At 48.6% G+C, this 57,671-nt stretch carries 45 protein-coding genes, 3 pseudogenes and 1 riboswitch (2 of these 49 cut by a window edge); of the genes and pseudogenes, 29 read left to right on the top strand and 19 right to left on the bottom strand.

Annotated elements, in window-relative coordinates; all coding sequences use genetic code 11:
- Positions 1-89, top strand: a pseudogene (locus tag KP806_RS01600) (recombinase family protein); its annotated part reaches 158 nt to the left of the window's first position; the annotation flags it as partial.
- Positions 90-636: 547 nt separating this feature from the next.
- Here KP806_RS01600 and KP806_RS01605 read toward each other — a convergent pair.
- Positions 637-1,902 (bottom strand): IS110 family RNA-guided transposase, encoded by a 1,266-nt coding sequence (locus KP806_RS01605; protein ID WP_224721804.1) that lies wholly within the window; start codon positions 1,900-1,902, stop codon positions 637-639.
- Positions 1,903-2,276: 374 nt separating this feature from the next.
- Between KP806_RS01605 and KP806_RS01610 the strand changes: the two genes are divergently transcribed.
- The 3 genes from KP806_RS01610 (at position 2,277) to KP806_RS01620 (ending at position 3,438) form a co-directional block, all read left to right on the top strand.
- Entirely contained in the window at positions 2,277-2,570 is a 294-nt protein-coding gene (locus tag KP806_RS01610) for a hypothetical protein (RefSeq protein WP_224721805.1), read from the top strand.
- Positions 2,571-2,776: 206 nt separating this feature from the next.
- Positions 2,777-3,163 (top strand): DUF4304 domain-containing protein, encoded by a 387-nt coding sequence (locus tag KP806_RS01615; RefSeq protein WP_224721806.1) that lies wholly within the window; start codon positions 2,777-2,779, stop codon positions 3,161-3,163.
- 95 nt (positions 3,164-3,258) lie between these two features.
- Complete coding sequence (locus tag KP806_RS01620; protein ID WP_224721807.1) at positions 3,259-3,438, top strand: hypothetical protein; 180 nt, start codon at positions 3,259-3,261, stop codon at positions 3,436-3,438.
- Between the two features lie 331 nt (positions 3,439-3,769).
- Here KP806_RS01620 and KP806_RS01625 read toward each other — a convergent pair whose 3' ends face one another.
- Positions 3,770-4,702, bottom strand: a complete 933-nt coding sequence (locus tag KP806_RS01625) for a LysR family transcriptional regulator (RefSeq protein WP_224721808.1) — start codon at positions 4,700-4,702, stop codon at positions 3,770-3,772.
- 158 nt (positions 4,703-4,860) lie between these two features.
- Between KP806_RS01625 and KP806_RS01630 the strand changes: the two genes are divergently transcribed.
- The 3 genes from KP806_RS01630 (at position 4,861) to KP806_RS01640 (ending at position 9,054) form a co-directional block, all read left to right on the top strand.
- The gene (locus KP806_RS01630) at positions 4,861-6,237 is read left to right on the top strand and encodes an MFS transporter (protein ID WP_224721809.1); all 1,377 of its coding nucleotides are present in this window, start codon (positions 4,861-4,863) and stop codon (positions 6,235-6,237) included.
- Between the two features lie 37 nt (positions 6,238-6,274).
- Positions 6,275-7,189 carry an NADP-dependent oxidoreductase gene (locus KP806_RS01635; protein ID WP_224721810.1) on the top strand — a complete coding sequence of 305 codons (915 nt, stop codon included), beginning with the start codon at positions 6,275-6,277 and terminating at the stop codon, positions 7,187-7,189.
- A 215-nt stretch (positions 7,190-7,404) separates the two neighbouring features.
- Positions 7,405-9,054: a GMC oxidoreductase gene (locus tag KP806_RS01640; RefSeq protein WP_224721811.1), complete on the top strand. Its 1,650-nt coding sequence runs from the start codon at positions 7,405-7,407 to the stop codon at positions 9,052-9,054.
- A 204-nt stretch (positions 9,055-9,258) separates the two neighbouring features.
- On the opposite strand, the gene KP806_RS01645 is transcribed toward KP806_RS01640, so the two are convergent.
- Positions 9,259-10,698 (bottom strand): MFS transporter, encoded by a 1,440-nt coding sequence (locus KP806_RS01645; protein ID WP_224721812.1) that lies wholly within the window; start codon positions 10,696-10,698, stop codon positions 9,259-9,261.
- A 187-nt stretch (positions 10,699-10,885) separates the two neighbouring features.
- Here KP806_RS01645 and KP806_RS01650 point away from each other — a divergent pair, with 187 nt between their 5' ends.
- From KP806_RS01650 to KP806_RS27940, 3 genes and pseudogenes are all read left to right on the top strand, one after another.
- Positions 10,886-11,797: an AraC family transcriptional regulator gene (locus KP806_RS01650; RefSeq protein ID WP_224721813.1), complete on the top strand. Its 912-nt coding sequence runs from the start codon at positions 10,886-10,888 to the stop codon at positions 11,795-11,797.
- 564 nt (positions 11,798-12,361) lie between these two features.
- Positions 12,362-13,051 (top strand): annotated as a pseudogene (locus KP806_RS01655) (sialidase family protein); the annotation flags it as partial.
- Positions 13,052-13,330: 279 nt separating this feature from the next.
- Positions 13,331-14,791: a family 43 glycosylhydrolase gene (locus KP806_RS27940; RefSeq protein WP_397376354.1), complete on the top strand. Its 1,461-nt coding sequence runs from the start codon at positions 13,331-13,333 to the stop codon at positions 14,789-14,791.
- 110 nt (positions 14,792-14,901) lie between these two features.
- Here the strand turns inward: KP806_RS27940 and KP806_RS01665 are convergent.
- From KP806_RS01665 to KP806_RS01710, 11 genes and pseudogenes are all read right to left on the bottom strand, one after another.
- Positions 14,902-17,119 (bottom strand): annotated as a pseudogene (locus tag KP806_RS01665) (heavy metal translocating P-type ATPase).
- Positions 17,120-17,134: 15 nt separating this feature from the next.
- Positions 17,135-17,476 carry an ArsR/SmtB family transcription factor gene (locus KP806_RS01670; RefSeq protein WP_224721814.1) on the bottom strand — a complete coding sequence of 114 codons (342 nt, stop codon included), beginning with the start codon at positions 17,474-17,476 and terminating at the stop codon, positions 17,135-17,137.
- 738 nt (positions 17,477-18,214) lie between these two features.
- Entirely contained in the window at positions 18,215-18,688 is a 474-nt protein-coding gene (locus KP806_RS01675; protein ID WP_224721815.1) for an ArsI/CadI family heavy metal resistance metalloenzyme, read from the bottom strand.
- Positions 18,689-18,690: 2 nt separating this feature from the next.
- Positions 18,691-19,113 (bottom strand): arsenate reductase (thioredoxin), encoded by a 423-nt coding sequence (arsC, locus tag KP806_RS01680; protein ID WP_224721816.1) that lies wholly within the window; start codon positions 19,111-19,113, stop codon positions 18,691-18,693.
- Between the two features lie 13 nt (positions 19,114-19,126).
- Positions 19,127-19,765 carry an MIP/aquaporin family protein gene (locus tag KP806_RS01685; RefSeq protein WP_224721817.1) on the bottom strand — a complete coding sequence of 213 codons (639 nt, stop codon included), beginning with the start codon at positions 19,763-19,765 and terminating at the stop codon, positions 19,127-19,129.
- On the bottom strand, positions 19,743-20,084 hold the full coding sequence (locus KP806_RS01690; protein WP_224721818.1) for an ArsR/SmtB family transcription factor: 342 nt from the start codon (positions 20,082-20,084) through the stop codon (positions 19,743-19,745). Before KP806_RS01690 ends, KP806_RS01685 begins: the two co-directional genes overlap by 23 nt.
- A gap of 223 nt (positions 20,085-20,307) precedes the next feature.
- Positions 20,308-20,433 (bottom strand): hypothetical protein, encoded by a 126-nt coding sequence (locus tag KP806_RS27525; protein WP_263575524.1) that lies wholly within the window; start codon positions 20,431-20,433, stop codon positions 20,308-20,310.
- A gap of 17 nt (positions 20,434-20,450) precedes the next feature.
- Positions 20,451-21,116, bottom strand: a complete 666-nt coding sequence (locus KP806_RS01695) for a potassium channel family protein (protein ID WP_224721819.1) — start codon at positions 21,114-21,116, stop codon at positions 20,451-20,453.
- 12 nt (positions 21,117-21,128) lie between these two features.
- Positions 21,129-22,493: a TrkH family potassium uptake protein gene (locus KP806_RS01700; RefSeq protein WP_224721820.1), complete on the bottom strand. Its 1,365-nt coding sequence runs from the start codon at positions 22,491-22,493 to the stop codon at positions 21,129-21,131.
- 164 nt (positions 22,494-22,657) lie between these two features.
- A complete protein-coding gene (locus KP806_RS01705) occupies positions 22,658-23,359 on the bottom strand; it encodes a response regulator (protein ID WP_224722406.1) in 702 nt (233 codons plus the stop codon).
- Positions 23,360-23,376: 17 nt separating this feature from the next.
- A complete protein-coding gene (locus tag KP806_RS01710) occupies positions 23,377-24,912 on the bottom strand; it encodes an ATP-binding protein (protein WP_224721821.1) in 1,536 nt (511 codons plus the stop codon).
- 401 nt (positions 24,913-25,313) lie between these two features.
- Positions 25,314-25,475, top strand: a riboswitch (cyclic di-AMP (ydaO/yuaA leader).
- Positions 25,476-25,589: 114 nt separating this feature from the next.
- On the opposite strand from KP806_RS01710, the gene KP806_RS01715 reads away from it, so the two are divergent.
- The 7 genes from KP806_RS01715 (at position 25,590) to KP806_RS01745 (ending at position 34,902) form a co-directional block, all read left to right on the top strand.
- Positions 25,590-25,994, top strand: a complete 405-nt coding sequence (locus tag KP806_RS01715; RefSeq protein WP_224721822.1) for a hypothetical protein — start codon at positions 25,590-25,592, stop codon at positions 25,992-25,994.
- Between the two features lie 126 nt (positions 25,995-26,120).
- Entirely contained in the window at positions 26,121-26,198 is a 78-nt protein-coding gene (gene kdpF / locus KP806_RS27945; RefSeq protein WP_224722407.1) for a K(+)-transporting ATPase subunit F, read from the top strand.
- 41 nt (positions 26,199-26,239) lie between these two features.
- Entirely contained in the window at positions 26,240-27,919 is a 1,680-nt protein-coding gene (kdpA, locus tag KP806_RS01725) for a potassium-transporting ATPase subunit KdpA (RefSeq protein ID WP_224721823.1), read from the top strand.
- Positions 27,920-27,941: 22 nt separating this feature from the next.
- Positions 27,942-29,975 (top strand): potassium-transporting ATPase subunit KdpB, encoded by a 2,034-nt coding sequence (gene kdpB / locus KP806_RS01730; protein WP_224721824.1) that lies wholly within the window; start codon positions 27,942-27,944, stop codon positions 29,973-29,975.
- A 58-nt stretch (positions 29,976-30,033) separates the two neighbouring features.
- A complete protein-coding gene (gene kdpC / locus KP806_RS01735; protein WP_397376355.1) occupies positions 30,034-30,639 on the top strand; it encodes a potassium-transporting ATPase subunit KdpC in 606 nt (201 codons plus the stop codon).
- A 79-nt stretch (positions 30,640-30,718) separates the two neighbouring features.
- Entirely contained in the window at positions 30,719-33,058 is a 2,340-nt protein-coding gene (locus KP806_RS01740; RefSeq protein WP_224721826.1) for a universal stress protein, read from the top strand.
- A 182-nt stretch (positions 33,059-33,240) separates the two neighbouring features.
- The gene (locus KP806_RS01745) at positions 33,241-34,902 is read left to right on the top strand and encodes a pectate lyase family protein (protein WP_224721827.1); all 1,662 of its coding nucleotides are present in this window, start codon (positions 33,241-33,243) and stop codon (positions 34,900-34,902) included.
- Positions 34,903-35,037: 135 nt separating this feature from the next.
- Here KP806_RS01745 and KP806_RS01750 read toward each other — a convergent pair whose 3' ends face one another.
- Both KP806_RS01750 and KP806_RS01755 read right to left on the bottom strand, forming a co-directional pair.
- The gene (locus KP806_RS01750) at positions 35,038-36,117 is read right to left on the bottom strand and encodes an LLM class flavin-dependent oxidoreductase (protein WP_224721828.1); all 1,080 of its coding nucleotides are present in this window, start codon (positions 36,115-36,117) and stop codon (positions 35,038-35,040) included.
- A 27-nt stretch (positions 36,118-36,144) separates the two neighbouring features.
- On the bottom strand, positions 36,145-36,519 hold the full coding sequence (locus KP806_RS01755; protein ID WP_224721829.1) for a DoxX family protein: 375 nt from the start codon (positions 36,517-36,519) through the stop codon (positions 36,145-36,147).
- A 127-nt stretch (positions 36,520-36,646) separates the two neighbouring features.
- Between KP806_RS01755 and KP806_RS01760 the strand changes: the two genes are divergently transcribed.
- Positions 36,647-37,006, top strand: a complete 360-nt coding sequence (locus KP806_RS01760; protein ID WP_224721830.1) for a winged helix-turn-helix transcriptional regulator — start codon at positions 36,647-36,649, stop codon at positions 37,004-37,006.
- Positions 37,007-37,059: 53 nt separating this feature from the next.
- Here KP806_RS01760 and KP806_RS01765 read toward each other — a convergent pair whose 3' ends face one another.
- Positions 37,060-37,686 carry an FMN-dependent NADH-azoreductase gene (locus KP806_RS01765; protein WP_224721831.1) on the bottom strand — a complete coding sequence of 209 codons (627 nt, stop codon included), beginning with the start codon at positions 37,684-37,686 and terminating at the stop codon, positions 37,060-37,062.
- 252 nt (positions 37,687-37,938) lie between these two features.
- Here KP806_RS01765 and KP806_RS01770 point away from each other — a divergent pair, with 252 nt between their 5' ends.
- The 9 genes from KP806_RS01770 (at position 37,939) to KP806_RS01810 (ending at position 52,003) form a co-directional block, all read left to right on the top strand.
- The gene (locus KP806_RS01770; protein WP_224721832.1) at positions 37,939-39,351 is read left to right on the top strand and encodes a spore germination protein; all 1,413 of its coding nucleotides are present in this window, start codon (positions 37,939-37,941) and stop codon (positions 39,349-39,351) included.
- Between the two features lie 23 nt (positions 39,352-39,374).
- On the top strand, positions 39,375-40,490 hold the full coding sequence (locus KP806_RS01775; protein ID WP_224721833.1) for a Ger(x)C family spore germination protein: 1,116 nt from the start codon (positions 39,375-39,377) through the stop codon (positions 40,488-40,490).
- A gap of 10 nt (positions 40,491-40,500) precedes the next feature.
- Positions 40,501-41,595, top strand: a complete 1,095-nt coding sequence (locus KP806_RS01780; protein WP_263575525.1) for a GerAB/ArcD/ProY family transporter — start codon at positions 40,501-40,503, stop codon at positions 41,593-41,595.
- On the top strand, positions 41,592-41,792 hold the full coding sequence (locus KP806_RS01785; RefSeq protein ID WP_224721834.1) for a hypothetical protein: 201 nt from the start codon (positions 41,592-41,594) through the stop codon (positions 41,790-41,792). Before KP806_RS01780 ends, KP806_RS01785 begins: the two co-directional genes overlap by 4 nt.
- A gap of 364 nt (positions 41,793-42,156) precedes the next feature.
- Positions 42,157-43,095: an ABC transporter permease gene (locus tag KP806_RS01790; RefSeq protein ID WP_224722409.1), complete on the top strand. Its 939-nt coding sequence runs from the start codon at positions 42,157-42,159 to the stop codon at positions 43,093-43,095.
- Positions 43,096-43,111: 16 nt separating this feature from the next.
- Positions 43,112-44,020: a carbohydrate ABC transporter permease gene (locus KP806_RS01795; protein WP_224721835.1), complete on the top strand. Its 909-nt coding sequence runs from the start codon at positions 43,112-43,114 to the stop codon at positions 44,018-44,020.
- Between the two features lie 135 nt (positions 44,021-44,155).
- A complete protein-coding gene (locus KP806_RS01800; RefSeq protein ID WP_224721836.1) occupies positions 44,156-45,829 on the top strand; it encodes an extracellular solute-binding protein in 1,674 nt (557 codons plus the stop codon).
- A 61-nt stretch (positions 45,830-45,890) separates the two neighbouring features.
- Complete coding sequence (locus KP806_RS01805; RefSeq protein WP_224721837.1) at positions 45,891-47,585, top strand: right-handed parallel beta-helix repeat-containing protein; 1,695 nt, start codon at positions 45,891-45,893, stop codon at positions 47,583-47,585.
- Between the two features lie 227 nt (positions 47,586-47,812).
- Complete coding sequence (locus KP806_RS01810; protein ID WP_224722410.1) at positions 47,813-52,003, top strand: X2-like carbohydrate binding domain-containing protein; 4,191 nt, start codon at positions 47,813-47,815, stop codon at positions 52,001-52,003.
- A 115-nt stretch (positions 52,004-52,118) separates the two neighbouring features.
- Here KP806_RS01810 and KP806_RS01815 read toward each other — a convergent pair whose 3' ends face one another.
- Together KP806_RS01815 and KP806_RS01820 are read right to left on the bottom strand one after the other, a co-directional pair.
- Positions 52,119-54,155 carry an alpha-amylase family protein gene (locus KP806_RS01815; protein WP_224721838.1) on the bottom strand — a complete coding sequence of 679 codons (2,037 nt, stop codon included), beginning with the start codon at positions 54,153-54,155 and terminating at the stop codon, positions 52,119-52,121.
- Positions 54,156-54,295: 140 nt separating this feature from the next.
- Complete coding sequence (locus tag KP806_RS01820; protein WP_224721839.1) at positions 54,296-55,150, bottom strand: AraC family transcriptional regulator; 855 nt, start codon at positions 55,148-55,150, stop codon at positions 54,296-54,298.
- A 194-nt stretch (positions 55,151-55,344) separates the two neighbouring features.
- Here KP806_RS01820 and KP806_RS01825 point away from each other — a divergent pair, with 194 nt between their 5' ends.
- Both KP806_RS01825 and KP806_RS01830 read left to right on the top strand, forming a co-directional pair.
- Positions 55,345-56,898 carry an extracellular solute-binding protein gene (locus KP806_RS01825; RefSeq protein WP_224721840.1) on the top strand — a complete coding sequence of 518 codons (1,554 nt, stop codon included), beginning with the start codon at positions 55,345-55,347 and terminating at the stop codon, positions 56,896-56,898.
- Between the two features lie 23 nt (positions 56,899-56,921).
- Positions 56,922-57,671, top strand: partial view of a DUF1565 domain-containing protein gene (locus tag KP806_RS01830; protein WP_224721841.1) — the 5' portion only. It continues 423 nt past the right edge of the window; only the first 750 of its 1,173 coding nucleotides appear in the window; it begins with the start codon at positions 56,922-56,924; its stop codon lies off the right edge, out of view.

The raw sequence follows: 57,671 nt of genomic DNA on the forward strand, positions 1-57,671 counted from the left end.
CGGAAAGGCGATTTGATTTATTTGGATGCGCTGGGTCGGCTTGGGCGTGATTACGATGGAAGATTGCCGAATGGAAGTATTTCACGAGGGCGGGTACGTTATAATGAAGGACTATACAGACGATGAAGGAGCTGCCTCGGCAGCTCCTTTGTATTTCACAAATAAAGGGAATAGATAGTAAGTGATTGTCCGTGATGGTGATACCGTCAAGGCAGGCGAAGATGTTGCAAATGTAGGGAACAACGGATGCTGGTCAGCGGGTTAAACTCCTTCGAAATGATTCAGTTTCCTCACTCAGACTCATGAATTCGCAGGATTTCATCCTGTAGTTAAGTTGAAGAGAAGGATAATGGGGAGCCGGTGGCTTTGAGATGGGGAACTGGGCATGCGGAAATAAAGGTGAATAGGAATCACCCATATTGTTCCATGATACGCACGTCTCCACTTCGCCCTAGAGATTCTCACTCCCATGTCTCAACGGGTCGTAGCTCTTTCATTCCTTCGTCACATCTTAACTAAGGGGTGGAGGTCGGTCTTTCTAACGGAACGGGTCCGAGCCCTTTTGTTTAACATATCCCGATACTCCGTGCTTCTTGTCATCCTGCGAATACTTGAGCTGGTGAGGATCGTTTAGTTTTATGCTGCTTGTGGGAATACCTTGGTAGGTTCGTAAACAATGCTGCTTCTAGCCAACGCGATAAGCATTCGTGCTACTTTACCGATTAATTTCATGATGGATTTCATCTTCTTCATCTTCTTTTCCTCAACATTGTAGCGATGTACCGCTCGAACTTCCGGATTTGTCATGACGGCACTCATCGTCATGAGATAGAGAAAATGACGTAAACGTGGCCGGCCTCGCTTACTAAGTACCATCTTTTCTCTCCATTTCCCTGAGCTAGCCTCAGCAAGATTTAATCCAGCATGACGAAGCAAGGCATTGCCATGTGCATAGCCACTTAGATCGCCAGCTTCGCCGAGTATACCGGCTAGATTTGTTACGTAAACGCCTCGTATTTCAAGGAGTTTTTGTGCATAGGGAATGCGTTCAAGTATGATTCGAACCTCATGCTCAATTTGTTCAAGCTGACGCTGAGCGAGGTCATATTCTTCAATTAATTGCCCAAGATGGAGCTTGTAAGCATGAAGTGCTTGAGTAGTACCTACACTGGTTTTTGCAAGTGAAATGAGCTGTTCAGCACGTTTAACACCAGCATGACGCTTTACATACTGCTTCCAACCGGCAAGAATTTGTTCCGTATCTAGTCGGCTGATCTCTTTCGGTAGAGGAAAGAGCCTGAGTGTTGCGATTGCACTGGTGCAAGTAAGTATTTTAAAGACCTGGCGAAGTTCGGGGAATACAATATCTACCCACCGATGAATCTGATTAACCGCAGCGTTGAGGCGTTTGGTAACGGTCTCTCGATTTGCCATTAAAATACGCAGTTCCTCGTAGTCTTCGGGATGGAAACGAACAGGAGAGTAGTACCCGTTTTTGACCATGTCTGCAATGACTAGTGCATCCTTATGATCACTCTTAGACGGTGTGTTATCCCTATTTTCCTTGTTCTTTTTGACGAGATGAGGATTCACTAGAACGGGCTCAATGCCTTGATCGAGGAGCCATCGTGCTAGACTAAACCAGTAGTGGCCAGTGGGCTCCATGCCAACGATGATGCTGCTAAGTCTGTAGGATTTGAGTAGATCTTGGATCCAACGTTCGAACAGATTGAACCCTTCACGATGGTTACCAAACTCGAATGGCGTTCCCAAAGCAATCCCACGAAAGCTGACAGCGCGGGCCACATGGACTTCTTGAGCGATATCTACACCAATGACCAAGTGATGAACGGTAATGTTTTCAATGAGCCGATTTTGCTTGTCCTGTGCCTTAAACTTCATAGTAGAGTGACCTCCTGATGGGCTTTTTGAGGCTTTTGACCTCGTGCGTAACCCCATCTTACAGAGGCGCTCGTTTTTGTTCAAACTCCAAATTATTCGTTTTACAGGAATTCTAACGGCGAACGTTAGTTCCACCAACCAGGACGAGGCTGCCGACAAAATCAGTGGCCTCGTTAACCGGCAGGATTGCGTAGTGTTCTGGTCGAATTGTTATCGAAGGTAAGCCTTTAAGATTCTAATTAGCGAGGGGTAGAATAAAAGGAAATCCAAAATAGCGATTTTGTTTTCCGCAGCTATCAACATGTACTGAAAGATTGGGTGAGTGGTTCTTGTTTCAACCAACCACAAAAGCATCCGCAGATAAGAGATAGGGGATGGATTCAACCATGCGTTACTATCATTGGCTGATCGGGATTGTGCTGGCAGCAGCCGTTCCGATGCTTATATATCGGGTCATGATCGGCCCTGTCTTTTTTGACGTCGTGAAAAGCAACTTGTTGCCGGCTCCAACGGATTTTCAGTATCATGATTCTTATTTCGTCGTCATCGACTTCCGTCTCTTTATAGTGCTTGCACTGCTGACCTTCCTGATCTATATCGTAGGGGCCAGCCTAATCAGGCGACACAGACAGAGGAAGGGGGAGGGCAGCGCTCGGGAGACCGTCTAGCCATTGCCGTCCATTCCGCAACAAAAAGCCAGAGGGGACAGTACTCCATCTGGTTTTTCTTTTCTGGTTGAATTAAACTGCCGTTTAGTTTATGAAAATCAGCCGAACTTGAAAGGCCGGCTACTGCAAATTAGCAAACGTATCAGATAGCTAATCCTCCTGCAGGCAAGCTTGTTATAAAACCTTTTTTTAAAGGAGTTTTTAAATTGAGCGCTTTAACTAAAGAAGAATTAATTGAGCGATTAAAGCAAGTTTTTGAAGAAAAAGGATTTAAAAAAAGCAAGACGACATGGAGAAAACTGACTGATGACCTTATATTGGTTTTAAATGTTCAGGGTTCTCAATGGAATGAGGATAATTTTTACATTAACGTAGGTGTGTACATTAAGGCTTTGGAATTAGAGCAAAATCCGACTGGAAATGTATGTCATCTTAGAGATCGTATTGAGCAGAACCAGACATTTGAGTCGCTGGTTAAAGAGGTACTTGATTGGTTTGAAAAACATGGGGAAATCAAAAAGTTAAGGTTACTAAATCAACAGAACAGTTTGCCGCTAATGACGATGGTCGTGGCAAAAAAAACACCTAAATGAACCGGACTGATGGGCAACTTCTTAACTGGCGGTTTACGTAATAAAGTGACATAGGAGTTGTTTATTTCTTTATACTTTTAAGGGAGGTGTACTTAGTGAACTACTCATTAAGAACAATGCTTGTCGGGTTAGCTTTAATATTAGTAGGTATTTATATTCAAAATGGTGGTCCAGGTGATTTGAACGGAACTGACCCTTTTTTTGTTACTATTGGATTAATTCTTATGGTTGTAGGTTTCTTCAAAAAAATCATCAAACAAACATTCGATAAATAAAACAATCATTAGACATCACCATTATCTCCGTCCTACGGAACGTTAGTCAAACGACGCTATTGTACTTTTATTAGAAAACCGGATTTCCTTGTAAAGCAAAGGGTCCGTTTTTTTTATGTGATGAATTACTTTTTTTGTGAAGACCTCGCTAAGATGAGTTTCATAAAGTATGGTTTTTGGCACACAAATTCCCCCAAACCAAACGATCAATAACTTCAGTAAATACTGAGGAGTTCAAAGAAGGACTCTATACAAAGAAGCCGATTGAAGAATAGATAGACGATGAGACCGCATGGAGCTGGGCTCCATGCGGTCTTTTTTTCTACTTTGATTATCGTATTTCCAATCGAAGATCATTCGTCGTATTTTTCTTTGTCGGCGGCGAATGATGAATGCCGTCTTCATGAAAATAGTCTTCGATAAAGGCAAGAAACTTGCGTGCTGCCAGGGATAAATAGCGGTTCTCCGACCAGTAAATTCGATAGCTGCGATGGCATGCAGGGGACTCGATGCGCAGCAGCGTAAGGCCGGCCTGTTCGCCGCTCTTGCAGCCGAACAGAGCTACGCCCAGACCGGCGCGAACGAGGCTGACGATAGCGGCGGGTTCGTCTACTTGACAGACGAACTTCGGTGATATGCCGGCTTTCCGGAAAAAGGCTTCGTTCATCTTCTGCATGATGAACCCTTCCTTGTAACCGATAAACGGATCGTCGCCTACTTCGCTGAGATGAATCGAGCCGCGATTGGCGAAGCGGTGGTTGCGAGGGACAGCGAGATATACATCTTCCTTGAGGACGGTCTCGGAAGCCAATCCCGCTTGTTCAATAGGCATGGCCGTAAAACCGACATCGATGCTTCCGGCCTCCAGCATTCGGGCCATTTCCTCCGTCGCCGCTTGCGTAATTTGAATATTGACGTCCGGATAAAGCGCAAGAAAAGCGCTGAGCGGCTCCGATAACCGCTCCAGCGTCGTCATCGCGAGTCGAATACTGCCATACTGAAGGCCTCCCAGGTCAGACACTTCCCGTCGTCCCTCTTCGAGGAGCTCAAGCGCCGCATCCACCTTTTCCAGAAAGGTTCTGCCGAGCGTATTCAACTTGATTTGCTTGCCGATACGGTCGAATAGCGGAACGCCCAAGTCCTCTTCCAGCCGAGCAATCGTCTTGCTAAGAGCGGGCTGCGCGATTCGAAGCTCTTGAGCGGCTTTCGTCATATGCTCCATTCGGGCCACCTTCTGAAAATACCGCAATTGCAATAATTCCATGGCTTATCCTCCTCTTATATACTTTATGGAATAAGTTATATGTTCAAAGATGTATTTTTATTTATTGATTATCGGTTATAAAATAGCATTGCGCAAGCATGAATATGTCATGTTTTTCCGGAAAAATAAGCTTGTGCAAGGGAAAGAGGGCTGGAGAAGTGGACATACCGGTTAAGAAGCGGCAAGGGGAAACAATCATATACATTCTCGCGTTTACGCTGGTCATCTCTGTCATGAGCGCAACGATGTTCAACATTGTATTACCCGATATCGCCGAACAGTTTCAGCTATCCATCGTTCAAGTCAGTTGGGTGACATCAGGTTATTTGCTGGTCTATGCGATCGGGACCGTTATCTACGGAAAGCTGGCGGATACGTTTAAGCTGAAAAACGTATTGTCGTTTGGTCTTGCTTTGTTGGCGCTTGGCTCCATGTTCGGTTTGTTCGCTGGGGCCTACTGGATGGTTCTGCTCGGTAGGGTTTTACAAGCTGCGGGAGCGGCAGTCATTCCGGCCGTGGCAAGCATCATTCCTATACGTTATTATCCGGAAGAACATCGCGGTCGGGCTCTTGGCATAGCAATGACCGGGATGTCGATTGGCAGCGCGCTTGGTCCTGTCGTTGCCGCCCTTGTCGTCAGCTCCCTTCATTGGCGATGGCTGTTTTTCATGCCGGTTCTGACATTAATCGCGTTGCCGTATTATCGAAGGTTTCTGGAGGATGAGGGAGGGAAATCCGATCGCCTCGATTGGCTCGGAGGCGGGCTGTTCGTAGGAGCGGCCGCATTGCTGTTGCTTGCGATTACGTATGAAGCTTGGATAGCGGTAATGGGCTGTTTCGTTTTGTTTGTCATGTTCGTTCTGCGAATCCGCTGCGCAGCTGAGCCTTTTGTTCCCGTGGGCTTGATTCGCAATAAAGGGTATTCGATAGGGTTAACGTTAGCCTTTTTAGCAACGGGCATCGGGTATTCGCTTTATTTTTTAACTCCGCAGCTATTGAACCAGGTCCATCATTTGGACTCCGGTATGACGGGTTACGTTATGGTGCCGGCCGCCGTGACGGCTGCGATTTTGGGAAGGAGGGGCGGGAGGCTGGCAGATGTGAAAGGAATACCGTTTCTTTTTGTCTCCGCTTCCGCCCTGCTGCTGCTCTGCTTTGCCTTTATGTCTTCATTCGCGGAGCAATCACCGGCAATGATCGCTGGTTTGCTGATTTTCGGCGTCGTGGGGCAGTCGTTCCTCTACATGGCTTTGTCTAACCAAGTATCCCGAACGCTGCCGAAGGAGCAAGTTGGCGTTGGAATGGGATTGCTGGCCATGTCGAATTTTTTGGCTGGCGCCGTCTCCGCAAGCTTATACGGGAAAATCGTAGATCAAGGATCCGGTATACGATGGAATCCGTTGATTTCCGACCCGAGCGCATTCGTTTACAGCAATCTCTATCTCGTGCTTGGGATTATGCATGTTTTCATTTTATTGTTTTATTGGTCTAAGTTCGGCAGAGCGGTACGGGATCGTATAACGGTCAAAAGTTGACCGTTATCTAATATTTCATTTCAAGGAGGAGATAGGGATGAGAGCAGCAGCGTTTAATCGTTACGGCGGGCCGGAAGTCATGAGGGTGTTGACGTTTCCGGATCCGCAGGCCGGCCCCGGAAAAGTGAGGGTTCGCGTCAAAACGGCCGGCGTGCAGCATTACGATTGCAGCGTGCGCGGCGGTTGGACACCGCATGGGGTGACGGTTCAATTGCCGCAAATTCCGGGAAACGAGTTCGCGGGCATCGTGGATCAGGTAGGGGATGGCGTGACTGGATTTGCGGTGGGCACCGAGGTGCTCGGTTTCGCAACGTTAAATTGTTATGCCGAATACGTCGTTGTCGGATCGGATCAGATCGTTAAGAAACCCGCGGATATGTCTTGGGAAGTGGCGGGCGGATTGACGGGGAACGGGCAAGGCGCTTATATCGCACTTCGGGCCATCGGTGTCGAACAGGGAGATACGATTCTGATCCATGGCGCTGCCGGTTCGCTCGGCGCTTATGCCGTGCAGCTTGCGAAGCTGTGGGGAGCCAAGACGGTTATCGGAACGGCAAGCGAGAACAATCACGAGTATATTCGTTCACTAGGAGCCATTCCGGTCACATACGGAGATGGACTTGTCGATAGAGTGCGCGCGCTCGCTCCGGATGGCGTCGACGCGGCATTCGATACGGCCGGTGCCGAGGGCGTCCGGGCATCGGTCCAATTGGTAGAGGATAGAAGGAGAATCTGTACGTTCGTCGCTTACGACCTCATTGACGAGCTTGGCATCCCGGCTGTCCGCGGCGTTCGATCTGCTGCCAGGCTCGCCGAGCTTGCCGAGCTTCATGCCAGCGGGAAGCTGCGAACGACGATACGCCAGACGTTTCCGCTCGAACAGGCAGAAGCGGCGCACCGGTTGATCGAGACCAGGCACGGTCGAGGTAAAATCGTTCTTACTTTAGATTAACTACATGGATGGTCTTGAAGGTGAAGGTTCTGGAAATTTATTTATTGCGCACTTGTGTCCCGTTGTAAAAAGGTGCAGTTCACGGTGACCTGCTCTTTTTATTATGCTCTTCCCTCCATAGGCTCAGAATCGCTGATGATCATTTAGGGTCATGGTGTAAATTGGAATTGAATATAATGAGTACCAATTTACTTAGAAAAAGGTTGTGAGCATTCTTGAGAATTCGCATTGCCGCAAGTGGAGATACGCTCCGTTTAATTGCTCGATCCGACAACGTGGATGTTTCCGCACTGATTGCCTTGAATCCGCATATTTCCGACCCGGACGCAAACGTGGGCGGAGCGCAAGTACAACTGCCTTCTTCGCATCAAATCGCACGGAGCTTCAGTACAAGAGGCCATGCCTCGCGTTCTTACGAAAGGAATGACGTACCGGAGTGGATTCCCCTTACTCCGCTCGAAAGGATGACGGAGAACGAATACGATGTCGTGATCATCGGCAGCGGTGCCGGGGGAGCGGCTGTCACCTGGCGGTTATGCGAGCGTTGGCGCGATAAGGGCAAACGCGTCGCCGTCGTGGAAAAAGGAGGACTCCTCCTGCCTACGCAAGTCCGCAATCTCCCGACGATGCATCATTCACGTCTGATGGATTATTTTCATTACGTGTCAGAACCCGTATCCGGTTCCGCTACGGAGTTCTCCGGGGCTAGACAACTCTTCGCCTTGGGTGGAAAGACGCTGTTTTGGGATACGGTCAGCTCGCGGTTGGATTTGCCCCTGCTTCCGGAGTGGCCCGTACCAAGGCATGAGATGGACACGTATTACGAGATCGCCGAACGGATCATGAAGGTGACGAAAGAATATACGGAAGGCGCAGCCTTATCGGATAACTTGCTTAGCCGGCTGCATCACGGAGGGTTTCCCGAGGCGACGAGATTACCTCTTGCCATCGCGCTTAATCCGACCAGGCTCGGCGCCATTCACTCTGACGTTTGTTTCAGTTCGATCTCTTTGCTTGCGAAAGCTTTGCATACCTGTCCTTTTGATTTGACCGTTCGTACCTGCGCCATGCAAGTGTTGACCGACAGCGGGAAAGTTCGCGGCGTAAAGGTGATGTCTTCGGATAAGCGTCCCTATTTACTGAAAGCGAAAAATGTCGTGATGTCTGCAAGTACGTTCGAGACGCCTCGTCTGCTGCTTCATTCAGGAATCCAAAACCGTGCGCTCGGCCGGTATCTTACCAATCAACCTTTTATGCTTGCCACAGGAAGATTGGACCGAAGTGAGTTTCCCGAGCGTATCGGGACACTGGCCGTATACCTCCGTCCCACGAAAGATAGGCCTTACCAAGTGCGTCTGACGGGACCAGGAGACTTTTGGCATTCGGGCCATGCTGAGCCGCCGCTCAGGGATGAATTGGACTTCAATCTCCTTTTATTCGGAAAGACAGAACCGTGTTATGACAATCGGATTGTGCTGCATCCGGACATAACGGATGAATTCGGGATGCCCGAATTGAAGGTTCATTTTTCATATCATGAAGCCGACCATGCCGTCATTCATCAGATGGCACAAGGCGCGAAGCAGATTGCCGCTGCCTGTGGAATGCGTCTGGTGGAACAGGAAGACGGTCAAATGGTCAGCCTGATGCCGCCAGGGGTGTTGCATCATGATTCCGGAACATGCCGCATGGGCGTCGATCCATCTACTTCGGTCACCGACCTGTATGGGCAAGTTCATGGGATTTCCGGATTGTACGTGGCGGATAAAAGCGTCTTGCCTTACATCGGGGCCGGTAATCCGACACTCACGACCGTTGCCCTTGCCATTCGATCAGCAGATCATCTGATTCGCACCTCGGAATGAGCCGCGCATCAGGATAGAATTACACTGACAGCTGCACAAGTTGACGAAGGGTAAAAACATCTTTCCAGTAGCAAGGTACTGCTCAAAATGCTGTATTTGTCCATCATGAACATTGTACGGAATAATCGGATGACAAAAATTTCAAATGAAACAAAGTTCCCCTTCATTTAGTTGAGGGGAACTTTGTTTTATCTGTCATGTAAATTAGTTTAATGGATTCATTCGTGAGCTTTCCTTTTTGAAGAATGCCCGTTTTCGAGCAGCTTGGCGTACCGGAAGAAAGCAAAGCAGCGTCACAGCAAGGGCTGCTGCAATAAATACGACCGATCCCAAAATGGTGTCCGATACAGCATGAGCAAATTGCACCGTTGAAGGTTGATCCGTTCGGATAGAACCATCAAATATGGTGATGAGGATAGCTAACCCTAATGATGAACCGCTTTGATGAGCGACATTAATGAGACCCGAGGCTGCGCCGGCATCGTGAGAATCCACACCTGTGAGACCGAAAGCGGTGAGCGGTTGGAAAACCATTCCGGAACCAATGCCCATAATAGTTAAAAGGATGAACATTTGCGGAAAAAACGGAGCTTGCAAGGTGACGATTGTGCTCAACGAGAATGTACCAACGATTGCGAGCAGCAAACCGGCTATCAGGACTTTTACATTTCCAAAACGGTACACCAACCGATGCATCAGGAACATCAACCCGAACTGGGCGCCTGTAAATGGCAGGAAGGCTAAACCAGCTTCAAATGAGCTGAAACCGAGGACATTTTGCAAATATTGAGGGATAAAGAAAAAAAGTGAAAAATTTCCGCCCACCATCAGGAACCTTCCAAGATAAGCACCGGACCGTTGTCGGCTCGCAAACAAACGGAGCGGGATGATCGGCTCGGCCGCTTGTGTTTCTATTAGAACGAATGCCGATAACAAAACAATCCCGGCTGCAAGCGGAATCCATGTTTCAGGTTTCCCCCAGCCGTGTTCCGCAGCTTGAACAAAACCATATACGAGCGAAGTCATGCCGATTACGGATGTCATCGCACCCCAAAGATCAAAACGTCCGATCCTTGTACCTGTTTTCTGTATGAACTTCTGTACCAAATAGAGCAAAGCAATCCCAATCGGTACATTGATAAACATCCCGACGCGCCATGAAATAAAATCGGTGAAAAATCCGCCTAGGATAAGACCGATACTGCCGCCTGCAGCCGAAACCGCACTGTACATCGCAATCGCTCTTGAACGTTCCTTCGCTTCTACAAAGCACGCCGACAGCAAGGCCAGCGCAGCAGGGGTTGCCAATGCAGCCGCAAAGCCTTGGAATGCACGGGAAACAAGCAATAATTCGGCTGTCGGTGCCAAGCCGGCCAGCAAAGAAGTTAGCGAAAATAATCCAATGCCAATACCAAGCATTTTTCTGCGTCCCAAAAGATCCCCTGCACGGGCGCCAAGCAGCAAGAAACCGCCAAACGCCAAAATATAACTGTTGTGAACCCAGGTCAAGCTGGTTGTCGACATATGAAGCGAACGGCCGATTTGTGGCATTGCCGTTACCATAATCGAGGCGTCAAGCACAACAAGAAGCTGGCAGGCGATAATAATGGTTAAAATGATCCATTTTGGCTGTTGCATAATCATGTTCCTTTCCTTATCCCAAGATAGGGTTTCTGAAAAATATTATGAATGGTATCGGATAAAGGAAGTAGACCGTTCCTGCTTGAAAATTGCCTAAAGCTGCAAGATGATGTTTTTTTTATTTTGTTCCTTTGCTTGGCAATCTTTTTGTATGCCTTTATAATTTAGATAAGAATGGGGGATGGAATCAATGAAAACGGTGGATCAGCTCATTGCCATGACGAATCGGATGACCCAATCGGATGGACGGACGCCCACCAGAATTCCGTTTCTAAAGATTGTCAGACACAGTCGCGATACACCGCGAAGTCCAGGTGTTCTGACTCCTTCCTTTTGCCTGATCCTTCAAGGAGCTAAGAAGCTGTACCTGGGTCAAGATATTTTTCATTACTCGGCGGGTGATTATTTGGCATCGCTGATCGATATGCCGGCTTTTGCTCAAGTCATAGGAGCTACGGAGGATTCACCGTATATTGGGCTGAGTATCGAGTTTACGACGCAAGAAATCGCTTCTGTAGTTATGGAGGCAGAAATCGTCACGGAGCCGAAAGAGAAAGATCCGGGTGCCGGAGCCTTTATCGGAAAATCGGATGACGAGCTGCTGGATATATTTTTCCGTCTGCTGAAGCTTATCGATAAGCCTGGAGATATTCGGTTTCTGTCCGATTTGATCAAAAGGGAAATGATTTTTAACTTACTGTCAGGTGATTTTGGGCATTTATTTTTCCAAAAGGCGCTTTTTGATCAAAGAGCGGAAGGAGTCGGCAAGGCGATTCAATGGATCAAAGAAAATTATGAACGTTCTTTTACCGTAGAGGAGCTTGCAAAATCCTGCAACATGAGTACCTCCGGTCTGCACCATAAATTCAAAGCGATCACAACGATGGGGCCTTTGCAGTATCAGAAGCAGTTTCGCCTTCAGGAAGCCAGGCGCCTGATGTTGAGCGGTCCCATGGGGGCAACGACGGCCGCATTGACAGTAGGCTATGAAAGTCCGTCGCAATTCAATCGGGAGTACCGAAGGCTTTTTGGTTTGCCTCCTTTGCAAGACATTAAAGCGATGCGTAAATCTTCTTCCGCTTGGGGATTTGAGGATAGTTAAGGATGTTGAATGATGGAACCCAGGCATATAATGGAGGGACTAGTTTTACAACTTGGGGGTGATCATTCTGCAGGAACTTGTTGGCAGCTGCGTGAAATGTAAAAAGCAAATTTTTTGCAATGATGGATTTATTAATGGAGTAGTGTTAGAAGATAAAAATGTAATATGTTTCGAATGCTTCGATAATGAACAAAATCAATCGATAAATGATAATGATTCAAGCAGATTTAAAATATGATCCATATTAATACTCTAAACCCAACCATAGTAAAAATTTAATGGCTGGGTTTTCTATAGTTTCGGTATCGTCATCGTTTGTTTTGGTTACACTACACTCCGTAAAAAGCGTAAAAAATGCTTTAATAAGGGGTGAGTTCCATGTTGAACCATATTTTGAAATCGGCGAAAAAAATTTTTCCAATATTCATTTTCTTAATGATGGCTGCTATTTTGTTGGTTTCTCAACCTGCATCCGGGAAAGCGCCAACTGTCGGAAACGGCGTGCTTGTCTATTCGCCGGATCCATCGCAAACCTTTGATCAAGCGGGAACAACGTATGCGCGTATGATTACTTTAAAGCATAACGGTCCCCATAATGGAACCTTGCTAGTCACTTTTGATCAATTGGTTGAAGTAAACGGACGACAAGTTTACCCGATTTATAGAAGCACGGATAATGGTGCCACATGGACTTTGGCAGCAAATATCGGAGATGATCGCTTCCATACGACGAGGACGTCACAGCCTGCACTTTTTGAGGTTCCGCAGCAGGTCGGCAATCTTGCACCGGGTACGATACTATTGGCAGGCAACATTTTCCCTGAGGACAAGTCCAGTTCAAGAATCGTTATTTATAAGAGCACCGATCGCGGCTCTACGTGGACGTTTTTAAGCACAGTCGATACCGGCGGACTTGTATTATACGATCCGACTCCTGTTTCAACCACTTCAACGATATGGGAGCCGTTTATGGGGCTGGATCGTTCAGGAAACCTTGTTGTGTATTACTCCGACGAACGGCAGAAATCCAAGAACATCTTGCAGGCGCTGGTCCTTCGCAAATCAACCGATGGCGGACAAACGTGGGGGCCTGTGGTCAATGTGGTAGCTATACCAAATAAAAATGACCGTCCCGGCATGATAACCGTCATTAAACTGCCGAATGGCAAATATATGGCCACCTACGAAATCGTGAACCGCCCGGACCAAACCTTTAAATCCGCGCCGGTATACTTTAAATTTTCAGATGATGGGGTGACCTGGAATGCGTCGGATGTGGGAACCCCCATCCAATTGAGCGACGGAAGAGGGATCGGATCATCGCCTTATGCCAAGTGGGTTCCTGTCGGCGGACCTAATGGTGCTATTATCGTTGCAGCAAAATGGGGGCTTGATCCATCGGGTCATGTTAGCGGCGGACAAAACTTTTTTATTAACTACAATTTGGGGCAAGGAAACTGGGAAAGGCTGCCTATGGCCGTTACTTATGACGCGATCGATTATGCCGGTTATTTTCCGGGGTACAGCCAAAGCATGGATACAAGTGTCGATGGATTAACCCTTTACCAAGCCACGAATGTTGAAAATCTTACAACACGGCGAAACGATATTCGTGTCGGCTCCATTCCTCTTCATGCAAATCGGTATGAAGCGGAAAAGGCAGCATTGAATCACGTTCAGGCGGGGACGGTTGTAGACGGGTCTAACGGACAAGAGGTACAGTTTATAAATTACCCGGACAGCACTGTCAAATTCACTAAAATAAAAGCGCCGTCCAGCGGAACGTATACCGTAAATGTCAGATATTCAAACGGTACGGAACAAAAAAGTACCCATAAAGTCCATATTAATAACGGACAGGGATTCACGCTTGATTATCCTCCAACGGCAAATTGGGATCGGTATTTATGGGTATCGTTTACAACCGATCTGAATAAGGGAGATAACACGATACAATTTTCTTATGATACAGGCAATGCCGATCTTGACGTCATAGAGGTATATAAAACGGATAAAGGGGCCGTTCGCAAAACGTTAGCCGGAACGGCTTTGGAATATAAAAATCCGATCATTAAGCAGCGCGCTGACCCATGGGTGTACAAGCATGAGGACGGGTACTATTATTTTAGCGGGTCGGTTCCCGAGTACGACCGGATCGAATTACGTCGTGCGAAGACGATTCAGGGACTCGGCGAAGCGCAGCCCGTCACCGTTTGGACGAAACGGGAAAGCGGTCCAATGAGCAAGCATATATGGGCGCCGGAGCTCCATTTTATCGACGGAAAATGGTACATCTACTTTGCGGCAGCGAGAACGGATGCTCCATTCGATCACCGTATTTACGTGCTGGAAAACACTTCTGCAAATCCATTGGAAGGAGTTTGGGTAGAAAAGGGGCCTATCCGGACGAAGTGGGAAACGTTCTCGATCGACGCGACTACTTTCGAGCATCGCGGAAAACGGTATTTGGTGTGGGCACAGAAAGATCCGGATATCTATGGCAACTCTAACCTGTATATTGCCGAGATGGAAAATCCTTGGACAATAAAAGGACAGCAAGTTATGCTTTCGAAGCCGGAATTGCCTTGGGAAATTATCGGGTTTTGGGTGAATGAAGGGCCGGCTGTACTGAAGAGGAATGGCAAAATTTTCATGACCTATTCCGCCAGCGCTACGGATGCGAACTATGCGGTGGGTATGCTCACGGCTGACGAGTCGAGCAATTTGTTGGACCCAGCTTCCTGGAGCAAATCCAAAACGCCTGTCTTCCAAAGCAATCCAAAAACGAGTCAATACGGACCTGGACACAACAGTTTTACGGTTTCCGAAGACGGCAAACGGGATGTGCTTGTCTACCATGCCCGCAATTACAAAGAAATTGCAGGTGATCCCTTGTATGATCCGAACCGGCATACGCGCGCCCAAGTCTTCACATGGAACAAGGACGGTACACCGAATTTCGGGGTCCCCGTAGCGGATGCAAAGGAAGAATAACACGGTATATAAAAATGCGAGACAAAACGATTTGAGCCGTTCTGTCTCGCATTTTCATTAGAGCATCATGCGTTTTCATGTTTTTAGAAGTAAAAAAAGAAGCTTTAGACTCATCTGAATCTAAGCAACCTCATGCTGTTCAATATGACGATCAAGGCTGCTCCCGTATCACTAATCACCGCAATCCATAATGTCAGCAGTTCCGGAAAGATAAGAATTAAGGCAGCTGCCTTAATCATGAGCGAAAACCAGATATTCTGTTTAATGATTCGAATGGCCTTACGACTTAACTTTACCGTATGGGGGAGTTTCTCTAAATGATCAGCCATTAAAACAATATCCGCAGTCTCCATGGCAGTATCTGTCCCGGCGCCACCCATAGCTACCCCTAGATTGGCCGCTGCAAGAGCAGGCGCATCATTAATGCCATCGCCGACCATTGCAACAAAGTGACCTTCATCTTGCAGCTGTTTTATCAAGTTTACCTTGTTTTCAGGCAACAACTCAGCGAAATATCGATGAACCCCCGTTTGAGCCGCCACCTTTTTTGCTGTGCCTTCGTTATCACCTGTAAGCATAATAACTTGACTTATTCCGACTCTATGGAGATCGCGAACCGCTTGAACAGAAGTCTCCCGAACGCTATCCGCAACAGCAATTACGCCATGGATTTTTTCCTGCGTGCCAACAATCACAAGGGAGTGACCTTCGTGTTGGAGAATATCGATCTGTGATTCAATTCCCCCCATCGGGTTGTTTAATTCTTGAAACAGTTTGAGATTTCCGGCAAAGTATTCTTGCCCATCAATCATAGCCCCGACGCCTTTACCGACAAAGTTTCTAAATTTCTCGCCCTGGTAGGCATTGAACCCTTTACCTTTCGCATAATCAACAATGGCTTTCGCAATCGGATGTGTAGAATACTCCTCTAAGGTATGCGCGATGGATAATAATTCGCCTTCAGTCTTTCCCGTCGTTATGATTTGAGAAACTCGTGGTTTGCCTTCAGTTAAAGTACCTGTCTTATCGAAGGCAATCGCTGTTATCCTTCCTGCGACCTCAAGGAAGGCTCCACCTTTAATCAGAACGCCATTCCTGGCTGCATGACCGATTGCGGACACGATTGCCACAGGCGTGGAAATAACGAGAGCGCAAGGACAAGCTACAACGAGCAGTTCCAGTCCTTTATAAAACCATTCCCCCCAAGTACCTGGAAGAAAGAGCGGTGGGAATAAGCATAACAAATAGGGCTGATATAAAAACGATTGGCGTATAAATTCGGGCAAACTTGTCTACAAAAGCTTCCGTTGGCGCTTTTTGTTCTTGAGCTTCTTCAACGAGGTGAATGATTTTGGAAATCGTCGTATCTTCAACGAGCTTTGTTACCTTGATCTCTAAAGATCCATGTTCATTGATCGTTCCTGCATACACCGGATCACCGGGATGCTTATCTGCTGGAATGGATTCGCCTGTTATCGGAGCCTGATTAACACTGGATTCGCCGCTGATCACTTCTCCATCTAGGGGGATTTTATCTCCCGGTTTAATGACAATGATTTCTCCAACCGAAATTTCTTCGACGGGCTTTCGAATGAGGTGTTGACCGCTTTTAACAAATGCTTCAGGAGGGGCTAAATCAATCAGGCTTCGAATGGAGTCGCGTGTTTTTTCGATAGACCGATCCTGAAGGATGTTGCCTAACGCAAATAGCCAAACCACGGTTGCACCCTCGAACCATTCTCCAATCGCGGCAGCACCAAGAACAGCCGCTGTCATCAACACATTCATATCAAGCGAACGACTTTTCACCGCATAAAAGGCGCTTTTTGCCGGCTTGTAACCACCAAGGACAATGGCTGCTGCATAGAGAACATTAATCAGGATTTCAGAAACGCCCGAATACGACCCGATAAAACCGATCAGCAAGAAGACTCCTGATAAAACAACACGATTTTTCCCGGAATTGTCTTGTTTCACTTCACCAGATCGGTTTCGCGAAACAAGAGAGGCTTTGTATCCTGCCTTAGATACTTCTTTTATGATATCTTCAACCGTATTGTCGTGTTCGATCGTCATTTTCCCTGACGAAAAATTGACACTTACAGATTTCACCTCAGGGTGAGATTTCAGGTGATTTTCAACCGTTAACGCACAAGAGCTGCAATCCATTCCTGCGATGCTGTAGGTCCGGGCCTTTCCTTTCTGCTGTATCTTAAGACTTTTCTTGAATTTGATTTCTTTAGGACTACCAGAGGTTGGGGAGGGGGAGGGGGAGGAACAACTTTGATCGGTACAGCAGGAACTGCTTTTTTCTTTATCTTCGCTCATAACGGGGTACCTCCCTTATGGTTTCTGGCAGCAATCCAACTCATCGTTTCTCTCACAGGCAGCGACTTCTTCTTCCACCTGGACAAAAACGGCTTCCATGATGTCCAGTAACTGAGCAATTTCTGCGTTTCTCAAGCTGTAATATATGTATTTTCCTTCTTGTCGGCTAACGATGATTCCACAACCTTTTAGACAAGCCAAGTGCTGCGAAATATTGGACTGATTTCCTTTAAGGTCATCTACAATTTGTGATACGGTCTTTTCTCTATATTTGATGGATTCGAGTATTTGAAGTCTTGTCTTATCACTAAAGCCACGAATGAACTTTGCTTTAACATCAAGGCTAAATTTCCCCACTACTTCACGTCCTTACCATCATATTAGTAACTACTAATATGAATTATATTAGCATTCACTAATATGATTGTCAAATTCGATTCATCAGCGGAGGTTCTACGGCGGCTAAAGAAAAGCCTACCTGAGTCTCCATATTTTGTAGGGACTCAGATAGGCATGAACATTTTAACCGCCATGCTGCATCGCAAATAAGCGACACTCCTTGGCACAATTTAAACAGATCCGGCCGCACATTTGAGATTCCTGATCCGGATGCCTCAAACATTCATGGCCGCAGACTTCACAAACATACGCACAATATTCGCAAATGGACTTCATTAGAAGGCTGTTGCTTGAGATGAATTTTGCACATACCTCACAAATGGCAGCGCAATCGGATAATAATTTAATTTGGGACCGCCTTGTATGTGCATCAGATCTGCTGAGAAGCTTGTCGCTGGTCATAAAACATATAGTTGCGCAATGATGAAGTATTTGCAGTAGTCTTCCTGTGGGCATTAACATATGGGGTTGCATATTCGTACTCCTTCGAATTAATTTAACGTTATACAGTATTCATCGTATGAATGACCTGCCCCATAGTGGCCTATTTTGGGCGGTTGTGTTATTTACCACAGGTACGATGAGGAGCCCAATCCATCCATGACTAACCCCAATATAAAAAACAGCGGCAGCCTTGGACGAATAATATCATCCTTGACTCCCGCTGTTTTCTTGACCATCATTTTCCGTCAGCGTTTAACATTTTCCCTTTTTAAAGGAACCGAATTCAATAGTTACCGGACCAGAGGGCGGGGCGCAGCAGAGCGACACGTCACGCGGTTCTCCAGCACTTTCAAATTCTGAATCCTCTTTTGTGTGAAAGATTTCCCATGCATTGCCGTCCGGGTCATGAACCCAAACCTTATCCTGTACCGCGTAGCAGCAGGTCGTGTTCATTTCGTCGATCAGAAGGAGCCCCGATTCCCGAAGGCGATCACCAATTGCCAGAACCTCTTTGGTATCATGGACTTGAAATCCCAGATGGTTAAGTACGCCGTTCTTTTCAAAGGGACGGACATTTAAGGAAAAATGGAGTGCCGGATTATCCAGCTCAAATTTCGCATAGTTTTCTTTTACCTTTGTTGGCTCAGTGCCAAAGAAAGCTTTGTAAAAGTCGAGAGATTTCTGAAGATCGCTGCAGTTTACCGCTACGTGCATTCGCTTAATCATGCTCATTCACCATCTTTCACAAATTTTTCAATGCGATTTTTAATGGATTCCCGCACTTCTCGAAACTTTGCCATGATTTCTTCTTCCGTACCGGTCGCTTTCGCCGGATCTTCGAAGCCCCAATGCCATCTTTGCGCTTTATCGTTGTGTACTACTGGGCAATGATCATTCGCGTGACCGCAAAGGGTAATAATGTAGTCTGCTTGCTTCAGGATTTCGGGGTCAATTACGTCGGAAGTATTCCGCGAAATGTCAACACCAGCTTCATCCATCACTTGAACAGCCCGAGGATTTAGCCCATGCGCTTCAAGACCGGCGCTTTTGACTTCGTAGTGTTTGCTCCCCAGCGCTTTCAAAAATCCGTCTGCGATTTGGCTTCTGCAGGAATTACCCGTACAAAGAAAATAAACTAACTTCTTCTCCAATTTATTCAGCTCCTTATTCATGCAGTGTTTTATAAACCAATGAAGCAGCGATTGCCCCAAGGACAGTAGCCACTACGTATAACCACAAATGCTGCACAGCTCCTGACACTAGTGCAGGACCCAGTGAACGTGCGGGATTCATTGATGCTCCAGAGATCGGCCCCGCGAACATCGCCATCAGTCCGACAGTAGCGCCAATCGATATGCCGGCAAAGCTTTTCACTGCTTTACCATGTACAGCCGACCCCAAAATGACAGTCATCAGGACAAACGTCAAAATAAACTCCAAAACAAACGATTGGCTTTCTGACGAAAGGGGGAGGGTAGCGCCTAAACTCGCGACATTGCCAAACAAAAGAAAAAGCGTATAGGCAGCAGCGATCGCCGCTATAAACTGAGTAACGATATAGGACAAACTATCTCGTAGCGAAATATCTCCCCGTACGAAGAATCCAATCGTTACCGCAGGATTAAAATGGGCGCCTGATATATGACCAAACGTATAGATAAGCGCCGTGACAACAAGCCCGAAGGTCAGGGCAACTCCTACATGTGTGATACTTTTAGTGATCTCCTCAATCACCATGGCCCCAGGACCGGCAAAAACTAAAAAATACGTACCGATAAACTCAGCAATTAGTTTCTTTTTCATTTGTCACTCCGCAGCAGCTATTACCAGAACGAGCTGGTTTGAAAATACAGCACAGCTCCTCTGAAAGGATATGGCTAACCTGTTCTTGATCAATTTCGTAATAACTCCATGTGCCATGCGTCTCCTTCGTAATAAACCCGGCATCAAGCAAGATCTTCAGGTGATAAGACAGCTTGGATTGAGACATTCCAAAAATTTCAGTGAGATCGCAAACGCAAGTGTTTCCGCGCTGAGTAAGTTCATACATGATTTGAAGCCGTTTTTCATCGGCAAGCGCTTTAAATTTGGATTCATAGTCTTTGAATGAAACTTCGTTCATTGAGGTCATCACCTTCTTTTGTTAATCAACTTTTTTTGATTTATTAGCTGGATTGAATGTATCATCATTCTTCTCTTAAGTCAATTGCTTAATCAAAAAAAATTGATTATTTCGTTAAGTTTCTGCTTGAAAAAATTTTTCCTAATGAACTATGCAAAAAAACGGAGCCACGTAGGATTATGGCCCGTTTTCTAATTAACCTGACCTAAAATCATACCCGAAACTAAAAAACGGCAACGTCCGGTAACTTTACCGCTTTGGCAATTTTTCCGGAGATTACACCTACTGCAAATATCAGAATGAGGAGGAACAGTACATGATGAATCATGATTGATGTCTCGTTGACCATGAAACTCATTCCTCCTGTCAGTTGTTAATGACACTTTCGAACTTATCAATTTGTTCATTCGTGCCGATTACAACCATAATATTTCCTTCTTCAATAACGGAATCGGCTGTTGGAGCAATGACGATGTCGTGCTTGTTATTGATCGCTACAATGCTGCAGCCATGTCTTGCTCTTGTGTCTAAATCCTTCAAAGAACGCCCTGCTATTTTTTTTGTTGCAGACAGCTCTGCAATCGTGTAATCCTTGGATAGCTCAATATAGTCCAGTAAATTTGGTGATACAATCTGGTTCGCTACTCGTGCACCCATTTCACGTTCAGGGAAGATAATACGGTCCACGCCCATTTTATGAAGAACCTTGCCATGGAGTTCGGATAGTGCCTTGGCCACCACTTTTGGTACACCAAGATCTTTAAGCAGAATAGTGGTCATAATACTTGCCTCGATGTCATCTCCAATTGCAACAATTACACAGTCAAAGTTCCTAATGCCTATTGCTTTCAAAACTTCTTCGTCAGTCGTATCGCCGATAATAGAATGAGTCAAACGTTCCCCAGCTTCTTCGATAATTTTCTCATTCCGGTCAATGCCCAATACCTCGTATCCAAGATTGATAAGCTCGTTGGCGACACTGCTTCCGAACCGTCCCAGGCCAATAACAGCATATTGTTGTTTTTTCCTCATAGTTTAGTCTCCTTACCCGATAGTGATTTTGCCTACAGGATATTTGTACAATTCCTTCTCTTTATTAGGGTTTAGCGCATACGCCAAGGTTACGGGCCCTAATCTGCCAATGAACATCATACAAGCAATGATGATTTTACCTAATACCGATAGTTCCGGCGTAAGACCCAAACTGAGACCTACCGTGCCAAAAGCTGAGGTCACCTCGAACAGTATTTTTAAAAATTGAGCATCTTCCGTAGTGGTAAGAATCATCGTCACAAACACGACAAGGAACATAGCTATGATTGTGAGCGTAATGGCTTTAAATATCCTGTCCTGCGCTAGCCGGTACCGGTATATAGAGATATTGTCTCTGCCGCGAATCATCGTAATCATTGCGCCTATCAGGATCGCAAAAGTTGTTGTTTTTATTCCGCCCCCTGTTGAACCGGGAGATGCTCCGATAAACATAAGTATGATGATAAAAAATTGTGTCGCTTGACGAAGTGCAGCGAGATCCAAAGAATTCGGACCAGCGGTACGCGGTGCAACCGACTGAAAATAAGACGACAAAAGCTTAGATCCCCAGTCAAGCGGCTGTAATGTATTGGGGTTGCTGAATTCAAATATAAAAATAACGATCGTGCCAATAATAAGCAGGGCTGCGGACATGCTTAGAACAACTTTTGAATGCAGCGACAGCTTATTGCTTTTACGTTTTCTGTACTCAAGAACATCTGCAATAACGATAAAGCCGATCCCTCCGAGAATAATTAAGCTCGTTACAACAAAAGTCACCAGAGGGTCGGAGACGTAGCTTGTAAAACTGCTAAAGGGCCCGGTGATGGGGCCAAAAAGGTCAAATCCTGCATTGTTAAACATCGATATGGCATGCCAGATACCATAATACAAAGCTTGCCCGAAGGGCATATCATACGCAAACCGAATCGTTAGCAGCAAGGCTCCTGCACCTTCGATAACTAATGCATATAGCAGTACTTTGCGAATAAGCCGTACAATGCCTTCCATGCTTGTCTGATTTAGTGATTCTTGCAAAATCAGCCGTTCTTTAAGGGAGATTTTCCTCCTGGAAAGCAGTGCGATAAGAGTACCCATCGTCATAAACCCAAGACCGCCTATTTGTATTAAGGTAATGATGACGATTTCCCCGAACTTGGTCCAATGCGTACCCGAATCGACGGTTACGAGACCGGTGACGCAGGTTGCAGATGTGGCGGTGAACAAAGCATCTATAAATGAAGTGGGTGAACCGTCTTCTGAAGAAATCGGTAACGTTAACAGAAAGGCACCTAAAAAGATAATACAAGCAAATCCAAGTGCCAGTACCTGTGGAGGAGATATGTGGCGCAGCGGGAAGGTTTTTGACTTTACCATAATCAATAACATCTCCTTATTTGCGAAGCACTCTTACGTGACTGTAAAATAGAGGATCGAGTGAAGAAAGCTGGTTTTATTATGTCATTTCAATTTCATTTAATACCCATATGTGTTGTTCATGAAAATCACTTTAGCTAATCCGAGTTGAAGCTTCCTGGTCTTTAATCCGGAGAAAGAAGACGATATCCAACTCCAGGCTCAGTAACGATCCATTGGGGTTGAGTTGAGTCCTCCTCCAGCTTTTTACGCAGGTGGCCAATATACACCCGAACGTAGTGGCTGTCGGATGGATTGTGATGGTCACCCCACACTTGCTGGAGCAACTGTCGTTGGGTGACGACTTTCCCGGCGTTGATCGCTAAAATTCTAAGAAGGTCGTATTCGGTTGGTGTCAGCTTTATTCTTTCTCCATTCAATTCCACAATGCGCTGCGCAAGATCGATAACCAATTCGCCGATCCGGAGAATGGGGTCGTTTATGGATTGGGTGGCATGCCTCAGAGCAACACGAATTCGGGCAACCAGTTCTCCCATGGCAAATGGTTTCGTAACATAATCGTCGGCTCCGCTATCAAGTGCTGTAATCTTGTCTTCCTCTTGATCTTTAGCCGTCAGCACAATGATGGGCACGCTCGACCAGCTTCGCATCCGTTGCAGAACTTCCATTCCGGTTATATCCGGCAATCCAAGATCGAGGATAATCAAATCCGGACAAATCAAGGAGGCTTGCTGCAGGCCTTCTTCTCCCGTGGAGGCTTCGTGAATGGCGTATTGATGAGCCTGCAAGGTCACCTTCAGAAGCCTGCGAATTTGCTGCTCGTCATCGACAATTAATATACAGCTTTTTTGCTCATTCATTCTCATCACCCTCCATTTTTCTTTCATAAAATATTATTACTTGCTTCGTTTTGCTTATGTAGAGGAAGCGTAATTGTAATGATGGTTCCCCGAGGAGCATTTCGTTTTCCCGAAATGGTGCCGTTGTGAAGTTCCACAATCCCCTTGCAAATCGCCAGTCCCAATCCCGTACCTGTCACATGCTTGGTGGCCTGTGCGCGGTAAAATTTTTCGAAAATCCGCTCGTACTCATCGTTGTTGAGCCCGATTCCTTGATCGGCAACGGCGATAACAAGGTTAGATTCTTCTACATAAACCTCGATATTGATTTCAGTATAGTCAGGACTGTATTTGATCCCGTTGCTGATCACATTGACCAATACTTGCTCCAGCAGAACCTCATCACCCAGTACCATTGGAGCGTTATCAGGCAAATGCACTCGCAGCTTTCGATTCTGTTGAAAGTCTTTCACTTGAGCCAAGGCCACCCCAATGAGATCTTCCGCATCGCACCAATTTTTCCGCAAACGCGGCATCCCGCTTTCCAGTTTTGCCATACTTAGCAGATTCATCACTAACCGATTCATCCGAAGCGCGCCATCTCGAATCGTCATGAGCAATTCTTTCCGATCCTCCGTAGTAAAAAGATGATCGTTTTCGATGAGTCCGGTTGCCGAGCCGATTATAGCGGCTAATGGGGTACGCAGCTCATGTGAAACAGAATCTAAAATAGCGGCGCGAAGCCGTTCCGATTCAGCTGTCAAATGAGCAATTTTAGCTTCTTCTGCAAGCTTCACACGATCGATGGCGCTGGCTGCCAAGCCGCCGATGGCTTCCAGCATCCGCTGTTGTTCAGTTGTGACCTCACTTTTCCATTCTTCCAAATGCAGTGCCAGAACACCGTGTACATGGCCTTCCGTCCGCAAAGGCAAGTACCAGCCCGAAGCCTCTCTCAAGGTACGACTACCGTAGCCGACTGCTTCGCCATGATCAAACGCTAACTTTGCCATTACCTTTTCTGCTTCTCCCTGTCCCCAATCGCTTTGAGTATCGGAATGGTGGGATAACACCAAACGGTTTGCGTCATCCGGCAAGTAAATGGCGATTTCCGAACCGATCATTTTCGAGACTTGACTCGAGATGTTCTCCAATAAGGAATGAATTTCAGTCATATCGCTCATCTGTCGGCTAAGCTCATAAAGCGCGGCTGTATGCGCTTCTCTTTGTTTCGAGTAGTGCAGTTGTCGTTTCAGTCTAGCGGCCAAACTGGCCGTTAGCGCGGCTACAGCCAGGTAGACGCCGAACGAAATCAGATAGCGCAAATCAGCTACGGAAAAACTTAAAACAGGAGAAACAAAGAAAAAATCAAACGAAAGTACCCCCAGAGCAGCGGCGTAGAGAGCGGGACGCAATTCCCACAAGACGGCACTCAAAAGCACTGGAAATAAAAAAAGAAGCGCTACATTAACCAGATCCAAAGCAAGTCCGAATGGATACAATACCCCCGTCATGGCAGCTATGAGCAAGGTTACGCTCGCGTATGGAATCCATCTCCGGTTTAAAGGTTTCAGCTTATGCATGTATACTCCTTCCTGTTATCCCGGTTGACGTTCCTTCTATAGTCTAATCTAATGTAAAAAAGAAATAAAAGGAATCAAACAGGGTGTAAAAATCACATAAAAGGCGTGAATAGTCTTATAATCAAGAGATTTTGCAAGAAAAGTGCAGGTTTATCCTTCATAACAATTAAATCCAGACCTACAGATCAATATTTACACGGTTATTCGGCTAGCGGCATTTTACAGAGATCTGAGCAAGGAGTAATATTCATTCCATGAATTGAAATGCTGTTCGATTCAAACCATGGCCTGGTGAAACAGCAGAGGAGTCATTGGCAGACCGCCGATCGTGTGAGAGCGATTCGTGCGGAACTGTCAAAGACAAATTTAACACGTGGCGTCTCTCACCGCCCGAATAATGACTTAAAACAACGCTGAATCCTTTAACGAAAAGGAACGGGGGAACCAAAGGAAGTCGGAATCGGCTTCATGGGGTGAATCGACCGGCATCAAGATGCCGGTCGTAGGGCGACTCTCGCGCCCGAATCCGTCAGCTAACCTCGTAAGCGTACGAAGAGGCAACACTTGTCGCTAGCCGATCAGGACGACTACGTCATGATGGAGAAGCTGCGGAAGAGGGTCCTCTTTTCCAAGGCTTCTTTATTGTTGCCTTCTTTCTGAAAACGGAGGAGGAGCGTATGGAACAACGTCGTATTTTGGTGGCTGCATCCACTGAAGCGGGGAGAAAATTCATTCGGCTGCTGCTTTACAGACAAGTGCCGGTAGCGGCCATGACCAATAACAAGCGGGAAGAAAAGCTATTGAAGGATATCGGAGTAAACGAGATTTTACGTGTCAGTACCATCCATAACAAAGCTGGAGAGATACCCAAGTTTCCGATCGGCCGCGTATTCATTTTTGAGATCAGTTTGCCGCTCACTTGCGCATACTTGCAGCTTGTGTCCCGGTGGCCTTGCAAGGCGGTGACAGTTGTTACTACGATGTGGCACCCAAAGGTTATTTATAAAAAACTAGGTGCTGCCAATGTCGTTCACACGCAAACCGGGGAAGTAGGATTTCTGCTCGGCAGCCAAATAGATTAACCATTGGAGGAGTGCTGTGATGCTGGATATTTGGATGGTGCTTACACTTGTCGCAGCTTTTGCACTGGTGACCGGATTTGTCGTCTGGTGCGGGAGAACGGTAGAGGATACGGGAGGCGAACGGGAATGACGATCATATTGATTTTTACGGGTGCATTGCTGATCTACCTGATTTATGCCTTGCTTCATCCGGAAAAATTTTAACGGATTTTGGTTAAGGCCGCTCATGCCGAGGAGGAACGGAAATGGACATCTTGCAAATCGTAATCGTGATTGGCGTATTGATGCTGATCGCCAAACCGCTTGGGGATTATTTGTATCACGTCTTCTCGAATGAACCCAATCTCACGGATCGAGTATTCCGGTGGGTCGAGAAGCCGATTTTCGCGCTTATCGGGGTGAAGCAGCGTACAGGCATGAGCTGGAAACGGTACGCGTTCAGCTTTATCGCTATCAACATCGTGCTCGTGGCAATCAGCTACGCGGTGCTGCGGCTTCAAAGCGGCTTGCCGCTGAATCCGAGCGACATCGGCAATATGGAGCCGACGCTGGTGATGAACACCATTATCAGTTTCATAACGAATACGAATCTGCAGCACTATAGCGGTGAAACGGGATTGACATACTTCTCGCAGATGGCCGTCATCATGATGATGATGTTTGCGTCGGCGGCTACAGGTTTTTCGGTCGCAGTTGCGTTCGTTCGAGGTATTACGAGCAAGGGCAAGTCGTTGGGCAACTTCTTTGAAGATTTTGTCAAGGCGCATACGCGTATTTTCCTGCCGCTCTCGACGATCATCACATTGGTACTGGTTGCGCTGCAAGTGCCGCAGACGCTTGACCTTACGCTAACCATCACCACATTGCAAGGTTCGACGCAGCAAATTGCGATCGGTCCCGTTGCTTCACTGGAATCGATCAAGCATCTAGGCACGAATGGCGGCGGCTTCTTCGGCGTCAACTCGGCGCATCCGTTCGAGAATCCGAATCCGCTGACTAATGTAATCGAGATTTTGTCCATGTGGGCGTTGCCAGCGTCGCTGCCGTTCATGTATGGCAGATTCGCAAAAAGCCGCAAGCAAGGCTGGGTTATTTTTTCGGCGATGATGATCTTGTTCCTGGTGTTCTTGACCGTTGCGTATACCGCGGAGAAGAACGGCAATCCGGCACTTAACGACCTTGGCATCGATGCTTCGCAAGGCAGCATGGAAGGGAAAGAAGTACGCTTTGGCATGGCCCAGTCTGTGCTATTTACCGCTGTGACGACGGCGGCGACGACCGGAACGGTCAACAACATGCACGATACGCTAACTCCGCTTGGCGGTTTGGTGCCGCTCGCGGAGATGATGCTGAACGTCGTTTTCGGCGGGAAGGGTGTCGGGCTGATGAATATGCTGATGTACGCGATACTCGCCGTGTTCATCTGCGGACTGATGGTCGGCCGAACCCCGGAGTTTCTTGGCCGAAAGATCGAGCCGCGAGAAATGAAGCTGATTGCGGTTGCGATTTTGGCCCATCCGTTCATTATTCTTGCCCCTACGGCGGCAGCCTTTTTGATTGATCTGGGCAAGGGATCGATCTCGAATTCCGGATTTCATGGTATAACGCAAGTGCTCTACGAATATACGTCGTCGGCGGCAAACAACGGATCCGGCTTTGAGGGGCTCGCGGACAATACGCCGTTTTGGAATATTTCAACCGGGCTTGTGATGTTTTTCGGACGGTATATTTCGATGATTGCTATGCTGGCCGTCGTCGGGTCGCTGGTGCGCAAGCAATGGGTACCGGAAACGATTGGCACTTTCCGTACGGATAATGCGCTGTTCACGTTCCTGCTGATCGGAACCGTCATTTTGATCGGCGCGCTGACGTTCCTTCCGGTAGTTGTGCTGGGTCCGATCGCAGAACATTTGACGATCCGCTAATAAAAAGAGAGGAAATGCTGCCATGAACGAAAAACGAAACAAAAGCCTGTTCTCCGGTCCGATTGTCGCTCAAGCCCTGAAGGCGAGCGTTATCAAGCTGAACCCGGCGGTGATGATCAAAAATCCAGTCATGTTCGTCGTTGAGGTCGGCGCGGCCATCGTACTGCTGATGACGGTATTTCCCGGATTTTTCGACGCGGAGGACCGCATCGGCTTTAATCTTACGGTATTTCTAATTCTTCTATTCACGGTGCTGTTCGCCAATTTCGCCGAAGCGCTGGCGGAAGGCAGAGGCAAGGCGCAGGCAGATACGTTAAAGCGAACCAAAAAAGAAATTACGGCCAATAAGGTGGTTGGCAGCGGAATCAAAACCGTACTTTCTACCGAATTGCGTAAAGGCGATATTGTTGTCGTCTCGCAAGGCGAGATGATTCCAGGCGACGGAGAGGTGATAGAAGGTCTGGCCTCTGTAGACGAATCGGCCATTACCGGCGAGTCGGCGCCGGTAATCAAGGAAGCGGGCGGCGATTTCAATTCCGTGACGGGCGGCACGCGCGTCATCAGCGATAGCATTAAAGTGCGAATTACAAGCGACCCCGGCGAAACGTTTATCGATCGGATGATCGCGCTGGTTGAGGGAGCAAAGCGGCAAAAGACGCCGAACGAAATCGCATTGAACACACTGCTGATTAGTCTGACCATTATTTTCCTGATTGTCGTCGTAACGCTGCGGCCGATTGCCGCATATGCCGGCATTGACTTGGAAATCCCTGTACTCATCGCCCTGCTGGTATGTTTGATCCCGACAACGATCGGGGGACTGCTGTCGGCCATCGGCATCGCAGGTATGGATCGGGTTACGCAGTTCAATGTGCTTGCGATGTCCGGCAAGGCGGTCGAGGCGTCGGGCGATATTAATACGATGATTTTGGACAAAACCGGAACCATTACCTTCGGGAACCGGATGGCCAGCGACATTGTGCCGGTCGGAGAGGCAAGTCCGGACGAGACGGCTGCCTGGGCAGCGATCTCATCCGTTCAAGATGAGACACCGGAAGGCCGCTCGGTGCTCGAGTGGATGAAGCAAAACGGAAAGACTTATGATAAGGCGCTCGGTGAAGGCGGCAGCTTCGTCGAATTCAAAGCGGAAACACGAATGAGCGGCATCGATTTGAAGGATGCGCGCCAAGTGCGTAAAGGGGCGGTCGATGCCATCCGGAAATGGCTGTCTGCGCAAGGCGGGGCCATCCCGCAGGATTTGGACCGGCATGCCAGCCGCATTGCCTCAGAAGGCGGTACTCCTCTGGCTGTGGCGGTTGATAACCGAATATTCGGCGTCATTTATTTGAAGGATACGGTGAAGCCCGGCATGCGGGAGAGGTTCGACCAGCTGCGTGAGATGGGGATCAAAACGATCATGTGCACCGGCGACAATCCATTGACGGCAGCGACGATCGCCAGAGAAGCGGGAGTTGACGATTTCATCGCCGAAAGCAAGCCAGAGGATAAAATTGCCGTCATCCGCCGGGAGCAAGCGGAGGGCAAGCTGGTGGCCATGACCGGAGACGGTACGAATGATGCCCCGGCGCTGGCGCAAGCCGATGTCGGATTGGCGATGAACAGCGGTACAACGGCGGCAAAGGAAGTAGCCAATATGGTTGATCTCGATTCCGATCCTTCGAAAATTATCGAAGTGGTTGCGATCGGCAAGCAGCTGCTCATGACACGCGGCGCCTTGACCACCTTCAGTATCGCCAATGACATTGCGAAATATTTTGCGATCATTCCGGCGATGTTCATGCTCGCTATCCCCGAGATGGAAGCCTTGAACATTATGAAGCTCGGCTCACCGTTGTCGGCGGTTCTGTCGGCGCTCATCTTTAACGCTATCATCATCCCGCTGCTGATTCCGCTGGCGATGAAAGGTGTTGCATATCGACCTATGAATGCCTCGCGCCTCCTTAGCCGCAACCTGGTCGTCTATGGTTTGGGAGGGGTGGTAGCCCCGTTCATCGGCATCAAATTCATTGATTTGCTTGTTCATGTATGGATCTGAAGTTTGCGATTCGCATAGCCCATATCCAAGCTGAAAGAAGGAATTAGCTATGAGTATAATGGTTCATGAGGGACAGGAGGGGCGCTCCGGCGGAGCGTTATTCTGGATAGCCTTGCGTGCAGGTGTGGTATTCATTATTCTTTGCGGCATCGTATATCCGCTCGTCAGTACGGGTCTTGCGCAGCTTTTGTTTCCCCATCAGGCAAACGGAAGTTTGTTAAGGGATAAGGATGGCACCTTAATCGGCTCCGAATTAATCGGGCAATCATTCACCGATCCGAGTTATTTTCATGGGCGTGTGTCGAGCATCGGTTACAAGGCGGAAGCGTCCGGCTCCAACAACTACGCGCCTTCCAATCCCGATATGATTGCGCGCACGCAGGCGTCCATCGTCCAGTGGCAGCAGGAAAATCCGGATGTGCTTATCGAAAAGCTGCCGATCGCGCTCATAACCAACTCAGGCTCAGGATTGGATCCTCATATCACACCGCAATCGGCGCTGGTGCAGATATCGCGAATTAGTAAGCTTACGGGGCTTTCGGAAGCCGAGTTAGCGTCGCTCGTAAATGAGTATACGGAGAATCGCGATTTGGGGGTATTTGGCGAGAAGCGAGTTAACGTACTGAAGCTGAATCTGGCTTTGAAAGAGAAGCTGGGGATATAACGATTTACCTGGCCCTGTCCGTGCAAATGTTGGCGGACGGGGCGATTTGCGTTTCCGTTTTGGGGAGGTGGTATGGATCATGAACAGTTTTCGGCGAAAGACACCGGAGGAAGTGTTATATTCCATTTCCCGGCTGAAACGCGGCAAGCTTAACATTCTTATCGGCGCCGTTAGCGGGTCTGGAAAGACGTATCATATGCTTCGTGAAGGACAGGCGTTAAAGAAGCAGGGGATTGATGTCGTCATCTGCGCAGTGTCCACCCGGCAAAGACCGGAGACAATCGAGCAGATTGGGGACTTGGAACGTGTGCCGAGTATACACTGGTTTGAAAACAGTGTGGAGAAGAAGGACTTGAATCTGGATGGTTTGATTGATCGTAATCCCGAGGTGGTGCTCGTCGACGGCTTGGCGCATCGAAATCGAGAAGGCTCACGCTTTCCGACGAGATGGGACGATATCCAATTTCTGCTCGGTCAAGGCATTAGCGTGATTACTACCGTCAATGTATATGAGCTTGAAGGTGTCACGGAACTGGCAAAAACGTTCGCAGGCGTAAATACGAAGGAGACGGTCCCGTCGAATGCGCTGGAGCTGGCCGATGAGGTCCGGCTGATCGATGTTTCACCTGAAACAATTCTGCAGCGGTATGCCGATGGTCATTTAAGGGGTTGCTTGAATCCGGTCGTGTTCAAACGGGGCAATCTGGCGGTTTTGCGCGAATTGGCGCTGAGGCTAGTGGCCGAAGGGGTTAATGAGTCGCTCGACAAGCATCGGGAGGAAGCCGGGCTCTTGGGTCCTTCGGGGGCGAGCGAACGCATTCTCGTATCGGCACAGTACCACTGGAACGCATCCATCTATATCCGCCGCGGGCAACAGATTGCCAAACGACTGGGCGGTGATTTACTCGTCGTTGCGTTCGTTAATCGGAGGATGCCGCTGACGAAGGAAGCCAAAGCGTTCAAGCGATCGATCATTCAGCTTGTGGATAAAATTGGCGGAGTATTCCAGGAACAGCCTTTTATATCTCGCCGTACTTTGTCAGGCAAGCTGGTCCGATACGCACTGGGATATAACGTCACACGCATCGTGATGGGGCATTCCAAGCAATCGCGCTGGCAGGAAATATGGCAAGGCTCTATTGTAAACGATATTTTGGGAAAAACGAAAAACATCGATATTTTTCTTGTCGCTGACCGAGCTGAGCATGAAGGGGAACGCATTTTGCCGGCCAAAATCGTCGCACCCGTTGCAAGCGACTTGTACCGCAGGCTCACTTCCCCGGAAGTGGAACAAAAAATCGGTAAAATTCGCAGGGGCAAATTCAAGGTGTATATTGGAGCGGCACCCGGTGTGGGAAAGACATACACGATGCTGCGGGAAGGCAATCACCTGTTAAAGAAGGGGATCGATGTCGTCGTCGGGCTGCTGGAAACACATGGCCGGCGTGAAACAGCGGATCAAGTCGGGCAACTGTCGATTATTGAGCGACGAGCAATTGTTTACCGGGGTACCGAGCTGAAGGAGATGGATACGGAGGCAATTATCCGGAGAAATCCGGAGGTCGTTCTCATCGATGAGCTGGCCCATACGAATATGCCTGGCAGCAGGTTTAAAAAAAGATATGAAGACGTTTTGGAAATTCTCGATGCGGGCATATCCGTCATTTCTACCGTCAACGTGCAGCACTTGGAAAGCCTCAACGATGCTGTCGAACAGATCACCGGCATTCGGGTTCGGGAGACGGTTCCGGATGCGATTCTGCGTTTGGCAGACGAAGTGGAATTGATCGATGTGACTCCTCAGACGCTGCAGCAACGAATGAGAGAAGGCAGGGTGTATGCAATGGAAAAAGTGGAGCAGGCGCTTAACCACTTTTTCAAAACCGGCAATCTGATTGCTCTTCGCGAGCTGGCGCTGCGGGAAATTGCAGATGATGTTGACGAACGATTAGAAGCTTGGGAGAGGCGCTCCTCGCTTCGCGGTCCTTTGCGGAGGCAAGAAATGATTTTTGTATGCGTTAATATTGGTCCGAATGCGGAACGGCTAATCCGCCGCGGATTTCGCATTGCTTTTCGGTTGAAAGCGCCGTGGGTCGTAACGTATGTATGCAACCACGGACAGCCCCGTCTGGGCGAGGAGGAAAAACGGAGAATCGAGGCATTGGAAACATTGACGGAGCGATTGGGCGGCAAGTTTGAAGTTGCGATGGGCAAAAAAAACCGGGATATTGCGGTGGTGCTTCGTTCCAAGGCAAAGGAATATCAGGCTTCTCAAATCATTATTGGCCAATCGAAGCGCTCTTGGCGGGAGCGATTGAGGAGGGGGGCTGTTGTCTCGAAGCTGCTTCGATTGACGCGTGACACAGATGTGTTGGTGGTGGCTCACTACGATCCTCAAGTTATGATGGATGGAGGATAGAAAAGCTGTATGATGCCCGATGTACAGGATGAGTGATTACACCCATAGATTCAATGTCATGTACCATGCTAAAATTTTAGTAAATTGGAAGCGCTTTTAAAGGGAAGGAGGCGACGATGATAATAGGCGATACATAGCGGGATTGCTTTTGGTGCAGGTACTCTTAAAGGAGGGATTTTAAAATGATGAAAATGGTCTTAAGCAGCTTGGTGATGGGAAGTCTATTGGTGACTTCATCATATATTGGTGCAGGAAGTAAAGCAGAGGCAGCAGTGATTTCCTCAATACCTAATACGACTAAGGTTGAACAGAGCTATAATACCAGCTTTTTATCCGTTCCCGGCTACGCTTCTATAGGAGTAAAGGATAGAAGCAGTTATGTGGGAACCTCTTATTATCGTACAGTTAGTAATGGAAGAGAGTTTTTACAGGCCATTCTGGATGCGGGTAACGGTACGGTTAAAGTCATTGAAGTTACGGATCATATTGACTTAGGCTGGACTGAATTAGCTCTGGATTCGACTGAAAGATCACAGTATAGCTTCATTACAAATTACCCGAAACCGGCAAACGGATTCACGAATCCGCTGTTAATCGCTTCCGGAGTATCCAAATTAAACATTTCAAATGTAGACGGGTTAACCATCTTCTCAGCATCAGGCAAGACCATCAAGCATGCGGAAATAAAACTGCAGGGTTCATCTAACGACATTGTCATAAGGAATCTCAAATTTGATGAAATGTGGCAATGGGACGACTCGGGAAAGCATAAAGAGGTAGGCTGGTCTTTTATCAAGGTGAATGGCGCTAACCATGTATGGATAGACCACTGTACGTTTTCTATAGCGGCAGATGGAATGATTGACATGGAAAACGGTGCATCCAATGTAACGTTTTCTTGGAATGAATTCGGATTAGAAGCAACTGAAAATCCGGATGAGGGCAGTTCGATTTATCAGTCCATCGAATTTATGGAGCAAAAATATACAGCAGGCGAATTGGATCCGGCAACCAGCGTTTACTACAAAATGCGTAACGAGGGCGCTACCAAAAATCAGATTATGGCTTATGCTGCCTATCACTCTAAAGTTCATTTGGTAGGCTCCGGCGATAAGGATTATACGAATTATATTAGTCCTGCCGGAGTTGAGGTCAAGGATGGAAATCAAAGGCTTCGATTGACCATGGCGTATAATCGTTATACGAATGTTGGACAACGTTTGCCGATGATTCGTCAAGGAACCGGCCATTTATTTAATAATTATTTTGATAATTCGACGCATCAGAATGTAATGGACAGTGTATACGCGATCTCAAAATATGGCGGTGATACATTAGCGCGCGGAGTGAATGCAAGAAATGGCGCTTCGATAGCAGCAGATACAAATGTTTATAATGCGATTAAGGAACCGCTGATCGGTGCGGAACGTCAAGGTGACGATACAGGAAATATGAGTGCACCTTTTAGTGAGTTATTTAAAGATGCGATTAACCATAGTTTGATTGTAAATTCAAAAGTAACAAATAGCAGCGGAACTTATATAGGAAGCAGCTGGGATAATAATGGCGATAATTTGTTTACCAAGGGCTTCAAGTGGTATGACAAATCATCGATCGGTAATTGGGCCTGGTCTTCACATATCGTCGGAGTCGAATTTATGAGTAAAACGAACCCGCCAAGCACACCGTTTACTTTCACCTATGATTACAATGAGCAATTGCCTTATGCGTATAAAACCGTTCCGCTAAACAGCGTAGTACCGACAGTAGCAAAATACGCCGGCATATCGAAAAAGGTGGATTTCAGTGCTGCTGACTGGTTAAAAACGAACTATATTTATTAATTCTTAAAATGATAATACAAAGACCCCGCTGAAACAGGAACGCGGGGTCTTCCTCTATGCATTCTCGCTCGCGCAACCGGTACTTCGGACCAGTCGTATTTTAATTTCTAGACGGAGTCTAATCGGACGAGATTGTCAACGGGCTAGTACACGCCGCACACCTGGAGCAACTTTGGCAGCAAGCAATTCAATCGCCTTCGCAACTGTAGTGTAAGGCATCCCGCCGATATCGATCTGCATCATGAACCGGTTATGCCTGAACAACTCATGCTGATGCAAGATTTTCTCTATCACTTGCTGGGGGCTGCCTACGGCAAGTACAGTTGTCGGATCGGCTAATTGCTCAAATTCAGCGGGAGACATTCTTCCCCTTCCCGTACGCCGACCCATAAATTGTTCCAAATAACTGCTGTAAAACGGATAATATCCGTTCAGTGCCTGCTCGGAGGTTTCTGCTACATAGCCGTGGCTAGAGACGGCTACCCTAAGTTGGGACGGATCATGCCCGGCTTGTTCGCCGGCTTGCCGATACAAATCGACAAGGTGCTTCGCCCGCTCAGGCGCCCCACCGAGAAGAGCAAGATTCATGCCGAGGCCGAGCCGGCCTGCATTTACGGCGCTTTCCGCGGTTCCTCCGACGCCGATCCATACCGGCAATTCGGATTGGGCAGGGCGCGGAGCGATTTCCAGGTTGTTTAAAGGGCTGCGGAACCGCCCGCTCCATGTGATCCTCTCCCTCTTGCCGAGCTTCATGAGCAGATCTATTTTTTCTGCGAACAGGTTCTGATAATCATCGAGATCATAGCCGAACAGCGGGAAGGAGTCCACGAACGCTCCGCGCCCAGCAATCATTTCGGCACGTCCCCCGGACAGCAAATCTACAGTGGCAAAATCCTCGAACAGCCGTACCGGATCTACTGTGCTCAGTACCGTGGTCGCGCTGGTCAACCTGATTTTATCGGTTGCTTGAGCGATGGCGGCAAGTACTACCGGAGTGGAGGATACCGCAAATTCCAACGTGTGATGCTCGCCGACGCCGAAGATGTCAAGCCCTGCTTCTTCGGCAAGCTTGGCGGCATCGATGATTTCCCGGAGCCGCTGCCGGGCGCTTACCGCTGCGCCTCCATGCGGATGGGGAACCAAATCCCCGAACGTATATAGACCGATCTCAAAGCGGGGTGGTTCGCTTTCTAATTTTTTTGATGGATAAATCATTTGAACACCTGCTTTTTTCTAAAATTTTTAGTACGTTGAGAAAGGATGTAGCAATCCGTCCAAATGAATGAATATAAGGATGATGGATATGATGGCAAGTACGAAGGCTGGAATTGCTTTTCCAATCGGGTCACCGGCCTTTAAATGCGCAAGGAATGCCACCAGCATCGTAACGCTGAGCCATACTCCGGCCCACGCGGCCGCTCCTGGAAACCAGAAGCCGATAATAAGTCCTGCGACCCCTGCGAATTGAACGATGGCCGTGACGCTTCGGAACCACTGCGGCAGACCAAGATACTTGAACGCTTCTACTTGAAATACAGCCCCGACGAGCATGCTTCCGCCAGTCATGGCGAACACAAGTATCAGCAGAATTTGAATAAATATGGAAAGAATGTACATTATGAAACCTCCTTCTTGTTTTTTGTTTCTGCAAGTATTAGTATGTCAATAAGGTATCAATATAGGAAGTAGGCACTAATTTGTGTCGTAGTATCCTTCGCGATACCATGGAAGGAGCGAGCTTACAATGAAATCCGAATTGGATTCCTGCAGGGTTGAACCGGCACTAGAAGTTCTAGTCGGTAGATGGAAGCTTTCCATTCTGTATTTTCTTTTTCACGGGACCAAACGATTTAGCGAATTGCAGAAAGGGATCCCCAGCATTACGAAGAAGATGCTGACCTCACAATTGCGGGAATTGGAGGAGCAGCACATTATCCGGCGAGTCGTCTATCCGGTCGTTCCTCCCAAGGTGGAGTATTCGATGACCGAATACGGCAAAACCTTGGAGCCCATATTAGAGCTAATGCATAAGTGGGGAAGCGACCATGTCAAGTATATGCAATTAAACAGGAATAGCCAGGTAACGAACAACGTAATGGAATAAAATAAAATGCAGCCGCTATCCTTGGAGAGATCGGCTGCATTTTTAGTTTCGTTTTAGAAATTTACTCCGGCTGCAGCAGTTTCCTTCAAGCCGCTCTCGATAATTTCCGATGCACGATCTCCGTACTGAGCATGCCCTTCAATCACAACGACCTCAGAGGGTTGAATTCCCCAAAATCCAAGAATCGTTTTCATATATCTTAATGCCATTTCCATCGGTTCCATCGGCTCCAGCGAATAGTCACCCCCGCGTGCGGTCAGTAAAGCAACTTTTTTGTCTCCGGCCAGACCGACCACGCCTTCCGCGGTATATTTGAAGGTTTTTCCAGGCTGTGTAAGATAAGAAATATAGGTGATGAGCGGAGCCGGTACCGTAAAGTTCCACATCGGGAAAGCAAAGACGATTTTATCCGACGAGAGAAACTGATCCAAATAAAATTGAACATTCGAAGCGGCTGTTTTCTCTTCCGGCGTCGGATCGATACCTTTTGATTCCTTATAGAGACCGGTAAGCGCCGAGTTTCCATAATAGGGAAGGTCAAGGCTGTAGAGATCCAGTTCCGTAATGATATCGTTTGGATTTACTTCTTTATAACTGGCCAAAAAGGTGTCGTACATCTGATTGCTGATCGCCGCATCTGAAGGGCGGTCGTTTGATTTTATAAATAATACGTTTGCCATGATGAATTTTCCTCTCAAATGAATTCAAGCCGATGAATCGATGCCGACCTTTCCGGACAGGTCGTAAAGCGATTCCGAGCCCGTTGAGCTTACCGTTTAGACGCTTCGTATTTCAGCATCTTCATACGCCATTATGCAGTTGAATTCGTTTTTTGAGAAGTAGTTACATTTTTATGCCCAGGTAACAAAGAAGTAACCCCGAATGAATATTTGGCGCGAAGGGAATCCTCTAGAAAAAAAGGGGTGCTTTATTTGGACTTGCCATTACAAAATATACCTAAAATGATTGAGGCAAAAATGAGCGGCAGTCCCGATCTTGTCATGAAAACGTATATCGTACAAGATCGATGGGAAGTCACCTGCTTATATTTGTCTACATTAGCAAACAAAATGTTAGTAGATGAGCTGGTTATCTCCGAAATTGTTTCGCCGCATCGACTGCAAGAATATGATCAGGAGCCTATTGAATGGTTGTTGTCAGCGTTTAAACAAGCTGAGGTCAAGAAAGTGATTGGGCCGGAAGCCTGCATGAAAGAATTGTTAGATGGCCAATGTCTCGTTATCCCGCCGGGAATGGCCGCAGTATCCTTAGAGGTTCGCAGGCAAGAGCAGCGCAGCGTGGCCGAACCTGAAATAGAGGCCGTAGTAAGAGGACCGCGCGAAGGTTTTGTGGAGGATTGGTCGCGCAATATTTCTCTGATTCGCAAACGATTAAAAAATGAGAATTTGGTTATCGAGAAAATGACGATCGGTACGGAAAGCCATACAACGGTTTGCTTATTATACATGCGCGGAATCGCTCAACAAGGCTTAATTAACGAATTCCGTACAAGATTGGAAGCGATTCAAACGGATAGCATTCTTGAAAGTGCCTATATTGAAGAATATATCCAAGACAAAGCCATGACTCCTTTTCCGCAATTCGCGGCTTCGGAAAGACCCGATGCCATCGCTGCAAAATTGCTGGAGGGACAAGCTGCTGTCATTACGGACGGCACACCTATCGTTCTGGTTGGTCCGGCCACTTTTTTTCAGATGTTTTCTGCGCCCGAAGATTATTACCAGCGGGCAGACATTGCCACATTAATGCGCTTGCTTCGAATGCTTGCTTTTTTAATTTCCGTTTTTACGCCTGCCTTGTATATTTCTGTAGCGAGTTACCACCAGGAGCTGCTCCCATCATCCATGTTGGCTAACCTTGCGTCGCAACGGGAAGGAGTGCCATTTCCCGGTTTTGTTGAAGCATTCGGCATGCTAATCGTGTTCGAAATCATGCGGGAAGCGGGACTGCGAATGCCTCGAATTGCAGGTCAAGCGATTTCGATCGTCGGGGCATTGGTTCTGGGACAAGCCGCGGTAGAGGCGGGCCTCATTTCGGCAGCAATGGTTATCGTGGTGTCGCTGACGGCCATCTCAAACTTTGTCGCTCCGTCTTACGGTTTCGGCATCGCCCAACGGATCATTCAGTTTGCCTTTATGGTTTTGGCCGGGATACTGGGCTTTTTCGGAGTCATGTGCGGCGTTTTCTTTCTCTTGGTACACTTGGTATCGCTCGAACCCTTCGGCTTTCCTTACTTTGCGCCTCTGGCGCCCTTAAGGCTGAGGAAGTGGACAGACACCTTTATCCGTATTCCCCGGCCTTTCATGAAACAAAATCAGAAATGAGGAAACCACGCAAAGGAGCTCCCATGAGAAGGCTTATATTCGCGTTATGCATACTAGGGATTTGTCCGGGATGTTGGGATTTGAAAGAAATCAATCAATTAGCCCTCGTCGATACGATTGCAATGGACCAGGATGAAAACGGAAAGTTCCATGTTTATTTTCAGGTACTAAATCCGCCAAGCATCGAGGCACGCAGAAGCGGACCGTCAAAGGCGGCGATATATACCTATGAAGTTTCATCACCGACTATAGGACGTATTTCAGAACAGACCGGGATGGTGATGGCAAGAAAATTATATACATCGCACATGCAGTGTTATGTTATCTCGGAGCGAAGTGCAAGAAAGGGATTACAAAATTACGTTAATTTTTTGGAAAACGATCCGGAACGTCGAACAAATGTTTATACCGTCGTCACGGAGAAACCTGTTTCCACGGTAATGAATTCATTCACCGTATTAGATCGAGTCCCGGGAAGAAACATTCGCCTACTGCTGGATTGGCATGCAAGAAACTTTGGAATTAACAAGCTGCCTATACGAATGAAGGATATTGTATCAGGAATCCCTTTCAGCAGGCCGAGTATCATTCCACTCATTCAGTATACGGGAGACCGCGCTTCTTCAAAAGCGGATCAATTGGATGATATTAATGCTACAAAGGAGACCTTAAAGTTATCCGGTGGGGCCGTAATTTACAAGGCGAAGATGGTCGGGAAAGTAAATAATGAAATAAAGAATTTTTATTATGTTTTGAATGGGTTTGCGACACGCATCACGGAAACAGTCAAAGTAAACGGAGAAACAGTTGACGTGGAGGTAACGGGTATCAAAGTCAAGCGGAAGCGGGAAACGGACAATGGATTGATTATTCAACTGGAAGCGAGGTTGGGCATCTTAAACAACGAGCAGAATCGAAGGGTGAGCGTTCAAAATATTAGAGAACTGGAACAAGCCTTTGATTTATTCTACAAAGAGAAGGGCGAAAGGTTTGTCCGTCTTACTCAAGAGAAAAATTGGGATTTGCTTGGAATCGGAGATACAAAACAAGGCCGCGGCAACTGGAAGGCTATTCAAGTGAAATTCGATATTCATTCTAAAGTAAGGTTCTTAGGAAACACGATCACACCATACGAGTAGGAGATTTACATTGGAGAACAAACCGTTAAGTGCGCTTCAAATGTTTTGTATCGTTACATGTTTTACAGTGGGGACAACTTTTATCATGCTGCCAACCGCCACGATTTCCGATGCAAAGCAGTTTGGATGGCTGGTTCATGTATGGAGTTTGGTGTTCGGGGTCGCAATCGGATCCTTATGGATTTACATTTCGAAGCAGCATCCCGGGCTTTCGCTTGTTCAAATTGCCAGCAAGGTTTTGGGTAAATACATGGGCGGATTTGTTTCTCTCTGTTATATCGTCTTATTCGTACAGATAGCAGCATGGGTTACAAGGAATATCAGCGATTATATGCATGTGACGATGATGCCGAGAACACCGCCCACGATATTTCATCTAATGGCCCTTGGCGTTTGCGCTTACGCGGCAGTCAAAGGGATTCGAGCCATTTCACTCGTCAGCATTTTCGTTATGCCCTATACCTTTATTGCTTTCTGGATTCCGTATACGGTCATGTTGACCGAATGGGATTGGCGGAATTTTCACATTCCGGACGATTTTCGTTTATGGCCGACAATAGCGGAAACCAAATACGCCCTCGGATTTCCCTTTATGGAGACAATATCCTTTATGATGATATTTCCATTGGTGCGCAGAAAACTTAATACAGCGTTTCTGGGTGGAACGGCATTTGCGGGCCTTCAACTCGCTTTATCCGTTTTCTTTGTGATCGGGATTTTGGGTGTGTATCGATCTTCCCATCTTCTTTATCCGGAGTATACGATATTCCGCGAAATGGAGTTCTCCAATTTTATGGAGCACTTTGAATCCATCCTGTCGGTAAACGCCCTGTTACTAATATTCGTGAAATTAAGCGCAGTTTATTATTTTGCCGTTACCGCGATTTGCCAGCTTTTCTCTATCCGTAACCGGGCAGCCGTCGCTTACCCCTTGGTGTGGGTAATTTCTGCATATGCGTTATTGTTTCCGAACATTGCCGAAAATGCAAAATGGGTTCGCGATTATTTGTTTATTTACTACACCCCGTTCGGCATCGGCTTTCCATTGCTGCTGCTTATAATGACTTGGATACGCGGTTTAGGGAAGGAGGGACGTACAGCGTGATCGGCCTTTTGGGGATTTTCACCTTATTCTTAGCGATGGGGCTCGTGATCATGCGGCGTCAACGTTTACTATCGAAGGAAATATGGGCTTTCGTCACGATTACCTGTATCGGTCTCGTATTATGGGGCAGCATTATCTTACAAAAACCTCTCGATTTGAACAAGGCGATTGCCGGGATAATCGAAAGCATGTTTTAAAATTGATAAAAATAATGAAAGAGTCAGGTATAAATCAAATTTACCTGACTCTTTTACTTTTTCGTATCCCGACACCGTACAAATGTACGTTTTACAAGGAATTGACCCCTCCAAAACAGGGATTCTGTACGGTGAAAGACCCAAATGTACCTTCCTGAAGGCCGCAGAATTCAATTATCATCAGGGATGTGGAAAGCGCTAACAAACATCGGCAGCCAGTTGTTGAAGGGAAGATTGTTCGATCGAAATCCGCCAATTGCCACGCTGGATAAAGTTGGATAGGAATCGTTTGAAAGGAAGCGTCGCCACAAAAATAAGAGGAGGGATCGTTCTGCTGCAGCAAACAACAAGAAAAGATCAATCGATGAAGCACATGTATTCGATCAAAAATGGGTATGGCAGGCAAGCGGCCAAAAGCTTGCGCTCACATTGGCAGCTCTATTTGCTCGTTATTCCGCCGCTGCTGTTTTTCCTGATTTTTAAATACGTCCCGATGGTTAATGCGGTTTTGGCCTTTAAGGATTACAACGTTGTGGCGGGGATATGGGGCAGCCCGTGGGTCGGGCTAAAGTATTTTAGAATGTTTTTCGAAAATCCGATTTTCTGGACGCTGGTCAAAAACACGCTGCTTCTTAGCTTCTATCAGCTGCTGGCGGGTTTTCCGATTCCGATTCTGCTCGCGCTCATGCTGAACGAGATACGAAACGGCCGTTTCAAGCGGTTCATTCAGCTGGTCACTTTCGCGCCGTATTTTATTTCCACGGTCGTGATGGTATCTATGATTATGCTGTTTTTGGCGCCGCGGCTTGGTTTTGTGAATATCGCGCTCCAATCTATCGGGCTCGAGCCGGTTAACTTTCTGGGCGAGCCGGATATGTTCCGTTCGATTTATGTATGGTCGGACATTTGGCAGACGGCCGGATACGCAGCGGTTATCTATTTGGCGGCACTTGCCGGCATCGATCCGACGCTGTACGAGGCTGCCAAGGTGGACGGAGCGTCGCGCTTTCAGAAAATCTGGCATGTCGATTTGCCCGGTATTCTGCCGACCATCACGATCATTCTCATTCTGAACGTAGGCAACATTATGTCGATCGGCTTCGAGAAAATTTATTTGCTGCAAAACTCGCTGAACCTGCCTAAGTCGGAGGTCATCGCCACTTACGTATACAGCATGGGACTGCTTAATGCCAATTACAGCTTTGCTACGGCAGTCGGCTTGTTGAATTCCGTAATCAATCTTATTCTTCTGGTTGCGGTGAACAGCTTCGCGAAACGAATATCGAATAACAGCATCTGGTAGGCTAGGGGGATTATATATGGCTATTTCATCGACGGTACCCAAACGAAAAATACAGGAGTCAGCCGGCGACAAAATTTTAATATTTGCGATCTATGTGATTTTGAGCCTGGTGCTCGTTGCTGTCTTGTATCCGCTGATTTACATTGTCAGCAGCTCGATCAGCAGCCCGGCGGCTGTCGTATCCGGAAAGGTCTGGCTCTGGCCGGTGGACATTTCGTTTCGCGGCTTTCAGACGATATTCAAAACGCCGCTTATTATGACCGGTTACGGCAATTCCTTGATCTACATGGCGGCGGGAACGGTCATCAGCGTAACGCTGACGGTCATGCTGGCCTATCCGCTTTCAAGAAAAACGTTTTTTGGCCGTCAGGGCATTCTGATGCTGGTTATGTTTACGATGCTGTTCAGCGGCGGACTCATTCCGACTTACCTGGTCGTGAAAGAGCTGGGTATGATCGATTCCCGCCTGGCTTTGCTCATACCGAACGCGATCTGGGTGTGGCAGGTCATCATCGCGCGCTCCTTTTTCCAATCGACGATTCCCGGCGAGCTGGTCGAAGCGAGTGAAATCGACGGGTGCAGCGATTGGCGTTTTCTTCGCAGCGTCGTGATTCCCTTGTCGAAGCCGATCCTGGCCGTGCTGGTCCTGATGTACGCCGTAGGGCAATGGAATTCGTATTTCGATGCGCTCATTTATTTGAAATCCGATAACCTGTATCCGCTTCAGCTTGTGCTAAGGAGCATCATCATTCAGAACAACAGCGGGGGTGCCATGGATATAAGCGTTCAGGTACAGCGGGCTCAGCTGGCGGAGCTGCTCAAATATTCGCTGATCGTCGTAGCTACTTTGCCGGTGCTGATTATTTATCCTTTCGTGCAGCGCTATTTTGTCCAAGGGATGCTCGTCGGCTCAGTCAAAGGCTGATAGCCGGCGGCTCCGGACATTCGGAATAAGGAGGTGAGGAAAATGTAAACGTCTGCGAAAATCCAAATCTCTCTCAGGTAAGTCTGAGCAAAGAAGCTGAACAATAACTGTGTTTGTAAAGGGGAGCAAATTAAAATGAAAAAATTAAGCTGGAGCTTGATGTCGCTCATTCTCGTGCTGGTCCTGGCACTTTCCGCCTGCTCGGGTAATAACGGAAATTCCGCTCCGGATAACGCATCGCCGGATGGCAGCGCGGCCGGATCGGCAGCGGATACCCCGTCTAAGCCGGTAGAGCTCAATGTGTTTGCCGTGCAGGATCCGAGCATTGACCTCGCCACGAACAAATTTACGAAACATGTAGAAGACATGTTCAATATTAAATTCAATTTTGAAGTGATACCTGGAGACGGCGCGAAAGAAAAACGCCAGATTTCCCTCGCGAGCGGAGATTATCCGGATGCGTACATTCTGACTCATTATGTCGATCAATTCTCGCAAGCCGACTTGTTGAAATTCGGCAAGCAAGGCGTCATCGTTCCATTAAACGATCTCATTGATAAGTATGCGCCGAATATTAAAGCAGCTATGGAGTCCAATGAAGATCTGAAAATACTGAATACGGCTCCGGACGGCAATATTTACGGACTGGTAGCTTATACACAATGCTTCCACTGCTCCTATCCGAGCAAAATGTGGATCAACACCGATTGGCTGGAGAGGCTGAATCTCGAAATGCCGAAAACGCCGGAAGAGTTCAAAAATGTTCTGAAAGCATTTAAAACGCAGGATCCGAACGGCAACGGAAAGCTGGACGAAGTCGCGCTGAGCGGTTCAACGGAAGAATTCGGCGTGCGCGTCCTTCCATTCCTTATGAACGGTTTTGTTTACAATGACGACAGAAACTATTTGAACATGACGAATGGAAAGGTAGAGTCCGCGGCCATCAAACCGGAATGGAAAGAAGGCCTCGCCTACGCCAAATCGCTGTATGACGAAGGATTGATCGATCCGGGCGCGTTTACGCAAAACGCCGAAGCGTTGAGAAAAATCGGCGAAAACGCGGATGCTGAAATTTTGGGCGCAGCCGCAGGCATGCACCCGGCTATCTTTATCGATATGGCCGGTCCGCGTTTTCCTAAATATAATCCGGTACCGCCGCTTCAAGGGCCGCACGGCTCATTCGCAACGCATGACAACGGCGGCGTATCGCCTGGCGCAAAATTCGTCATCACGAACAAGGCGAGCGAACAGGCACAGATCGCTCTGATCAAGCTGGTAGACTATATGTTTACGCCTGAAGGACAAACGAACGCAGGAAGCGGTATGAAGGGCATCGATTGGGAAGATCCGGCGCCAGGCGATAAAGCGCTAGGCGAAGGCGTTCAGCCAATGGTCAAAACGATTCCGTCTGCCGAAGGCGAGGAGCCGAGAAACGCGGGCTGGTCCGGCATGGGTCACTTCTATATGCCGAAGGAGTATCGCGACAGCTGGGTACAAGGAACGGACATTAACGATCCGGCTAACTATGAGCGCAAGCTGTACGAAGCGACGAAATTGTACGAAGGCAGCGAGCCGAAGGAGCTGTTCCCGTTCTGGTCGATCTGGGTAGATCCGGCGCAAAGCGACGAGATGAGTATGCTGCAGACGAACATCCGCAATTATATCGAGCAAAGCGCGCTTCAATTCGTGACGGGCAACAAAGATCTGGACAAAGACTGGGATAGCTACGTGCAAGGCTTGAAAGACCTGAAGCTGGAGCGCTACCTTGAAATCCTGCAATCCGCTTATGATGCGTCGGTGAAATCCTAAAAAGTCGAAATCGGGCGCTTCTGATGAAGCGCCCGATTTATTGAATCGCGAGGTGAACAGAATGGGCATTACACATACCGTCATCAGCTTAATCGATTTCGGAGGAATGCCGGATTCGGGGAAGGATGCGGCGGCAGCGATGCGAAGGGCGATCGATGCAGCGGCAAAAATCGCGGGTCCCGTTGTATTGACATGCGGGCAGGGGCGGTACGATTTTTATCCCGAGCACGCGACGAAGGCGAAATACTATATTTCCAATACGGCAAGCGAAGCTGAAAATTCCGACGTAACAAAGACGGTCGGCATTCTTCTGCAAGGCTTGCGGAACGTGACAATCGACGGTAACGGATCGCTGTTTGTCTTCCACGGAAAGCAGACGATGCTCGTTGTCGACGGCTGTGAAGAGGTGGAGATTCGAAACCTTCGTCTGGATTACGAGAAGCCGACGGTTGCCGAGATGACGGTGGAGGGAATTGGGGCCGGTTATCTTGACGCAGTCGTCCATAGGGACAGCCGGTACGTCATTGAGGACGGATCGCTGACCTGGGTAGGAGAAGGCTGGCGCTTCCGGGAAGGCCCGATGCAGGAGTACGACCCCCTTACGGATACGACTTGGCGGATCGATAACGCCGCGGCGGCCGCATCCCGCGTTGAGGAGCTGAGCCCTGGGAGACTAAGGCTGTTCTACGATGCAGGTCTTATGCCGGCGACGGCCGCCGGGCGCGTATTCCAAGCGAGAGACGGCATCCGGGACCAGGTCGGAGCGCTTATCATCCGCAGCCGCAAGGTTGCGTGGCGCGACATGGGCGTACATTTCATGCATGGGCTAGGACTCGTATGCCAATTCAGCGAAAATGTGTCCTTCGAGCGCATGGAGCTGGCTCCCCGTCCGGAAACCGGCCGTACCGCAGCCGCTTTTGCCGATTGCATTCACGTATCGGGCTGCCGGGGGCTTATCCGGGTGGCAGACAGTCGCTTTGCCGGCGCTCATGACGATGTCATTAACGTGCATGGAACGTATTTGCGCGTCGCGGGTCAGCCTGCTGCGGACGAGGTGCTCCTTCGCTATATGCATCCGCAGAGCTACGGATTTGCTGCATTTTTCCCGGGGGATCGCATTGAATTCATTCGTTCCGGATCGCTTGCCGCCTTTGCGGAAGCCGTCGTGCTCGAAGCGGCGCTTGCCGAACCGCGCGTCATGCGGATCAAGCTGGACAGGAACGTGCCGGAGGAATTGCGCGATGACGATGTCGTGGAAAATGTAACATGGACGCCTGAGGTCGAGATTGTAAATAACCGGATGGCCCGCATCCCGACCCGCGGCGTTCTGGTAACGACCCGCAGAAGAGCGCTGATCGAAGGCAACCGGTTCGAGCGGATGACCATGAGCGCGGTACTTGTTGCAGGCGACGCCAGAAGCTGGTACGAGTCCGGCAAAGCGGAGCATTTGACCATACGGGGCAATACGTTCATCGAGTGCGGTGACGCGGATAACGCGGTCATCTCCATTTCCCCTGAGACGGGGGAAAGGCATTATGTTCATTCCTATATCGTGATCGAGGGCAACCGTTTCGTCATGCGGCATGCGTCTGTTCTGGAAGCAAGCTGCACGGAGCATTTGACTTTCAGGGACAACCTGATCGTGCACCCCGGCGAGCTTCAGGAGACTGGCGCGGCGATCCGGCTGTTTGCGTGCGACGAGGTATGCGTAACCAATAACCGCTATGTCGGCGGGAATTCAGTAGATATCAAATAGCAGCCAGGCCAATCGAAGCACGTCCCCCGTTTGCCTGTGTTTTTTCCGTGTCATTCGTTGAAAGGTACGCTCGAGCTGGGATTGTCCCCCTTAAAAAAGGGGGAAATGTACGTTAACGGCAAAACTGCACCTATAAAAAAGCCGCGGTTTTCCACTATTATCCTTAGTAAGCGCTATCAATTATTCGTCGGCAAGGCGCTTAGAGAGGGAGGATATTCTTGAATGCAATGAAAAACAAAAAGGAGATGAATCGTTTGGGCAGATGGATGAGGAGAGCGCGAATCTGCGTATTGGCGCTTATAATCTTAACGGCGCAGCTGGGCTTGATCATTCCCGGTGCACCGGATGTTGCGGAAGCGGCGAAGAAAGAACCGGCCGCGGCGAAGAAAGAACTGGCCGCCAAGCCGTATATGGGCTGGAGCAGCTACAGCATGCAGGTTTGGGCTTCTTCTAATGGCGGTAACGGAGGTCAGTGGATTACCGCTGAGCAGATTAAAGCCCAATCGGATGCGATGCATGAGGAGCTGCAGCCATATGGTTATGAATACATAAACGTGGATGCAGCCTGGAATGGAGGAATGGACGGTTACGGGCGGCCTATTCCAAGCACGACGCTTTTTCCTGACGGTTTGCAGGCTGTCATCGACCACGTTCATGCGAACGGGCAAAAGTTCGGCTTGTACGGCATCCCGGGCTTGTCGAAGGATGCGTATGATCAGGATTTGCCGATCTATAATGCCCCCGGCTGTTCGATGAAGGATATCGGCGATCCTACAAAAGGGTCCGACTATTGGGGGTTCGGCTATAAGATCGATTACACTAACGAGTGCGCGCAAAAATATATCAATTCCATTGCCGACCTCTATGCGGAATGGGGAGTCGATTTCTTGAAATTCGACAGCGTTACGCCGGGATCTGGCATTTCGGACCTTTCGCTGGATGCGCGGGATGACGTCAAAGCCTGGTCGCTGGCGCTTGAGCCGCATCGTATTTGGCTGGAGCTCTCGTGGGCGCTTGACATCAAATATATCGATTACTGGAAACAATATGCCAATGGCTGGCGTGTCGATTGGGATATCGAATGTTATTGCAAGGGGGCTTTGACGACCTGGAACAGCATTGCCCGTCTTTTCCCTATAGCGGAGAAATTCTGGCGTCATGCCGGTCCCGGCGGCTGGAATGACTTCGACTCGCTCAATATCGGTAATGGGGAGATGGACGGCATTACGCCGGATGAACGCAAGACGGCCATGTCGTTCTGGGCGATCTCATCGGCCCAATTATACACCGGCAATGATATGACAAAGCTGGATGACTATGGTCTGGAGCTGCTCACGAATGAGGAGGTTATCGCCGTGAATCAGGCCGGCCGTCCGGGACATCCGGTGTCGATCGAGACGGAGCAGCAGGTTTGGTATGCGAACAACGGAGATGGCAGCTACACCGTCGGTTTATTTAATCTTGGAAGCGAGCCTGAGACGGTTAAAGTGAATTGGAGCGATATCGGATTGACCGGGTCGGCCACGGTCCGCGACCTGTGGAGCCATGAGGAGCTCGGTAAATTTGACACAGGCTTCAGCTCCGTCGATTTGGCTCCGCATGCTTCACGTTTGCTGAAGGTGAAAGCGAAGAACGGTACGATTAGCGTCAATGACGACGATACCGGCATGATGTACACCGGCGAATGGACGCGCAACGGCGGCAAGGAAATGACGGCAGACAAACAAAATCTTGTCATTGATATAAGCGATTCCAAGGCGGCGAACAGCTCGATCAGTCCGGCTGCCGCAAGTTTCAACAAGAAGGAATCGGAGCGGGCGGACGTCCGGACGACGATGACGCTGAACGGCAATGAGCTGAGAAGCATCGCAAACGGCGGAGCCGTCTTGCAGGAGGGAACCGATTACTCCGCAGAGGGCGACCTGGTCACGATTAAAAAAGAATATTTGGCCTCCAGACCGGTCGGCACGACGAACCTGACGTTTGTATTCAGCGGCGGTGCCGCCCAAAGCTTTGTCATTACGGTAAGCGATACTACCGTAAGAGACAGCAGGGTCACGCCGGCTGCGGTAAGCTTTAATCATGCGGCGCAGACCGATATCACGCTGACGCTCGCGCAGAACGGCAATAGCCTGACCGGCATTACGAGGGCTGGAGCTGCCCTTACGGAAGGCTCGGACTTTACGGCATCGGATACGCAAATTATTTTGACAAAGGATTATCTTGCGGCTCTTCCGACAGGAACCTCCGAGCTCACGATTACCTTCGATGGCGGAGCCGAACAAAAGGTTGCGTTAGTCGTAAGAGACACGTCCATCGGCGGCTCGATCACACTTAACAATGACAATCCGGGCATAAAGTATACCGGCGTCTGGAACCGGAGTTATAACCGGGGACTTGGCGATTACATGGATGACGTGCATTTTGCCGAAAAAGACGATCAGGATTATTTGGAGTATACCTTTACGGGAACCGGTATCGAATATATTACGGAAATGGATCCTTCGCAGGGCAAAATGGATATTTATGTCGACGGCGACTTCAAACAAACGGTAAGCACCTACAATATCGGCCGTCTGGCTCAGCAACCGGTTTACACGATCACAGGACTTCCGGCTGGCGAACATACGCTGAAGGCGGTCAAAAAATCCGGAATATTCATGCTTCTCGACCAATTACGGGTCATCGTACCCGATTTGATCAGCACGACGGAAGCCGCGTTCGACCAGGCGGAAGGGAAGCAGTCGGATGTGACGGTAACGGCATCGGCTGGAAGCAGCCTGAGCGGCATTAAGAACGGGACAGCCGAATTGGTACGGGATACGGATTATACGGTTGCGGATAATCGGATCACAATCAAGAAGGAATACCTGGCCACTAGACCGCTAGGCACTACGAATTTGCAGGTTGTATTCGACGGGGGCGCGACGCAGACGCTGTCCGTTGCAGTCATCGATTCTGCTGCGGCGATCAGCACGATTAGCCCGGCTGAAGGCAGCTTCGACAAAAAGGCGGGTGCTCAGGCGGATGTGACGACGACGATGGAGCTTGCGGGCAACACGCTTGTCGGCATTGCGAACGGCGAAGCGGCGCTGCAGTCCGGCATCGATTATACGTTAGCGGACAATTTGGTTACGATTAAGAAGGAATACCTGGCGAGTCAGCCGGTAGGCGTGACGCAGCTGATGTTCTCCTTCGATCGCGGGCAATCGCAAATGTTATCGATCGCGGTAAGCGATTCAACCGCGAAGAACAGCAAGATCACACCTGCTTCGCAAAGCTTTGACAAGAAAGCGGAAGCTCAAGCGGATGTGACGACGGCGATTGCTTTTAACGGAAACGGCTTGGAAGGCGTGACCAATGGCGCGGCAGCTTTGCAAGAAGGAGCCGATTACACGCTTGCCGGCAATCAGCTGACAATCAAGAAGGACTATCTTGCGCAGCAGCCGACAGGCATGGCTAATCTGACGTTAACCTTCGGCGCGGGAGCCGCACAGATGCTGGCGATTACGGTAATCGATACATCGAGAGGGCGTTATGCAGCCATTAATGACGACGACACCGGCATTTCGTACAAAGGCGCCTGGCAGTACAGCCGAAACAGAGGCCTTGGCGATTATAAAGACGATGTTCATTACACCGAGAAAGACAATGATTACTTTGAATTTACGTTCAAAGGAACGGGAATCGAATTGATCACGGAAAAGGACCCGTCGCAGGGCGATATGGATATCTATATCGACGGAGAGTTCAAGCAAACGATCAGTACTTACAATGAAAGCAAGCAAGCGTCTCAGGCCGTATACAGCATTAACGGTTTGACCGATGGCACGCATGTGATTAAGGCCGTGAAGAAAAACGGCTATTACATGCTGCTGGATCAATTTAAAGTGAAGCTTGCCGATCTGCTTGAGTCGGATTCGGCTAGCGTCGATAAGGCTGCGCTTACCGACGTAACGACAACGCTGACCGTTGACGGCAGCAATCTGGCGGGCATTGCGAACGGCGGAGCTCCGCTGACGGCGGGTACGGATTATACGCTGTCGGGCAACGAGGTGACGATCAAGAAGGAATACCTTGCGGCGCAGCCGAACGGGGCGTTGATCCTGACGTTCGCTTTCAAAGGCGATCGGCATAATGACATTCATTACACGGTGACGAACGGCGATTTTGTCGAGTATTCGTTTAAAGGCACCGGGCTGGCCCTGATAGCGCCTAAGGGGCCGACACAGGGCGAGATCGCTATTTACGTGGATGGAAAATTGAAAAAAATCGTGAACACATATAACGCAAGCAGGTTAACCGGACAGACCGTGTACAGCATTTCCGGACTAAATAACGGCCCTCATACGGTCAAGGTTGTGAAAAAATCGGGAGAAGAGATGCTGGTGGACGGCGTGACGTTCAGCGTCAAGTAAAGCATCGACTTCTCGTCGGGTCATTTGAATAAAAGCAAGACGCAAAAAATTCTCCGGAGCCTTAATGAGGCGCCGGAGAATTTTTTGCGTCGATGTCAGGCTGGAGCCCGGCCGCTTAACGGCTATTTGCCGATGACTCAAGCTCAACCAGCAAGCTATCCCATACCTCGACTTCGTCTAGCGTGACTGTTAATTTACAACCGTTCAGTTCGTAGCGAACGGGATGTCCGGATACGATTGTACGCACCGCTTTAAGTCGTTCGGAATTCTCGAGTTTTAACTCGATTTCGATGTTTCTAAGCGGAATTGGCTCGACGAGCGGGCGGCTGCCGGTTCCGTTCACAACGTTGATGACATAATGGTCAGCTTGACGGAACAGTGCAATTTGCAGCCCGTGCTGGCGGGTAGTCCGGATGCGCTTTTCCTCGCCGAGCAGCAAGTCCGCCAGATTAGATAACAGCTTATAATGATCGGCTAGTCTGTATTCGCTAACGAGAGCGCTCAGCGAGAACGGCAAGTAGACGCTAAGACCTTTGCCGAAAGCGGAGACGCAGCACATCGGCAGCTTCGTGCATTTGACCGGCAGAGAAGCTCGTTCCGGCGGTGAGCCGACGCTTTCAAGCGGCGAAAACGGCGGAACCAGCGTAGCAAGCACCTGGGTATCCGGCTTTGGCGTGCAATAAGTAACTTTGCCGCGATGCGGAATCATTTCCGTCTCCTCCAGCCCTCGCTGCAGCGGATTATCAGCACCCTCGAACCGGATGTAAGAAGCAACCAGGGATTCCCCCTCCGCCGTCTCTTCCTCAATACCGAGCAGGTCGAACAGATCGGGTTGTTCATGCGGTGCTTCGCCCTCGAACAGGACTTTCCCGCCTTCCTCTGCATACTGCCGTACACATGCGGCAAGCCTCTCCGTCAGAACGAAGCGCTCGGGAATGATAAGCACCCGGTACTGGAACAGCCGTTGTGCTGTAACCTCCTCCTCCAGCATGAGATCGAAGGGAGTCTGGGTGGCCAGCAGCCCGTTCGCCCAGCCTTCCTCCGGAGGATTCGACTTCCACAGCAGCGCGACCTGCGAACAAGTCCTCGCTCCGGCCATATAGGGCTCCAATAATGCGATCTGTTTGTTCATTTCCGTGACGGCGGACAAAATGCGCTTGTCGGTGATCGTATCGGGAATACCTGTTAATGAATGCCAGATTTGACCGCCATGAGCCGGCACCTGGCTCATCCAGTACTTGTAGTCGGCCGGCGGCAGGCCTGCATGCCGCCAGTCCATTCCCGGGCTGGAGTGGATGATGCCGAATGGGGCAGGGCGGTCAGGCAAAGTCCGCCCGAGCATCATATTGACTGCCGGTTCCCAGAACTCGGGGATGTTCTTCAGTCCTTTGGACAAAACGTTTTGCGCCTCGGTGCAGAACATGTCACTCGTTTCGGCACGCGCGCCCATATTTTCATTATGGTAGAAGTAATACAGAATGATTGGCAGCTCAGGCCGTTTTTCCTTGAGGAAGTTGTAAATGCGCCCAAAGCTTTCCTTCTGGCAATCCGAAGCCCAGTCAGACTCGAACTGAGACGGGTCGTCAGGCAGCGGGCGGCCATACTTCGTCTTGTATTTTCTTCGGCAAGCACTGCAATGACAGGCAAGGTACTGGGGGGCGTTGAAAAAGATGCCGTCGATGTCATAGCGGGAAAGCACCTCGCCAATGACCGGAATAGCAACAGCGTCACCTCGATACGGCGTATTGATGCAGGTCGACATAAGCAGCGACCAGTTGCCCGGCCGGAGTGCCCCTGTCACCTGAGGACGGCCCACTGCATCACGCACGAACCATTGCGGTTTCAGCTGATAGATGCTGTCATCCGCTTTGCTGAAATCGAATCTGGCGACGAAACGCAGTCCTTCGCGATGGCAGGCGCCGATTACCTCGCTAAGCAGGTCGCGTCCTTCCGGAAGGAACTCATTTTTGTAATGGTAAGGGACCTGCGTGTCATACCAGGCATAAATACCTCCAACATTAAACACGAGCGTTGTTCCGCCCATCTCCCTGATTTGCGCTGCGAGCCGCGCAGGATCGATCCGCTCGGTATCGCGAACCTGCAGATTCGTTTGAATGACACGCTGCGGTTCATGCCACCAACTGTTGCTCATACCCATTCACCCCTCGTGGAAATTTAGTGAATCCAGACGATGATAAGCATACATTACTAATTATACTGCGAATCTAGCAGATGGATGGAGCTGAGTGATCATGAAAATAGGCGCCTCAATAGCCGTTGGCGGAATTTCCGTCAACGGCTTTTTGCATCTTTCGGGGAGCGGCCGGTAAGCCTGCGGTAGGAACGAAAGAAATTCGAGTAGCTGTTGAAGCCCGACATGAAGCACGCCTGCGTCGGCGGCTGGCCGCTGAGCATGAGCTCGTCCGCCAGCCGCACTCTTTTATACGTTATATATTGGTGAATGGAGTAGCCGGTTACCTCTTTGAAGGTGCGGCACAGATGATACTTGTTGATAAAAAATATACGCGTCAGCGCGTCCAGGTCAAGATTCTGATGCAGATTCGCATTAATAAACGAAAGCACTTCCCCGATTTTCGGGTTCACTTTCTTGACGGAGCCAGGCTGCTGCTCGATCTCGGCAATCCGGTTAATGGTCCACAGAATCTGGACGATGATACATTTCGCGACAAATTCACTTTCTGTATCCTTTTGCAAAGAAAGCTGCCTTAGCTTATCGAACAGCTCGGGAAGTCCGCTTTCCCGCACGATGCCGGCTTTAATTTGATTATCGTGTCCCGGCTTGCGGAATTTAACGGCGCGGAAGAAATGGGTTCCGTTCAGCATGAACGGGGGAAGCACGTTTTCGTTTAACATCAAGACGATCCGTTCATAAGGCTGTTGCTCCGAAATATTCACGACATGGAGCTCGTTCGAATTCAACAGCATGACGGAATACGGCTCCAGCTCATACCTGCCGCCTTCAATCGTAAAGCTGCCGTCTCCGCTAATAAACATATAGATTTCGTATCCGCTTTCATAATGAGGCGTATAGCCCCGGGGATCCGGCTTCTCGTCCCTGAAATGGATAAAACGGAAGGATCCGTCTTCCGCCGCAAAGCGAATATTCTGATGACCCGTATTTTCCATCCGCAGCACCTCGCACTCATAATACAGCAAGTTTTGCAAACTTTCAATCAAATAACGTGAAGACCTGTCAAATTATAACTGTTACTTTTATAAGAGAACAACATCAAAATAAAAGGTGGGATATGGATGCTAGCATTCCAAATTCATGTGAACAAGACGTCTCCCGGAAATGTGCCGGAAGGAGGAGGCGCCAAATGAAAAAGAGTTTATCCTTTTTGTCCTTACTGACCGTAACTGCCGTTTCACTTTCCGGATGCGGATCTCCAAGCGGCAGCAATTCGCCGTCATCGGCTGCTTCGGATCCCGGCTCGACGAATAACCCGCTCGAGATCAGCGTAATGCTGCCGGTGTTCACGACCGATTATCCGAAGGACGACAGCCCGGTCGTTCAGGAGATCGACAAGCGGACGAACACGAAGCTTCACTTCGAATGGGTTCCCAACGCTTCTTACGCCGACAAATTCAACATCACCCTTGCTTCCGGAAAGATGCCAAGCATCGTCTATGTGCCAAGTACGAAGACGCCGGGCTTCGTTAACGCCGCGAAAGCGGGAGCGTTCTGGGATATCGGAAGCTACCTGAAGGATTATAAAAACTTAAGTCAAGCAAACCCGGTTATTCTGAACAACACTTCGATTGACGGCAAAATCTACGGCGTTTACCGGGGGCGTCCTTTAGGGCGCAATGGCATTGCTTACAGGAAGGATTGGCTGGAGAACGTCGGATTGCAGCCGCCGAAGACGATTGATGACTTTTACGCGATGCTGAAGGCATTCAAAGAAAAGGATCCCGACCGGGACGGCAAGGACGATACCTACGGCCTTGTGCTGGTCAAATGGACCGGGCAATGGGCAAGCGGCTTCGACACGATAAAGCTCTGGTTCGGCGCTCCGAATAAGTGGGGAATCGTGGACGATAAACTGGTTCCGGAGCACGAAACGCCGGAATACTTGGAAGCGCTTAAATTTATGAAAAAGCTGTATGACGAGAAGCTGATCAATCAGGATTTCGCCGTATTCGACAGCAGCAAGTGGATGGATCCGGTCGTAAACAATCAAGCCGGCGTTATTGTCGACGTTGTCGATACGGGGGCGCGAATCGACGATAAGATTCATGCTGCGCTCACGAGTCAAGGCAAAGATGACCCGAACGTTTCGTACGTCGATGTATTAGGCGGGGTCACAGGCAAATCGGGCATGCGTACGCTTCCGACCTCCGGTTACGCGGGCATGCTGTCGATCAGCAAGTCGAGTGTCAAGACGGAGGACGAATTAAAGCGTATCCTGACGTTCCTTGATCAGACGAACGAGCCGGAAATGCAGACGCTGATCGGTTCCGGTCTGGAAGGCCGGCATTATACGAAAGAGAATGATTATCTCGTATCCATCACCAAGGATACGGCGATGCACGATGCCGAACTGGGAGGTCTCGGCCAAATGCTGACCTACATTCCGGAGGACCTCGCTCTTCATACGAAGCAATCGCCGCTCCGGATCAAGCAAGCGGAAATCATGAAGGAGAACGAGAAATATATTGTCCCGAACCCGACGGAGCCTTTCATCTCCGAAGTGTATTCACAGAAAGGCCAACAGCTCGACAATATCATTAACAATGCCAGACTCAAATATATCGTCGGGCAAATGGACGAAGCGGGTCTTCAGGCTGCATTCGATTTGTGGAGTAAAAGCGGGGGCACTGATCTCGTAAAGGAAATGAATGATCTTTATGCAGCTTCGATTCAAAAATAAAACGAAAGTAAGGAGAAATTTAAATGACGGAAAACGCAATCAAATCTACGGGTTTTAATACAAGTCAAACCTTTAAGCTTTGTGCTGCCGGGATCTTTAGTATAGCTGCCTTATTTGTTATATCGTCTTCCGCATTTGCTGCAGATTATTTCATTTCCCCAACTGGAAGCGACAGCAATCCGGGAACGGAAAGTGCGCCGTTCAAAAGCTTAATGCAAGCGCAATCAGCAGCCTCCTCCGGGGATACCGTATATATTCGCGGAGGCGTTTATGATGATTTTCAAATTGCAGCAACCGATAGTAACTATAATTATGTACACGATATTACGAAAAGCGGGATTGCCTATGAGGCTTATCCAGGAGAAGAAAGGCCTGTTTTTGACTTTCAGCATGTGCCGACCAATTTGCGTGTGGCTGCTTTTCGTGTAGCCGACAAGGTAACGGGTATTACGTTCAAGGGATTTGATGTAATAGGGGTTAAGGTCGGTAATCAAAAACAATCCGAAGTTTTCAGAGTGATTGGTCAAGCCAATTTTGATAATGTAGCCGCCCATGATAATGAAGCAAACGGATTTTATTTTACGACAAGAGGGACCGGAATCGTTCTTAATTGCGATTCTTATAACAACATTGGGCCAACGGATGCATCGGCTGGAAATACGGACGGTTTTGGGGCTCATGCAGGTCCGGTTTCGTTCATTAACTCCCGTGCCTGGAATAACAGCGATGATGGATTTGACAGTATCAGTTCGAGTGCTGCAGTCATCTATGAT

The organism is Paenibacillus vietnamensis (assembly GCF_020169515.1).
Lineage (GTDB): Bacteria > Bacillota > Bacilli > Paenibacillales > Paenibacillaceae > Pristimantibacillus > Pristimantibacillus vietnamensis.

Bases quoted from the DNA above. Each gene is read 5' to 3' on its own strand.
- KP806_RS01605 (WP_224721804.1), bottom strand. From the start codon at position 1,902: ATGAAGTTTAAGGCACAGGACAAGCAAAATCGGCTCATTGAAAACATT.
- KP806_RS01610 (WP_224721805.1), top strand. From the start codon at position 2,277: ATGGATTCAACCATGCGTTACTATCATTGGCTGATCGGGATTGTGCTG.
- KP806_RS01625 (WP_224721808.1), bottom strand. From the start codon at position 4,702: ATGGAATTATTGCAATTGCGGTATTTTCAGAAGGTGGCCCGAATGGAG.
- KP806_RS01635 (WP_224721810.1), top strand. From the start codon at position 6,275: ATGAGAGCAGCAGCGTTTAATCGTTACGGCGGGCCGGAAGTCATGAGG.
- KP806_RS01645 (WP_224721812.1), bottom strand. From the start codon at position 10,698: ATGATTATGCAACAGCCAAAATGGATCATTTTAACCATTATTATCGCC.
- KP806_RS01650 (WP_224721813.1), top strand. From the start codon at position 10,886: ATGAAAACGGTGGATCAGCTCATTGCCATGACGAATCGGATGACCCAA.
- KP806_RS27940 (WP_397376354.1), top strand. From the start codon at position 13,331: ATGGATACAAGTGTCGATGGATTAACCCTTTACCAAGCCACGAATGTT.
- KP806_RS01675 (WP_224721815.1), bottom strand. From the start codon at position 18,688: ATGATTAAGCGAATGCACGTAGCGGTAAACTGCAGCGATCTTCAGAAA.
- KP806_RS01685 (WP_224721817.1), bottom strand. From the start codon at position 19,765: ATGAAAAAGAAACTAATTGCTGAGTTTATCGGTACGTATTTTTTAGTT.
- KP806_RS01690 (WP_224721818.1), bottom strand. From the start codon at position 20,084: ATGAACGAAGTTTCATTCAAAGACTATGAATCCAAATTTAAAGCGCTT.
- KP806_RS27525 (WP_263575524.1), bottom strand. From the start codon at position 20,433: ATGGTCAACGAGACATCAATCATGATTCATCATGTACTGTTCCTCCTC.
- KP806_RS01695 (WP_224721819.1), bottom strand. From the start codon at position 21,116: ATGAGGAAAAAACAACAATATGCTGTTATTGGCCTGGGACGGTTCGGA.
- KP806_RS01700 (WP_224721820.1), bottom strand. From the start codon at position 22,493: ATGGTAAAGTCAAAAACCTTCCCGCTGCGCCACATATCTCCTCCACAG.
- KP806_RS01705 (WP_224722406.1), bottom strand. From the start codon at position 23,359: ATGAGAATGAATGAGCAAAAAAGCTGTATATTAATTGTCGATGACGAG.
- KP806_RS01710 (WP_224721821.1), bottom strand. From the start codon at position 24,912: ATGCATAAGCTGAAACCTTTAAACCGGAGATGGATTCCATACGCGAGC.
- KP806_RS01715 (WP_224721822.1), top strand. From the start codon at position 25,590: ATGGAACAACGTCGTATTTTGGTGGCTGCATCCACTGAAGCGGGGAGA.
- kdpF (WP_224722407.1), top strand. From the start codon at position 26,121: ATGACGATCATATTGATTTTTACGGGTGCATTGCTGATCTACCTGATT.
- kdpA (WP_224721823.1), top strand. From the start codon at position 26,240: ATGGACATCTTGCAAATCGTAATCGTGATTGGCGTATTGATGCTGATC.
- kdpB (WP_224721824.1), top strand. From the start codon at position 27,942: ATGAACGAAAAACGAAACAAAAGCCTGTTCTCCGGTCCGATTGTCGCT.
- kdpC (WP_397376355.1), top strand. From the start codon at position 30,034: ATGGTTCATGAGGGACAGGAGGGGCGCTCCGGCGGAGCGTTATTCTGG.
- KP806_RS01740 (WP_224721826.1), top strand. From the start codon at position 30,719: ATGAACAGTTTTCGGCGAAAGACACCGGAGGAAGTGTTATATTCCATT.
- KP806_RS01745 (WP_224721827.1), top strand. From the start codon at position 33,241: ATGATGAAAATGGTCTTAAGCAGCTTGGTGATGGGAAGTCTATTGGTG.
- KP806_RS01750 (WP_224721828.1), bottom strand. From the start codon at position 36,117: ATGATTTATCCATCAAAAAAATTAGAAAGCGAACCACCCCGCTTTGAG.
- KP806_RS01755 (WP_224721829.1), bottom strand. From the start codon at position 36,519: ATGTACATTCTTTCCATATTTATTCAAATTCTGCTGATACTTGTGTTC.
- KP806_RS01760 (WP_224721830.1), top strand. From the start codon at position 36,647: ATGAAATCCGAATTGGATTCCTGCAGGGTTGAACCGGCACTAGAAGTT.
- KP806_RS01765 (WP_224721831.1), bottom strand. From the start codon at position 37,686: ATGGCAAACGTATTATTTATAAAATCAAACGACCGCCCTTCAGATGCG.
- KP806_RS01775 (WP_224721833.1), top strand. From the start codon at position 39,375: ATGAGAAGGCTTATATTCGCGTTATGCATACTAGGGATTTGTCCGGGA.
- KP806_RS01790 (WP_224722409.1), top strand. From the start codon at position 42,157: ATGAAGCACATGTATTCGATCAAAAATGGGTATGGCAGGCAAGCGGCC.
- KP806_RS01795 (WP_224721835.1), top strand. From the start codon at position 43,112: ATGGCTATTTCATCGACGGTACCCAAACGAAAAATACAGGAGTCAGCC.
- KP806_RS01800 (WP_224721836.1), top strand. From the start codon at position 44,156: ATGAAAAAATTAAGCTGGAGCTTGATGTCGCTCATTCTCGTGCTGGTC.
- KP806_RS01805 (WP_224721837.1), top strand. From the start codon at position 45,891: ATGGGCATTACACATACCGTCATCAGCTTAATCGATTTCGGAGGAATG.
- KP806_RS01810 (WP_224722410.1), top strand. From the start codon at position 47,813: ATGAAAAACAAAAAGGAGATGAATCGTTTGGGCAGATGGATGAGGAGA.
- KP806_RS01815 (WP_224721838.1), bottom strand. From the start codon at position 54,155: ATGAGCAACAGTTGGTGGCATGAACCGCAGCGTGTCATTCAAACGAAT.
- KP806_RS01820 (WP_224721839.1), bottom strand. From the start codon at position 55,150: ATGGAAAATACGGGTCATCAGAATATTCGCTTTGCGGCGGAAGACGGA.
- KP806_RS01825 (WP_224721840.1), top strand. From the start codon at position 55,345: ATGAAAAAGAGTTTATCCTTTTTGTCCTTACTGACCGTAACTGCCGTT.